The 57,671-nt window shown below is 58.8% G+C and carries 58 protein-coding genes (1 of these 58 running past the window's edge); 49 read left to right on the top strand and 9 right to left on the bottom strand.

Annotated elements, in window-relative coordinates:
* The 7 genes from VB144_01895 to grdC all read left to right on the top strand — a co-directional run.
* Positions 1-69 carry the final stretch of a GrdX family protein gene (locus tag VB144_01895; GenBank protein ID MEA4882409.1) on the top strand. It extends 435 nt beyond the left edge of the window, so the window shows 69 of its 504 coding nt (coding positions 436-504); its start codon lies beyond the left edge, outside the window; it ends in the stop codon at positions 67-69.
* Positions 70-1,311 carry a thioredoxin-disulfide reductase gene (trxB, locus tag VB144_01890; protein MEA4882408.1) on the top strand — a complete coding sequence of 414 codons (1,242 nt, stop codon included), beginning with the start codon at positions 70-72 and terminating at the stop codon, positions 1,309-1,311.
* A 107-nt stretch (positions 1,312-1,418) separates the two neighbouring features.
* Positions 1,419-1,736 (top strand): thioredoxin domain-containing protein, encoded by a 318-nt coding sequence (locus tag VB144_01885; protein MEA4882407.1) that lies wholly within the window; start codon positions 1,419-1,421, stop codon positions 1,734-1,736.
* Between the two features lie 24 nt (positions 1,737-1,760).
* Positions 1,761-3,047, top strand: coding sequence for a glycine/sarcosine/betaine reductase component B subunit (locus VB144_01880; GenBank protein MEA4882406.1), 1,287 nt, complete (start codon positions 1,761-1,763; stop codon positions 3,045-3,047).
* A gap of 32 nt (positions 3,048-3,079) precedes the next feature.
* Entirely contained in the window at positions 3,080-3,556 is a 477-nt protein-coding gene (gene grdA, locus VB144_01875) for a glycine/sarcosine/betaine reductase complex selenoprotein A (protein MEA4882405.1), read from the top strand.
* A gap of 42 nt (positions 3,557-3,598) precedes the next feature.
* Entirely contained in the window at positions 3,599-4,909 is a 1,311-nt protein-coding gene (gene grdB, locus VB144_01870; GenBank protein ID MEA4882404.1) for a glycine reductase complex selenoprotein B, read from the top strand.
* Between the two features lie 128 nt (positions 4,910-5,037).
* Complete coding sequence (grdC, locus tag VB144_01865) at positions 5,038-7,725, top strand: glycine/sarcosine/betaine reductase complex component C subunit beta (GenBank protein MEA4882403.1); 2,688 nt, start codon at positions 5,038-5,040, stop codon at positions 7,723-7,725.
* A 732-nt stretch (positions 7,726-8,457) separates the two neighbouring features.
* Here grdC and VB144_01860 read toward each other — a convergent pair.
* On the bottom strand, positions 8,458-10,860 hold the full coding sequence (locus VB144_01860) for a PAS domain-containing protein (protein ID MEA4882402.1): 2,403 nt from the start codon (positions 10,858-10,860) through the stop codon (positions 8,458-8,460).
* A gap of 420 nt (positions 10,861-11,280) precedes the next feature.
* Between VB144_01860 and VB144_01855 the strand changes: the two genes are divergently transcribed.
* Together VB144_01855 and VB144_01850 are read left to right on the top strand one after the other, a co-directional pair.
* A complete protein-coding gene (locus VB144_01855; protein MEA4882401.1) occupies positions 11,281-12,714 on the top strand; it encodes a MurT ligase domain-containing protein in 1,434 nt (477 codons plus the stop codon).
* Positions 12,715-12,760: 46 nt separating this feature from the next.
* On the top strand, positions 12,761-13,513 hold the full coding sequence (locus VB144_01850; GenBank protein ID MEA4882400.1) for a glutamine amidotransferase: 753 nt from the start codon (positions 12,761-12,763) through the stop codon (positions 13,511-13,513).
* Between the two features lie 67 nt (positions 13,514-13,580).
* Here VB144_01850 and nadE read toward each other — a convergent pair whose 3' ends face one another.
* Positions 13,581-14,396, bottom strand: a complete 816-nt coding sequence (nadE, locus tag VB144_01845; protein MEA4882399.1) for an NAD(+) synthase — start codon at positions 14,394-14,396, stop codon at positions 13,581-13,583.
* A gap of 1,050 nt (positions 14,397-15,446) precedes the next feature.
* On the opposite strand from nadE, the gene VB144_01840 reads away from it, so the two are divergent.
* From VB144_01840 to VB144_01800, 9 genes are all read left to right on the top strand, one after another.
* Positions 15,447-15,680 carry a hypothetical protein gene (locus tag VB144_01840; GenBank protein MEA4882398.1) on the top strand — a complete coding sequence of 78 codons (234 nt, stop codon included), beginning with the start codon at positions 15,447-15,449 and terminating at the stop codon, positions 15,678-15,680.
* Between the two features lie 217 nt (positions 15,681-15,897).
* The gene (locus VB144_01835) at positions 15,898-17,550 is read left to right on the top strand and encodes an amidohydrolase (protein MEA4882397.1); all 1,653 of its coding nucleotides are present in this window, start codon (positions 15,898-15,900) and stop codon (positions 17,548-17,550) included.
* 344 nt (positions 17,551-17,894) lie between these two features.
* Positions 17,895-18,560 (top strand): GntR family transcriptional regulator, encoded by a 666-nt coding sequence (locus tag VB144_01830; GenBank protein ID MEA4882396.1) that lies wholly within the window; start codon positions 17,895-17,897, stop codon positions 18,558-18,560.
* Between the two features lie 58 nt (positions 18,561-18,618).
* Complete coding sequence (locus VB144_01825; protein MEA4882395.1) at positions 18,619-18,939, top strand: UxaA family hydrolase; 321 nt, start codon at positions 18,619-18,621, stop codon at positions 18,937-18,939.
* Positions 18,936-20,096, top strand: coding sequence for a UxaA family hydrolase (locus VB144_01820; GenBank protein MEA4882394.1), 1,161 nt, complete (start codon positions 18,936-18,938; stop codon positions 20,094-20,096). The genes VB144_01825 and VB144_01820 overlap by 4 nt, the downstream gene beginning before the upstream one ends.
* Before the next feature lie 92 nt (positions 20,097-20,188).
* Positions 20,189-21,151: a carbon-nitrogen hydrolase family protein gene (locus tag VB144_01815; protein ID MEA4882393.1), complete on the top strand. Its 963-nt coding sequence runs from the start codon at positions 20,189-20,191 to the stop codon at positions 21,149-21,151.
* 54 nt (positions 21,152-21,205) lie between these two features.
* Positions 21,206-22,315, top strand: coding sequence for a TRAP transporter substrate-binding protein DctP (gene dctP / locus VB144_01810; protein MEA4882392.1), 1,110 nt, complete (start codon positions 21,206-21,208; stop codon positions 22,313-22,315).
* 132 nt (positions 22,316-22,447) lie between these two features.
* A complete protein-coding gene (locus VB144_01805; GenBank protein MEA4882391.1) occupies positions 22,448-22,960 on the top strand; it encodes a TRAP transporter small permease subunit in 513 nt (170 codons plus the stop codon).
* Between the two features lies 1 nt (position 22,961).
* The gene (locus tag VB144_01800; protein ID MEA4882390.1) at positions 22,962-24,290 is read left to right on the top strand and encodes a TRAP transporter large permease subunit; all 1,329 of its coding nucleotides are present in this window, start codon (positions 22,962-22,964) and stop codon (positions 24,288-24,290) included.
* A 176-nt stretch (positions 24,291-24,466) separates the two neighbouring features.
* Here VB144_01800 and VB144_01795 read toward each other — a convergent pair whose 3' ends face one another.
* The 5 genes from VB144_01795 to VB144_01775 all read right to left on the bottom strand — a co-directional run bounded on the left by VB144_01795 (position 24,467) and on the right by VB144_01775 (position 29,284).
* Positions 24,467-25,180, bottom strand: coding sequence for an ABC transporter ATP-binding protein (locus VB144_01795; GenBank protein ID MEA4882389.1), 714 nt, complete (start codon positions 25,178-25,180; stop codon positions 24,467-24,469).
* Positions 25,177-26,046, bottom strand: coding sequence for an ABC transporter ATP-binding protein (locus tag VB144_01790; protein MEA4882388.1), 870 nt, complete (start codon positions 26,044-26,046; stop codon positions 25,177-25,179). The genes VB144_01795 and VB144_01790 overlap by 4 nt, the downstream gene beginning before the upstream one ends.
* Positions 26,043-27,023: a branched-chain amino acid ABC transporter permease gene (locus VB144_01785; GenBank protein MEA4882387.1), complete on the bottom strand. Its 981-nt coding sequence runs from the start codon at positions 27,021-27,023 to the stop codon at positions 26,043-26,045. The genes VB144_01790 and VB144_01785 overlap by 4 nt, the downstream gene beginning before the upstream one ends.
* 12 nt (positions 27,024-27,035) lie before the next feature.
* A complete protein-coding gene (locus VB144_01780) occupies positions 27,036-27,941 on the bottom strand; it encodes a branched-chain amino acid ABC transporter permease (GenBank protein ID MEA4882386.1) in 906 nt (301 codons plus the stop codon).
* Positions 27,942-28,138: 197 nt separating this feature from the next.
* Positions 28,139-29,284: a branched-chain amino acid ABC transporter substrate-binding protein gene (locus tag VB144_01775; GenBank protein MEA4882385.1), complete on the bottom strand. Its 1,146-nt coding sequence runs from the start codon at positions 29,282-29,284 to the stop codon at positions 28,139-28,141.
* Positions 29,285-29,505: 221 nt separating this feature from the next.
* Between VB144_01775 and VB144_01770 the strand changes: the two genes are divergently transcribed.
* Entirely contained in the window at positions 29,506-30,006 is a 501-nt protein-coding gene (locus VB144_01770) for a glucosaminidase domain-containing protein (GenBank protein MEA4882384.1), read from the top strand.
* Positions 30,007-30,153: 147 nt separating this feature from the next.
* Here VB144_01770 and VB144_01765 read toward each other — a convergent pair whose 3' ends face one another.
* Together VB144_01765 and VB144_01760 are read right to left on the bottom strand one after the other, a co-directional pair.
* Positions 30,154-30,552 (bottom strand): response regulator, encoded by a 399-nt coding sequence (locus tag VB144_01765; GenBank protein MEA4882383.1) that lies wholly within the window; start codon positions 30,550-30,552, stop codon positions 30,154-30,156.
* Positions 30,527-32,470 (bottom strand): HAMP domain-containing sensor histidine kinase, encoded by a 1,944-nt coding sequence (locus VB144_01760; protein ID MEA4882382.1) that lies wholly within the window; start codon positions 32,468-32,470, stop codon positions 30,527-30,529. The genes VB144_01765 and VB144_01760 overlap by 26 nt, the downstream gene beginning before the upstream one ends.
* Positions 32,471-32,781: 311 nt before the next feature.
* On the opposite strand from VB144_01760, the gene VB144_01755 reads away from it, so the two are divergent.
* From VB144_01755 to VB144_01610, 30 genes are all read left to right on the top strand, one after another.
* A complete protein-coding gene (locus VB144_01755) occupies positions 32,782-33,759 on the top strand; it encodes an acyl-CoA dehydratase activase (GenBank protein MEA4882381.1) in 978 nt (325 codons plus the stop codon).
* Between the two features lie 188 nt (positions 33,760-33,947).
* Positions 33,948-34,793 (top strand): DegV family protein, encoded by an 846-nt coding sequence (locus tag VB144_01750; GenBank protein MEA4882380.1) that lies wholly within the window; start codon positions 33,948-33,950, stop codon positions 34,791-34,793.
* 37 nt (positions 34,794-34,830) lie between these two features.
* Positions 34,831-34,959 (top strand): hypothetical protein, encoded by a 129-nt coding sequence (locus VB144_01745; protein ID MEA4882379.1) that lies wholly within the window; start codon positions 34,831-34,833, stop codon positions 34,957-34,959.
* Between the two features lie 121 nt (positions 34,960-35,080).
* Positions 35,081-35,278 carry a hypothetical protein gene (locus VB144_01740; GenBank protein MEA4882378.1) on the top strand — a complete coding sequence of 66 codons (198 nt, stop codon included), beginning with the start codon at positions 35,081-35,083 and terminating at the stop codon, positions 35,276-35,278.
* Position 35,279: 1 nt separating this feature from the next.
* Complete coding sequence (locus VB144_01735; GenBank protein ID MEA4882377.1) at positions 35,280-35,828, top strand: hypothetical protein; 549 nt, start codon at positions 35,280-35,282, stop codon at positions 35,826-35,828.
* A gap of 57 nt (positions 35,829-35,885) precedes the next feature.
* Positions 35,886-36,608 (top strand): molybdopterin-guanine dinucleotide biosynthesis protein B, encoded by a 723-nt coding sequence (gene mobB, locus VB144_01730; protein MEA4882376.1) that lies wholly within the window; start codon positions 35,886-35,888, stop codon positions 36,606-36,608.
* A 2-nt stretch (positions 36,609-36,610) separates the two neighbouring features.
* Positions 36,611-37,417, top strand: coding sequence for a hypothetical protein (locus VB144_01725; protein ID MEA4882375.1), 807 nt, complete (start codon positions 36,611-36,613; stop codon positions 37,415-37,417).
* Positions 37,418-37,475: 58 nt separating this feature from the next.
* On the top strand, positions 37,476-37,934 hold the full coding sequence (locus VB144_01720) for a chemotaxis protein CheX (protein ID MEA4882374.1): 459 nt from the start codon (positions 37,476-37,478) through the stop codon (positions 37,932-37,934).
* A 290-nt stretch (positions 37,935-38,224) separates the two neighbouring features.
* Complete coding sequence (locus VB144_01715; GenBank protein MEA4882373.1) at positions 38,225-38,974, top strand: flagellar hook-basal body protein; 750 nt, start codon at positions 38,225-38,227, stop codon at positions 38,972-38,974.
* A gap of 101 nt (positions 38,975-39,075) precedes the next feature.
* A complete protein-coding gene (gene flgG / locus VB144_01710) occupies positions 39,076-39,864 on the top strand; it encodes a flagellar basal-body rod protein FlgG (protein MEA4882372.1) in 789 nt (262 codons plus the stop codon).
* Positions 39,865-39,869: 5 nt separating this feature from the next.
* Entirely contained in the window at positions 39,870-40,778 is a 909-nt protein-coding gene (locus VB144_01705; protein MEA4882371.1) for a flagella basal body P-ring formation protein FlgA, read from the top strand.
* Positions 40,775-41,431: a flagellar basal body L-ring protein FlgH gene (locus VB144_01700; GenBank protein ID MEA4882370.1), complete on the top strand. Its 657-nt coding sequence runs from the start codon at positions 40,775-40,777 to the stop codon at positions 41,429-41,431. The genes VB144_01705 and VB144_01700 overlap by 4 nt, the downstream gene beginning before the upstream one ends.
* A gap of 14 nt (positions 41,432-41,445) precedes the next feature.
* A complete protein-coding gene (locus VB144_01695) occupies positions 41,446-42,582 on the top strand; it encodes a flagellar basal body P-ring protein FlgI (GenBank protein MEA4882369.1) in 1,137 nt (378 codons plus the stop codon).
* Positions 42,583-42,598: 16 nt separating this feature from the next.
* Positions 42,599-42,976, top strand: coding sequence for a rod-binding protein (locus VB144_01690; protein MEA4882368.1), 378 nt, complete (start codon positions 42,599-42,601; stop codon positions 42,974-42,976).
* Complete coding sequence (locus tag VB144_01685; protein ID MEA4882367.1) at positions 42,963-43,436, top strand: hypothetical protein; 474 nt, start codon at positions 42,963-42,965, stop codon at positions 43,434-43,436. The genes VB144_01690 and VB144_01685 overlap by 14 nt, the downstream gene beginning before the upstream one ends.
* A gap of 80 nt (positions 43,437-43,516) precedes the next feature.
* Positions 43,517-43,840: a flagellar biosynthesis anti-sigma factor FlgM gene (flgM, locus tag VB144_01680; protein MEA4882366.1), complete on the top strand. Its 324-nt coding sequence runs from the start codon at positions 43,517-43,519 to the stop codon at positions 43,838-43,840.
* Positions 43,806-44,306 carry a flagellar protein FlgN gene (locus tag VB144_01675; protein MEA4882365.1) on the top strand — a complete coding sequence of 167 codons (501 nt, stop codon included), beginning with the start codon at positions 43,806-43,808 and terminating at the stop codon, positions 44,304-44,306. Before flgM ends, VB144_01675 begins: the two co-directional genes overlap by 35 nt.
* A gap of 59 nt (positions 44,307-44,365) precedes the next feature.
* Positions 44,366-45,697 carry a flagellar hook-associated protein FlgK gene (flgK, locus tag VB144_01670; protein ID MEA4882364.1) on the top strand — a complete coding sequence of 444 codons (1,332 nt, stop codon included), beginning with the start codon at positions 44,366-44,368 and terminating at the stop codon, positions 45,695-45,697.
* Between the two features lie 11 nt (positions 45,698-45,708).
* A complete protein-coding gene (flgL, locus tag VB144_01665; protein MEA4882363.1) occupies positions 45,709-46,605 on the top strand; it encodes a flagellar hook-associated protein FlgL in 897 nt (298 codons plus the stop codon).
* 13 nt (positions 46,606-46,618) lie between these two features.
* Entirely contained in the window at positions 46,619-47,101 is a 483-nt protein-coding gene (locus VB144_01660; protein ID MEA4882362.1) for a chemotaxis protein CheW, read from the top strand.
* Between the two features lie 14 nt (positions 47,102-47,115).
* Positions 47,116-49,212 (top strand): chemotaxis protein CheA, encoded by a 2,097-nt coding sequence (locus VB144_01655; GenBank protein MEA4882361.1) that lies wholly within the window; start codon positions 47,116-47,118, stop codon positions 49,210-49,212.
* Positions 49,202-49,843, top strand: a complete 642-nt coding sequence (locus VB144_01650; protein MEA4882360.1) for a chemotaxis protein CheD — start codon at positions 49,202-49,204, stop codon at positions 49,841-49,843. The genes VB144_01655 and VB144_01650 overlap by 11 nt, the downstream gene beginning before the upstream one ends.
* Before the next feature lie 19 nt (positions 49,844-49,862).
* On the top strand, positions 49,863-50,222 hold the full coding sequence (locus VB144_01645; GenBank protein MEA4882359.1) for a response regulator: 360 nt from the start codon (positions 49,863-49,865) through the stop codon (positions 50,220-50,222).
* The gene (locus VB144_01640; protein MEA4882358.1) at positions 50,222-51,391 is read left to right on the top strand and encodes a chemotaxis response regulator protein-glutamate methylesterase; all 1,170 of its coding nucleotides are present in this window, start codon (positions 50,222-50,224) and stop codon (positions 51,389-51,391) included. The genes VB144_01645 and VB144_01640 overlap by 1 nt, the downstream gene beginning before the upstream one ends.
* A gap of 17 nt (positions 51,392-51,408) precedes the next feature.
* Positions 51,409-52,236, top strand: a complete 828-nt coding sequence (locus VB144_01635) for a protein-glutamate O-methyltransferase CheR (GenBank protein ID MEA4882357.1) — start codon at positions 51,409-51,411, stop codon at positions 52,234-52,236.
* Positions 52,233-53,270 (top strand): HD domain-containing phosphohydrolase, encoded by a 1,038-nt coding sequence (locus VB144_01630; protein ID MEA4882356.1) that lies wholly within the window; start codon positions 52,233-52,235, stop codon positions 53,268-53,270. The genes VB144_01635 and VB144_01630 overlap by 4 nt, the downstream gene beginning before the upstream one ends.
* Positions 53,271-53,290: 20 nt before the next feature.
* Positions 53,291-53,761 (top strand): flagellar assembly protein FliW, encoded by a 471-nt coding sequence (locus VB144_01625; GenBank protein MEA4882355.1) that lies wholly within the window; start codon positions 53,291-53,293, stop codon positions 53,759-53,761.
* Between the two features lie 157 nt (positions 53,762-53,918).
* A complete protein-coding gene (locus VB144_01620) occupies positions 53,919-55,016 on the top strand; it encodes a flagellin (GenBank protein MEA4882354.1) in 1,098 nt (365 codons plus the stop codon).
* A 290-nt stretch (positions 55,017-55,306) separates the two neighbouring features.
* Positions 55,307-56,437 carry a flagellin gene (locus VB144_01615; protein ID MEA4882353.1) on the top strand — a complete coding sequence of 377 codons (1,131 nt, stop codon included), beginning with the start codon at positions 55,307-55,309 and terminating at the stop codon, positions 56,435-56,437.
* Positions 56,438-56,609: 172 nt separating this feature from the next.
* Positions 56,610-57,671, top strand: a 1,062-nt coding sequence (locus VB144_01610) for a flagellin (protein ID MEA4882352.1), incomplete at its 3' end; no start/stop codon positions are given.

The following is a 57,671-nucleotide window of genomic DNA, read 5'->3' as shown; positions in this document are numbered from 1 at the left end:
CACATCCCGAACCGCGTTTTTACACAGCTGAACGATGCTGATGAGGGCAAGATGAGGGGGCAGCGATAAATGGCCACTAGAGAAGTTGACGTCGCCATCGTCGGAGGCGGACCCGCAGGCCTTTCGGCCGCAATCTACGCTTCACGCGCCAGGCTCACAACTGTTGTGCTGGAGAAGGGACGGCCGGGCGGGCAGGCCAGCACAACAGAGTCGATGGAGAACTACCCTGGGTTCGCCAAGGGTATGAGCGGACCGAAGCTCATGGAGCTCTTCGCCGAGCACGCACAGGAGTTCGGGGCCGAGATCCTGAAAGAGGATGTCGCCTCCGTGGAGTTCACGCCAGAGCGTAAGCTGATCCGGACCCGCAAGGGCAACGATTACATCGCGAAGGCAGTCATCGTCGCGCCTGGCGCCGAGCCGCGTATGCTGGGTGTTCCAGGCGAGCGGGAGCTGCGTGGGAAGGGCGTTTCCTACTGTGCGACGTGTGATGCGGATTTCTTCACCGACCTCGACGTGGTCATCGTGGGCAACGGCGACTCTGCTCTGCAAGAGGCGATGTACCTCACCAAATTCGTGAATTCGGCTACAATCATCGTGGTCCACGACGAAGGAGTTCTCGACGCTACCGCCATCATTCGGGAGCGAGCGTTCAAGAATCCCAAGCTGAAGTGGGTATGGAACTCAGTCCTGGCCGAGATCCGCGGCGACGGGATCGTGGAAACAGTCGTCGTCAAGAACATCAAGACCAACGAGATGATGGAGATCGAGACCAACGGGGTGTTCATGTTCGTCGGAACCGTGCCCAAGACCGAGTTTCTCCGCGGTGTGGTCGAAATGGACCAGCGCGGCTATGTAATCGCTGATGACATGCTCGAAACCTCAGTTGACGGCGTATACTGCGCCGGCGATGCCAGGGTGAAGTTCATCAGGCAGGTAGTGACGGCCGCCGGCGACGGCGCCGCTGCTGCAATAGCCGCCGAGAAGTACATCCACGAGGAAGAGGGCTTCCGCGAGATGGTTCTGGAGCCCGAGCTTCCGGTGCTGGTCACCTTCTGGAGTCCTACATCTCCGGCTTCCCTCGAGCTGATGCCTGCCATTGAGAAGATCGCGGAGGCAAATGCGGATAAGCTCGTGCTGGTTAAGATCGACATCTACAAGAATCAGCGTGTCGCTAAGCGTTACGGCATCACCGCAGCACCAGCCCTGGCCTTCTTCCATAGGGGGCGCCTGATTGAGAAGGTCGCGGAAGCGGCGGCAGGGCCGGAGCTCGAGTCGAAGGTAGCGAGCATAATGCGCAGTTGTGGCGAATAGCGGTGGCGAATAGCGGTGGCGAATGGCTGCAGCGAGTGATTGTGGCGCGCAGCTATGGCGACTAGCTGTGGGATTCTTCTAGCGTCACTGCAAAGGAGGTGAATGAGATGCTTGAGGTCAATAAGGAGACTTTCGAAGCTGAGGTGCTGCAGATTCCCGGCCCTGTGCTTGTGGACTTCTGGAGCACTAAGTGCGAGCCATGCATGGCTCTGGTTCCTGAGGTTGAGGCGCTGTCCGAGAAGTATGGCAAACAGATCAAGTTCTGCAAGCTCAATGTCTTGGAAAATCGCAGGCTGGCCATTGGCCAGAGGGTGCTGGGTCTTCCCACGATCTGCATGTACAGGAATGGTGAGAAGATCGCGGAGTTGACGAAGGACGATGCGACTGTCGCCAACATCGAGGCGATGATCAAGGAGCAGATCTGAGTGACTGCTCTGGAGGTGAGACAAATGCGGTTAGAACTTGGCAAGATACGCATCAAAGACGTTCAGTTCGGACCTGTCACCAAGGTGGAGAACGGTGTCCTCTACGTGGACAAGGCCGCAATCGAGGCGATCGCCCGCGAGGATGAGAGGATCGTCGATGTCAAGGTCGAGCTTGCCCGCCCCGGGGAGGAAATCCGCATCATCCCTGTGAAGGACGTAATCGAACCTCGAGTCAAGGTCTCCGGGACTGGCGGCGTGTTCCCAGGAATGGTGAGCAAGGTCGAGATGGTCGGCAATGGCCGCACTCATGTGCTTTCCGGCGCAGCCGTGATCACCACCGGCCGGATCGTCGGGTTCCAGGAGGGCATCATCGACATGAGCGGCCCTGGCGCCGCGTACACTCCGTTTTCAAAGCTCAACAACGTGGTGGTCGTGTGCGAACCTGCGCCGGGCCTGCCCCAGCACGAGCATGAGGCCGTCGTCCGCATGGCAGGGCTGAAGATCGCAACGTTCATCGGCGAGGCCGGTCGGGTTGTAGAGCCGGATGAGATCGAGTCGTTCGAGGTTATGCCTCTTCTCGATCAAGTCAAGGCCTTCCCGGGTCTGCCGAAGGTAGTGTATGTATACATGCTCCAGAGCCAGGGGCTGTTGCACGACACCTACGTGTATGGCATCGATGCCAAGCGCACTCTGCCCACGTTGATCTACCCAACTGAGGTGATGGACGGCGCCATAGTCTCCGGGAATTGCGTCTCTGCGTGCGACAAGAACACTACCTACCATCACCAGAACTCGCCAGTCATCCATGATCTCCTTGCCAGGCATGGGAAGGACATCAACTTCATCGGCGTGGTGGTCACCAACGAGAACGTGACTCTGGCCGACAAGGAGCGCTCCTCGAACTTCGCGTCGAAGCTCGTTGAGATGCTCGGGGCCGACGCAGCCATCGTGTCGGAGGAGGGCTTCGGAAACCCCGATGCCGACCTCATCATGAACTGCGTGAAGCTGGAGAAGAAGGGCATCAAGACCGTTCTCGTTACCGACGAGTATGCTGGCCGGGATGGCGCATCGCAGTCATTGGCTGATGCGAACCCCCTGGCAGACGCTGTCGTGACGGCGGGGAATGCCAACGAAGTGATCGTCCTGCCTCCTATGAAGAAAGTCATCGGCCATCCAGACGCGGCCGACACCATAGCGGGCGGCTGGAACGGATCCCTCGCAGCCCATGGGTCCATTACCGCTGAGATCCAGGTTATCACCGGCGCTACTTGCGAGCTTGGCTTCTCGGAGCTTTCCGCTCGCGAGGCGTAGCAGCAGCAACTTCACATTACACGGGAAAGGAGATGCCGCAATTGATCCTCAAGGGTAAGAAGATCGTAGCCCTGGGCGACCGCGATGGTATACCTGGCGGCGCCATAGATGAGTGCGTCAAGTCGGCTGGTGGCGAGATTATCTTCTCCGTCAGCGAGTGCTTTGTCTGAACGGCCGCCGGCGCAATGGACCTAGAGAACCAGAGGCGGGTTAAAGAACTGGCCGAGAAGTACGGGCCAGAGAACATAGTCATCGTGCTTGGAGGGGCCGAGGCGGAAGCGTCAGGCCTCACAGCGGAGACTGTGAGCAACGGAGACCCGACCTATGCAGGTCCGTTAGCGGGAGTCCAGTTGGGACTGAGCGTATGGCACATTCTGGAGGACGAGATCAAGGCAGAGATTGACCCCGCAGTGTGGGAAGCCCAAGTGAGCATGATGGAGATGGTTCTCGACGTAGATGCCATCAAGAAGGAGGTTAGCACAATCCGCCAGCAGTACAGCAAGTACTAGGACGGCGAGTTGGGCTAGCTTCTCCCAGGGGGGGAGAGCGTAATGACCAAGAAAGTGCGGATAGTCCACTACCTCAACCAGTTTTTCGGGCAGATTGGGGGAGAAGACAAGGCTGGAATCCGTCCTTTTGACAAGGCAGGCCTCGTAGGCCCCGGAATGGCGTTTGCCGCGGCCCTGTGGGATCAGGCGGAAATCGTCGGGACAGTCATCTGCGGCGACACGTATTTCGGCGAGAACATGGAGACGGCCACAGCTGAGGTGGTTGCTCTCATCCAGAAGTACGAACCCGACCTGCTCATTGCCGGCCCTGCCTTCAACGCGGGACGTTACGGCGTAGCCTGCGGCGCAGTGTGCGCAGCAGTTGCGGAGAAACTCCAGATTCCGGTGGTCACCGGAATGTATCAGGAGAACCCCGGTGTTGACATGTTCCGCAAGCAGGCCTACATCGTTCAAACCGGCGACAGCGCGGCCGGAATGCGCACTGCCGTCCCTAAGATGGCCGCGCTCGCGCGCAAGCTGGTTCATGGGGAGCCCACGAATCCTGCGACCGATGGTTACCTCAGCCGTGGCATAAGGCAGAACTACTTCGCCACTGAGCGGGGATCGAAGCGCGCCGTGGATATGCTAGTCAAGAAGCTCATGGGCGATTCCTTCGAAACCGAGTATGCGATGCCCCATTTCGACCGGGTGCATCCCAACGCGGCGATCAAGGACATGGCCCATGCCACTATCGCTCTGGTTACCTCGGGCGGGATCGTGCCGAAGGGCAACCCCGATCACATTGAGTCCTCCTCGGCTTCGAAGTACGGGAAGTACGACCTTGAGGGGATCAGCACCCTTACCGATCAGAGCCATCAGACCGCCCACGGAGGCTACGACCCGGTGTATGCCAATGCCGCGCCAAACCGGGTTCTGCCAGTGGATGTCATGAGAGACCTGGAGCGCGAAGGCGTTATCGGTAAGCTTCATCGTTACTACTACGCAACGGTTGGCAACGGCACTTCTGTGGCAAACGCGAAGAAGTACGCTGCGGCCATCGCAAAGGAACTGGTTGAGGCCGGAGTCCAGGGCGTCATCCTAACCAGCACCTGAGGCACTTGCACACGTTGCGGTGCAACGATGGTCAAAGAAATAGAGCGCGCGGGGCTCCCAGTCGTGCACATGTGCACCGTGGTCCCCATCTCCATTACGGTTGGGGCGAACCGGATAGTGCCTACAGTTGCGATTCCGCACCCGCTGGGCAATCCATCGCTTACACCTGAAGATGAGAAGCGACTCCGCCGTGGTCTGGTTGAGAGGGCGCTTAGGGCTCTCCAGACCGAAGTGGAGGACCAGACCGTCTTCGAGAAGTAGACTTAAGAGCGAGTCGGGGGTCCCGGCGCAAGCGCCAGGCTCTGTTCTGCATGCTGCATAATGCATGCGGCATGGGGTGGCGCTATGTGCCGGGACCCATCGTCAAAGATGCGTCAGGAGGTGTCTGGATGGACTACCCCGTCATTCGTGGCGTTAGCTACGCCCTTGTTCATGCCCCATCTCTGCTCCTCGAGATGGGAACAACCCAAACGATGGAGCGAGAGGCCAACCCGGATTCTGAATACCTTAAGGAACTGCCTAAACATCTTCGCACATATGAACAGTGCATGAGTTATCCCCCGAACCAGGCCTATATTGGAAACATCACCCCGGCTGAACTCGCAGGCATTGCGCGGCCCTGGCACGGCAAACCCCTGGAAGGCGCGAAGCGAGTCGGCAGGTACGGCGAGGTGCTGCCGGAGGACGAGTTCTACGGCCTGATGAGGATTGTGGACAGTTTTGACCTGGTGGCACTGGAGGAGAGCTTCGCGAAGGGCATTGCCGCCGCGATGGCGGCGAGCCCTGTGTGGCGAGAGAGCGATTCAGCCAGGCTCGGGAGCGGCGCGCCGACTGAGGAGATCGAGCACCTGGTTCGCGATGCCCATGCTGAGCCTCTGTACAGCGCGGGGCGGCTCGTGGGGTGTGTGAGGGCAGCCCATGAGCGGGATCGGAACCTGTCGTCCCATGTGATGATGGAGAATCTTGCGGCCAAGGCCTCCGGTGTACTGGCTCTCAGGCGCCTCATTCACAACATGGGTATCGATGCCGGGGAGATCGACTACATCATCGAGTGCTCTGAGGAAGCGTGTGGAGACATGAACCAGCGCGGCGGCGGCAACTTCGCCAAAGCAGTGGGCGAGATGGCCGGATGTGTGAATGCCACTGGATGCGATGTGCGCGGGTTCTGCGCAGCGCCTTCCCATGCACTGGTCAACGCTGCATCGCTTGTGAAGGCGGGCGTGTTCCGCAATGTGGCGGTGGTCGCCGGCGGCGCCACGGCCAAACTGGGGATGAACGGGCGAGACCACGTGAATAAGGGGTTGCCGATTCTCGAGGATGTGCTGGGAGCGTTCGCGGTTCTGGTTTCGGCAAACGATGGCGTCAGCCCTATCATCCGGACTGACGCTGTGGGTAGACACACCATAGGCTCAGGCTCATCTCCGCAGGCCGTTATGACCGCAATTGTGGTTGAGCCTTTGGAGAGGGTAGGGCTCAAGCTTTCGGACGTGGACAAGTACTCTCCTGAGATGCAGAACCCTGAGATCACCGAGCCTGCAGGGGCTGGCGATGTGCCCAAGGCCAACGTCAAGATGATAGCTGCCCTTGCTGTGAAGAAGGGCGAAATCGCACGTACCGACATAAACGCGTTCGTGGAGGCCAAAAGTCTGCCCGGGTTCGCACCCACACAGGGGCACATTCCGTCAGGCGTACCACTAATCGGATACTTCAGAGAGGAACTCATGGCCGGAAGGATGCGGCGCGCACAGATCATCGGCAAGGGTTCGCTGTTCCTTGGGCGCATGACCAACCTGTTCGATGGAGTATCATTCTTACTGGAGCCGAACCCTGGGGATTCGGGAGCGGCCGAGGCAGGACATACGACGGGCTGCTGCGGAGGCGGCGCCGCCGGACCCGGAGTCGGAACCGGGCTCGAACTCGGACCCGGGCGCGGACTCGGACCCAGACTCGGACTCGAAGCCGGGTTCGGACCAGGACATGCGGCCCGTAAGCCGCGCATAGGGCTTACAGTGCTAGGCTCTGAACATGGACCCGAGGAGATCATCCGCGGCGCCGAGCTTGCGGCGAAGTCATGCTCGGATCTTGAGGTCGTGCTCATCGGGCCCCGGGGTGCGCACTGCGCGGCCGACGAGCACGAGCAGCACCGCCGTATGGAGGAGTTGCTGGATTCCGGGGAGATCGACGCGTGTGTCACCATGCACTACAGTTTCCCGATAGGCGTATCCACGGTAGGGCGCGTTGTGACTCCAGGCAGGGGCCGGGAGATGTTCATCGCCACCACAACCGGCACATCGGGCACTGACAGGGTGGAGAACATGATCAAGAACGCGGTGTATGGTGTTGCCGCTGCTAAGGCCTGCGGAGTGGCTGAGCCGACTGTGGGCATTCTCAATGTGGACGGAGCGAGGCAGGTAGAGCGGGGATTGCGGAGGCTCGCGGAGGCGGGGTATGCCGTCTCGTTCGCGGGATCCGCAAGATCTGACGGCGGAGCAGTGATGCGCGGAAACGATCTCCTCATGGGGTCTCCAGATGTGATGGTCTGCGACACTCTCACGGGAAACCTGCTCATGAAGATCTTCTCAGCATTCACCACAGGCGGTGACTACGAGGCATCGGGGTACGGTTATGGTCCTGGAGTTGGCGAGGGGTACAACAGGATCATCATGATCCTCTCTCGCGCATCAGGCGCTCCGGTGGTGGCCGCGGCGATCCGATACGCTGCTGATCTGGTAAACGGGCGCTTGCGCGAGGTGGCCGCGGCGGAGTTCGCTGCGGCACGTGGGGCTGGGTGGCCTGCTGTTACTGGAACAGATAAAGCAAAGGCAGAGGCCGGCTGCGCTGCATCTGCTGGGGCCGATGGCAGCGCGCATGCTGAGGCAGCGGCGCCGCCGACGAAGGTAACCACTCACGAGATCACCGGCGTCGACATTCTGCAGCTCGATGAGGCTGTGCAGGCGCTTTGGGCCGCGGGAATCTACGCGTCCACCGGAATGGGATGCACAGGGCCGGTAGTGATGGTGGCTCATGAAGACACAGAGTCCGCAAAGGAAACACTCGTACGAAGTGGGTATCTATAGCTCGGCGGTCGCAGCGCTAGAATAGTTGGCGCCCTGGCGCGCCAGGGCCATCAAAACCAGTATTCAGCACCATTATCCACGCCGCTCTCTGAGTCTGGGGCATCTGAGCTTACTCACTGTGGTTCGAGGCGATAGTTCTATGCGTACCGTGAGTACTGTACGGAATCCGTACTGGTTCGCCGGGCAACCAGTACGGATTCCGTACAGCGCTTGGTCTAGTCGGCCGCCAGTGGGACCCCAAAGGGCTCGTTTCATCCTAAATTATGTAATCAAGCCATTCCGTGGTTGGCATCTGGTGCTCTTATTGGCATAATCGTCCGCGCTTCGAAGGCCATTCGCCGGTTTCGCCGTCGGTGTTGTACGAAATCCGTACAGGCACTCAGCGTTCCCAGTACGAAATCCGTACTGTCGCCCCATACGACCCGCATTTCGATGTGAACTAGGCCTACATCGCCATCGCATAGCACAGGTTGTACTGAAGGAAAGAGAGAGAGTCTTCTCCATTCGGTTTTCTCTACAGCACTACTCTGCCTCAAGCAACAGGCTGGTCGCATTCGCCACGAATGCCAATTCGCCACGAATGCCAAGAACGACCTGACCTGTGCGTTCTGCAGCATATCCCCGCAAAGCAAGTCACATCCGACGTGAATCCAGACACCCAGGACAACAGCTCCTGGCCTCGCCGCCTGCCGCTTCGCCCCCTTCGCCCGATAGTGTCGTCTCCTGCGCCGACTAGCGCGGGTCCTCCTCAAGAGGTAGGGCAAACGTGAAGGTGCTTCCGGCGCCGAGCGCGCTTGTTAGCCAAATTCGCCCTCCGTGCGCCTCTACGAGAGCCTTGGTTATATATAGACCGAGCCCTAGCCCTTCGCATCTGTCCCGGGCCTCGCGGGAACGGTAGTATTTCTCGAATATCCGGACAGCATCCTCAGGAGACACTCCATCGCCCTTGTCCACCACAGACACGACCGCCTCGTTGCCGTTTCGTGCTACAGACACTAATACCTCGGAGTCTGACGGGGAGTACTTGAGAGCATTCGACACCAAGTTCATCACCATTCGCTCCACCCGCGCCGAATCCATATCCACCATGAGCCGCTCTGCTGGGAGGTGCAGGGCTACCCTGTGGAATCCAGGACTATCCGCACTCCGTTCCATGAGATCGCGGAGGAACATGACAAGATCAGACAGCCCTTTTCTGAGGTGCAACTGCCTCGAGTAGATTCTCGAGGACTCTGTAAGGTCAGATATCATCGAGTTTGCGTTCCGCGCGGCCTTCACGATAGCATCTGCATGAGCGTGGACGGCATCAGGCCTATCGGTCATTTTGAGAGCCATTTGGGCCCTGGCCATGATCAGTGTGAGGGGAGTCCTGAGATCGTGGGACACAATCCTCACGTATTCCTCTTTCGTCTGCTCCAATTCGTGAATATCCGTGGTGTCGCGGAATGTGATGATGGCCGATGTGACCCTGCCATCTGGGTCCCTCAGCACCCCTCCACTGAAGGAAAGGATTCTGCGCTGTCCATCGCCGCAGCTTACAAGGTATTCATCATTCGCGACGCTGCGTCCATCCACCAACTTGCGATATGGCATTTCAGTTTCGAGCACTTCTGAGCCATCGAGAGAGACCATCTCCGCGCTGCTGGAGACAAGCATCCTGCCGAATTCCTGGGGCGACAGGCCGGTCAGCCTCTGAGCATTGGGGTTTGCCAGCACGAGGTTGCCGGACCCGTCGAATATGATGACGCCGTCCTCGAAACTCTGCAGGAGTGCCGCCATCGTCTCCGCGGAATGCTGGGCGATCGCTCTGGCTTCCTGTTCGGCAGCGAGAAACCTCGCCTGCTCGGCGAAGGCTCCTTCACGCGCGATTGCCATTGAGCACTGCTCGGCTACTAGACCTACGTATGACATGTCTTCCGGGGTGAGTTCAGGGCCTTCGCTGCGGAACAGGAATGTAAGCATGCCCAGGAACTTGCCGAGGGAGATCAGAGGCGCACAGAGGGCCCTCTGCGCTCCGGCGACCTGTAGAAGAGCGTGGTCTCCCGCGGCGGCCTCGCGCGCAGCATAATAGATCGGTCTGGATGACTCCATGACCTGTTTCAGACATGCCTGGGCAATGTCGGGTGTGAGATCTGGCTTCCAGCCAGAGGCGGAAGACTCCACGAAGGCATATGGCGAGTCGCTGGACGGTGTGTCTAGGAACAACGAGAAGTAGTCCGCAGATAGCATGGCCGCGCACTTCGACCCGGTTGCCGCGAGCGCCTTGGAGAGATCGTTGCCGCGGTTCAGATCGTGTGCGATTGCCGCAAGGGATTCCTGCTTTCTCATGGATGAGACCTGTTCGGTAATGTCGGAGACCGTCACCATGACACTCGCTGTTCCTGAAGAAGGCCCCGAGATCGGAATGTAGTCGACAGTCCAACACGTGTAACCCAGCACACGTTCGGGGGCTGAGGAGTATGTGCACACGCTGATGCGTCTGCCTGTCTCGATTGTTTCCTTTATAAGGGAGTGCGTGACTCCCGAGTTGTGCTTATGCAGCGTCTCACGCACTGCCACGCCGCGCAGCTTCGACGCGGGAGTGGATATCCCGGCCATGGCGGTGAATCTCGAGTTCACGGCCTGATATCGAAGGGATGACGCGTTGATGATCGCGGTGCCCACGGGGGCTGCATTCACCATACTGCCGATGAAGTCCGCCATCGCATCCTGGCCTTCTGGGATCTGCTGCGCAACACAATCCGCATCTGGTCTCTGCATGGGATCGCGCTTGAACACGATCCATCCAGTGAATCTGCCATCTTCGTGAATTGGAATAATGCTGCATTCATAATCACGCTCGCCAGAATCGGTGATCATGCGCAGCGAACGCTCTGGAATAGGGTTGCCAGATCGCTGTGCTTCGAACAGTGCGTCTTTCACGGCAACGTAGAAATGGGGGAAAGCGTCGGTAAGCCGCCTGCCTATGAAACTTGCAGCGGAGCCGCCTGCCCTCTCGGCGCACTTCGCGTTCAATGCACGCAGAACCAGACTTGAGTCCAAATACATGATGTCACACTTGGATGCCTGGAGGATCGAATTAAGGAGACTGGCTTGCTCTGAGGCAGAGAGGACGCAGTTCACCGGCGCTTCCATCGCCACTCAGATCTCCTCCATTCTTGCGTTGCCGAACCCTGTCTCTCGGGCGAGCGCAATCAGCAAGGATGGGCCCCCCGAAGGCTGAAGGGTTGATGAGCGTCGACATTACAGAGACAGGGTGATTTGTCTCGGGTTCATTCGCCGAATACCGGTGCGAACCCTTCTGATGGGGCATGCCAAGAATCAGCGCGGCGGTTGGGGAGTTTGGTTCGTTCAGCATACGTTCCGTCCATCAATGCTTCGAGAATACACTAGTCGTAGGGCAGAATGGGGTATTCACTTCTCCGACCATACTGCGGGACTACACAGAGCTATCGGTGGCGGCGGTCTCGCCAACCGCGCCAACGCCCATGGAAACTTGGTGATGCTGTGAACCGCGGGTTGTGTCAGTCAGTGCGCACTGCGGCAGTCGTATTGGTGGGAAGGGCGGCACGGGCGGGCTCACGGCTTGCCCGCGTTGGCGGAGGATCATCCCTTCCCGGCCTGTTGGCCGAGGGGATTGCCCCTGGCGTCGTGGCGGAGATAGTCGGACGCTCACACTGCAGGGCAGTGGTCGTCACCGGCTCCAATGGCAAGACCACCGCCTGCCGCCTGATCACACAGGCCCTTCTCAAGGAGGGGCTCCGTGTTGCCGGCAACGCATCTGGGGCAAACATGCCGGCCGGAGTCGCCTCCGCTGTGATCGGCGCATCGTCTCTATCGGGACGGCTTTCCGCTGATCTGCTCGTCCTGGAGGTGGACGAAGCCAGCATGCGGTGCGTAGTGCCTGAGGTGGCCCCGGCTGCGGTCGTAGTGACCAACTGCTTCAAGGATCAGCTGGATAGATATGGGGAGGTGGACACAACCCTCAGCCTGATAAGGCAGGCCACGGATAAGCTTTCGGCTCGGAGCGTCCTAATTCTCAACGCGGACGACCCTCTAGTCGCAGATCTGGCCAGAACTGCACGGTGCAAGTCGCTATTCTTCAGCGTGGAACCTCAGAAGCAGAAGATCGCAAGCACGCCCTCTGGGCCGTGCACTGGGGGCGACCCTGCCGCAGCAGGCGCAAGGGACGCCGTGAACTGCCTTGTGTGTGGGGCGCATTACGATTACGAGTACACCATACTCGGCCATCTGGGGCGCTATACCTGCCCCAAATGCGGAGCATCCCACCCGCGAGCACACTTCGTGGCGCGCGATCTTGCCGAGAGGCCCGGGTCTCTGTGGTCGTTCACGCTGGAGGCCCCGGATTCCTTTGGGGGGCAGCCTGGCGGCGCCCGGATTGCTCTAGACGTATCGCTCGCCATACCTGGTCTGTATAACGTGTATAATGCACTCGCAGCCGGAGCGTGCGCGCTTGCGCTCGGGGCCTCGGAAAGAGCCGTCGCGGAAGGCATCAAGGGAACACATTCGGCGTTTGGCCGGATGGAACAGATGATGATTGGCCAGGTCAGGGTCAGGTTAATCCTCGTGAAGAACCCGGTCGGGCTCTCTGAGGTTGCGAAGTCGGTGGCCTTGGACGAGTCCATCGGGGCGATCCTTATGTGCCTGAACGATCGGTACGCTGATGGGCGAGATGTGTCGTGGATATGGGACGCGGACCTCCGCGCCCTGGTGTCGAGGTTTCCTCGGATCCGGACCCTGGTATGCTCAGGGACTCGCGCGTGGGATATGGCTCTGAGGCTGAAGTATGCCGGCGTTGCGCAGGAACGCATCGCTTGCGAGCCGTCCATCGGGCGAGCACTGGAGAGAACCCTCGCTTCCGTGAAGCCAGGTGAGACCCTCGCGATCCTTCCCACATACACGGCAATGCTAGATGTGCGTGAGCGAATGAGACGTCGGGCTCATCTTCCGGAATTCTGGCGCTCCTGACCTGGGCCAGTATCGCCTAGGATCCGAAAAGGAGACTGCACATGACATGATGGAGCTGCGCGTATGCCACCTGTACCCCGACTTGATGAACACATACGGCGACGCAGGCGACATGCTAACCATTCGGCGAAGGTGTGAGTGGAGAGGCATCAGGGTGAGGATTGTAGAGGTATCGCTTGGCGGACCGGGCGACCTATCCAGATGCGATATCCTGTTCATCGGCGGAGGGCAGGACCGTCAGCAGCGACTTGTCGCCCACGATCTGATGTCTTACAAGGCACAGGATCTCTCCGGCGCCGTTGAATCCGATGCGGTTGTCCTGGCGGTATGCGGCGGCTATCAATTACTGGGGAGGTACTACCGGCTGCCTACCGGCGAGCAGCTGCCAGGCATAGGAGTGCTTGATGCCTGGACTGAGTCAGGCGCCGTGCGCCTCACAGGCAATATCGTGGTAGATGCCGAGTTCAGAGGAAAGAGAATGACCCTGGTGGGATTCGAGAACCACTCAGGCCGGACTTACCTGGGGCCACGGGTGCGAATACTGGGCAGAGTGCTCAGGGGGTCGGGGAACAATGGCAGAGACATGGGAGAAGGGGTGGTCTTCAGAAACGTGGTAGGCACCTACCTGCACGGCCCCCTTCTTCCGAGAAACCCGGCCCTATGCGACGAGCTGATCAAGGCGGCTGTCGCAAGGAAATATGGCAAAGCCAGCGGCCTCTGTGCACTGCCGCCCCTTGATGACCGGCTGGAGGAACAGGCCCGTGATGAAGCACTCGCCCATGCTCGCGTGAGGCTATGAGGCCCCCGGTCCCGCGCTGTGGCGGACCCGGGGGCAGTCAACGTGCAGTTCTGGGTGACGGAGGAGATCAGTCAAGCGTCAGGTTCGGAATCGGAGGCCTGCTGAGTTTGTGTTGAGCAGCACGGTTCAAACAACTTACCCGATCACGTACGCTGTCTGGTGCGATGCCGGTGAGTATGTAGCGATCCAGCTCTGCGTAGGTCATGCCCATCTCGCCTTCGTCAGTCTGCCCGCTCCACAGCCCGGCCGTTGGCGGCTTGTCAATGATCGGCTGCGGAACTCCGAGGTAGGCAGCCAGCTCCCGGACGTGCATCTTCACCATCCCGCCTATGGGCAGCAAATCGGATCCGCCGTCTCCGTGCTTCGTGAAGTAGCCCACTGTGAGCTCGCTTTTGTTGCTCGTGCCTACCACCAAGTAGTTCAGCATGTTGGCGAAGTAGTACAGAGCAGTCATGCGAAGGCGGGGCTTGAGATTGGCCTTCGCCATCCGGGCGCGCGAGGGATCAAAGGTCGGCCCAAGAGGGACGGCGCTCGTGTCCTTGCTGGCCACATCCACAGGTTTGCCTTCCTCATGGGCGTAGCCTGAGAGTAGCTTGGAGAGGTTAGCGAAGTGGAGATCATAGGCTGGTCCGAGCTCGTACGTAATCACGGGAAGGCCGAACGCGCTGGCCACGAGCTGTGCATCTTGCACGTCGCCAGGGTCGGAATGACACGGCATGATAACGCCAAGGCATTCATCGGGTATCGCCCTCATTCCCAGGCCAGCTACTACCGCGGAATCAAGACCCCCGGAGAGCCCAAACACCATTCCGCGGCAGCGAGCCGCCGACACCTGCTCACGCAGCCAGCCTACGAGCGTATCTGCGACCTTTTCACAGTCCATGAAGATCACCTCTTATGGGATGATCATAGCATAATCGAGCCCATGAAGGACACAGACGGCGCCTGACCGCGCATCCCCGCACGACATGCTCCCGCGCCCAAGTCAGTAAGGGAGCCAGGTGGGCTTGTGGGTTGTACGGTGGGCATTATAGGAATGGCATAACTCGTGTTCAGCACCCTTGGGCGTTCAATCGCTCGGTTTTCGCTGCAACCCTGAGTTCGTTGGGTGCTTTGCACCTGGGGCATTGCCTTGGCATCGCGGAAGGCAACGTCTCGCATGCCGTTTACAGCCGCTGATGCGGCGCCGTTGTTCTCAAGATTCCGGTCCCGCAGGCTGTCAATGTCGGCCAAACCGGCATTATCGCGCGCTCAATGCCACTCAATTGGACATTGACCACGGGGTCAGTGTCCAATTGGTCGACATTGACGATCCGACTCCTGCGGTCGAGGTTCGCGCAGATTCCATGACGCGCGCGGGCAATATCCCAAAACACGTCTAGCTGCAAGTCAGCCGCGCCACATTATGCCATGATCCCGCCCTCTCGCGCGCAGTATCGCCAATCTCGCCGGAACGCGCGTTTGGAGGATCTCAATGCTGGTTTCATCGACATCGCGGGCGTCTCAATGCTGGTTTCATCGACATTATCACTCCAGTGCTCGGTCACACCTCGTCAGGCGGCGCGGGGACGCAGCCGGGGACCATATGCGTGGCGCGCAGCTGCAGCAGCGCGCCACGCTGACCACCCGACCTGGCCAAACGTGTGTCTCCATGCCCGCTGGGGCGCCAACAATGCTGGTGGTCTGGGGGCCGAGGCGCCAGTATTCTGGGCGCCCTCGGAACCCCAGCCCACATTCGGAACCCTGACGGCACAGGATTGAAGGTTTTTTCAGCCGATAGTCGAGGTTATCAGAAACAACTGCCGCCTATCGCTGAAAACCGCGCGCCTTTAGCAGAACTACTACCTGGCCGATGGCACTGGGGCATCCCTACAGCTCGGCCACAGGCAGTCGCTAGATCTGGACTTCTTCAGCCCGCGTGAGAGCAACGTTCATGCATTATAGGCATGGACTGCTGTTTCCGACTGTGCCATTTCGAGGTGTGCAGATCGCAGATGCCAGGGACATTGGCCTGATGAAGATCACCGCCGCCTCCATCCGAGGAAGCAAGGAGGATTCTGTGGACCTCCATGTCATTGCCCATCAAGTGTTTTCGCTTGAGGGCCTTTTCGAGCTGTTCCCTGTGAAGCACCACGGAGTTGACTACTGTGGTGCGGATCCGGCATGATCGGCATGAGGACATGAGGACATGAGGACAGAGGGGCATGGTCGGAATAGCAATGAGGCAGGGGAGGCATGAGATGCGTCGGAGCGCTCAGGGAACGCCAGTAAGTGCGGAAATGCACATGGAGACGCTCTGCAAAACGTTAAAATGCGCTTGCATTGCATAAACATACGGAGTATAATCCGTGCATGCGGACAACATAAGGAGGTCGCCACCTGCTATGAAACACATCTGGAGGATTGCATCAATTTCACTGATTACTGCATGTATATCAATCGCATTCCTTGCCCTGCCCGGGGCGACTGCGGCTGATCCGAAGGCGACTGCGGCTCAGTACGCTGCTGCCCACGCCGGCTTGACCACCGATATCGCCAAGTCGCTCTGGGATTACGCTGAGATTGGCCTCGCTGAGTACAAATCATACATAAAGGTGCATCAAGTGCTGGCTGACGCTGGTTTCAGCATCGTGCAGTCGGTGGCCGGAGTGCCCACCGCCCTTGTGGCTGCCTGGGGATCGGGCGCTCCCGTGTTAGGGATATATGAAGACATCGACGCCCTGCCTGGGATTGGCCATGGATGCGGGCACAACCTGAACACTGCTGCTGGGGTGGTGGCTGCGATCTCGATCAAGGAGGCCCTGCAGGCTCACGGTCTGCCAGGCACTGTTAAGATCTTCATTAACCCAGCGGAAGAAGTGTGGGATGTCGCGCCTCTGGTTGCTGCGGCAGGCTACTACGATGATGTGGATGCTCTCATTAGCTTCCATGCCAGTGATGAGAACGGGTCCGAGTACGGCAGCACCATGGCCATGGACCATGTCGAGTATAAGTTCAAGGGCAAAGCTGCTCACGCCTCGGCTGCGCCTGAGAAGGGCCTGAGTGCGCTCGACGCCGTTGAGATAATGAACGTATCCGTGAACTACCTGCGAGAGCATCTCATACAGGAGATGAGGATCCACTACGTGATCACTGATGGCGGAGCAGCGCCCAATATCGTGCCTGCCACAGCCGCGAGCCGATACTTCATCCGCGGCCCCAAGTACCCCGATGTCTCCCTAGCCAGGGCCCGCATCGACGACTGCGCCAAGGGGGCGGCTCTCGCCACAGGGACCGAGCTTGAGATAGGATTCAGTTCCGGCATATATAACAAGGTGCCCAACAAGACCCTTGCATACATGATGGCCGACACTCTGAAAACGATAGAGCCTGCGCAGTTCAGTGCCACCGACATGGCCGCCATGGAAGCTCTCGGCGTGAAGGGCGTGCCCGATGCCGAGGTGAAGGAGCCCACAGGTGGGCAGAGTTTCGGATCGGACCCCATCGGCGATGTAACATGGAAGACACCGAGTGCGACCATGAGTGTTGCCACCTGGACGCCTGGCGCCCCAGGCCATTCCGCGAGTTCAGCTGTGCAGTCGGGTTCCGTGTATGGCATTCAGGGAGCAATCGTGGCATCGCAGGGCCTCGCATCCATCGGAATGGAACTGCTCACGAATGCTGATTCCCTTGGCAAGGTCAAGGCGGAGTTTGCCGAGAGGATGAAGGGACTGCCGCCATACGAGGGCAAGGCCATAATCCCGGATGTGGCGTATCCTGAGGCCCCCGGAGTTGGAGTAACTGCGTCGAGCGGGACAGCCAGATTCGTTGCACTACAAACTGAGTTCAAGGAGGCCTCGGGAGATCAGATCATTGTCACGGACATGGCAGGGGCCGAGCTTGGGAAGTATACCATAGCTTCAGGGGCGTCGGCTGATCAGAACGAGATCTCCTTCCCGCTCAGCGCACCAGTAGCGGTGGGTCAGCGCCTGAAGGTTGTGTATGTGTCGGCAATCGGAGGCGACCAGTGGCTATACGGGTACATTCATGCCAAGTAGGTTGACGCATACTCCGAGGAGATCCACCAGACATCCTGGTATGGGAGCTAGGTAAGCCCGAAGGCAGCTGACGGCAAAACAAGGAAGCGCGAGGCTCTGGCCTCGCGCTTCCTTGTGCCCTCAGTATCGAACTCGCCAGCGAAATGTGAAAAGAACGATATATTACGGCAGGAACTCGTGAGTTCGCGTAGAAGTGTAACGTCGATATATCATATACCATATGCCGTATGTCGAATACCGTATCCGGCGTGTTCGCGTGACCGCTTCAGAAAGCGGAGTGTGGACTTGTGCAGAGCGAGATTCGCAGCGTCTGACATAAGGTCAAGGAGGCAGGCTTACACAGCATGATAACTCGTCCGGAGAACATAACAGACCAAGTGTACAAAGCCATCAAGCATCGAATCGTATGCGGGGAGACAAGTGTAGGAGAACGCCTGGTTGAAAGCGCTCTCGCAGAGGAGCTCAATGTGAGCAAAACTCCGGTGCGAGAGGCACTGGCGCGTCTTGCTAGCGAACGATTGGTGGAGCGGGTTCCCGGAAAGGGAGTCGCAGTGCGGACAATGTCCTACGAGGAAGTTGCTGATTACCTGGAAGTCAGAGAGGTTCTGGAGGAACTGGCCGCAGAGAAAGCCGCGGTCCGGGTCACGCAGGGCGACATTGCGAAACTCGAGAGCATCATCGACGAGAGCGAGGCGGCCGGGGCCAATGGGGATCTGAGCAGTTACAGCGTGCTAGATTCCGCCTTCCACAGCGCCATCATCAATATGGGCGACAACATCGCGCTTAAAGAGATCATGCCGCTGCTCCACGACAAGATCCGTGTGGTGATGAAGGCATCAGTGGCACTGCCTGGCCGGTTTCCTGACTCTGTGGAAGAACACCGGAGTGTGCTCAGGGCGCTTGCCGCGGGCGATCCACGAGAGGCAGGCAAGCAGATGCGTGAGCACATTACGAGCACTCGTGCGGCCGTTGTGGAACGCCTGCAATTGCAGAAAGACACGCAGGAGTGAACGAGATAGGTGCGTCAAGGGCAACAATCAATGGCAGCCAGGAGGAGGCGATGTACTCGTGCATGATGACAGACTCACCGGTCTCAAAGTCAATGATCGCGATAATGTAGCTACTCTCTTCTGCAGCGCCTGCGCGTCGCATGAAGTGGAGGTAGTGGACAGGCAGGGGCGACGGACCAGTGTGGTGGTGACTGGCGACATCCCATATGGACACAAGATCGCTCTCAGAGATACACGAAAGGGCGAGGGCATCATCAAGTATGGAGAGCAGATCGGCGTCGCGACAAGCGATATCCGCACTGGGCAGCATGTTCATGTTCACAACGTCGAAAGCACTCGCGGGCGGGGCGACTGGGAAAGAGAGGCGGAGTCCAGGTGAAATTCCGTGGATACGTACGTTCAGACGGAACAGTGGGTTCCAGGAACTACGTTGCCGTCATACCTTCTGTCGTCTGCGTGAACGAGGTAGTCGAGGCCATTACAGACCGCACCACAATGACCAGGGGAATCTACCATCACCAGGGATGCTGCCAACTCCCGCCCGACCTGACAAGAGTCACGGATTCCCTGATTAAGCTGGGGCAGAATCCGAATGCTGGCGCGGTTCTGGTGGTCAGCCTGGGTTGCGAAGGCGTCGACACCGACCGGCTTGTGGAGGAGATCGCGGCAACGGGCAAACCTGTGGAACGGGTGAATGTGCAGGAGATCGGCGGTACGGCCAGGGCTATTCAGGCCGGCATGGACCTTGCTCAGAAGCTGGCTATAGGGATCTCCGGTCAACAGCGGCAGGACGTGGACCTGGCGTCTGTGATCACAGGCATCAAGTGCGGCGCATCAGACGCAACCTCGGGCCTGGCATCCAATGTAGTCATAGGATACCTGGCAGACAGGATTGTCGAAGCCGGCGGCACGGTGATCTTTGGCGAAACGACTGAGTTCATCGGAGCTGAGCACATACTGGCCCGAAGGGCCAAAACGCCGGAGGTTGCCGCCAGGATATACGAGATTGTGGCCCGCATGGAAGATAGGGCCAAGTCCATGGGTGTCGACATGCGCAACGGGCAGCCAACTCCCGGGAACATCAAGGGCGGCCTGAGTACCATCGAGGAGAAATCGCTGGGCGCGATCGTCAAGTCAGGCACTAAACCCATCGAAGGAGTTCTGGAGTACACGGAAGCCCCTTCCAGCCCGGGCCTGTGGATCAAAGACACTCCGGGCAGGGAGATCGAGGTGCTGACGGCCATGTCCATCGCCGGCGCGCAGGCGATTCTGTTCTCTACTGGGCGCGGGGCTCCCCAGGGCTTTCCTATCGCGCCTGTTCTGAAGATTTGCGGAAACCCTTTGACCTATGAGAACATGGCTGGCGACATGGACGTGAACGCCGGGTTGATCATCACCGGCGAGAAGAGCATCGAGGAGTTGGGCGAGGAGACCCTGGCCCATCTCATCAGGGTCATGTCGGGAGAGGTCACCAAGAGCGAGGAAATCAGATACACCACGTCCATGGACATCTACACGCTCGGCCCCGTCATCTGAGGTGGCGGTATCGGGAACGAAAGGAGGTTGACTTCTGCGCTCACTATCGCTTGCATCTGGCGTCGAATGAGAGGAGGTTCTAGTTGTCGGTCATGGCTGAAGAAGTAGGATCGGTTCGTGTAGCTGTAGTTCAAGCTGCTTCGGTAATCATGGACAGAGAGGCCACAGTCGAGAAAGCGGTGGCTTTGACTGCCCAGGCTACGGAAAAGGGCGCCAACATAATCGTGTTCCCCGAGGCGTTCATCCCGTGCTATCCACGAGGTCTCGCTTTCAAGACAGTCGTGGGGAGCCGCTCGGCAGAAGGCAGGGCAGACTGGGAGCGTTATCTGGAGAACTCGGTGCCAGTGCCAAGCAAGACAACTGACACACTGGGCAAGGCAGCTCAGACGGCTAATGCATATCTATCCATCGGAGTGATCGAGCGCGACACGGAGTTCAGCCGCAGCACTGTGTACTGCACAGTGCTTTTCTTCGGTCCCGACGGCAAGCTGCTTGGCAAGCATCGAAAGCTCAAACCCACAGCTTCCGAACGGCTTATCTGGGGAGAGGGCGACGGCAGCACTCTTACCGCCGTCGACACGCCCTACGGCAAAATGGGCGCAATGATCTGCTGGGAGAACTACATGCCCCTTGCGCGGGCGGCGATGTACGCAAAAGGCGTTGACCTGTATCTGGCGCCAACGGCCGATTCGCGCGACGAGTGGCAGTGTACGCTGCGCCACATTGCTGTCGAGGGGAGATGCTTCGTGATCGGCTGCAACCAGTTCACGACGAAAGACATGTACCCCACAGATCTGGCCTGCTATGACGAACTGGCCTCTGCGCCGGAGGTGATGTGCACCGGAGGAAGCGCGATCGTGGATCCAATGGGCAAGTACGTGGCTGGTCCGGTGTTTGGCAAAGAGGACATAATCGTCGGAGACTTGGATCTCAGTCTCATTGCCAAAAGCAGGTTTGACCTGGATGTTGTCGGACAGTACTCGCGTTCTGATGTCTTCAGACTGCTTGTGAACGAGGAAAAAAAAATCCCTGTTGAATGGACTAGCGGATTCTGATCTCAGGTTCCACCGTACCCACACATTGCGTATCCACTAAAGGAGGCAATTGTAATGGCAAAGAACCGACTAACGGTAGTAGCATTTGCTCTGACATTGATCCTGGTGGCGGGCATTGCGTCTGCTGCGGCCGACAATCCGACAGTCAAGTGGCATTATGTGTCCGCGTGGGATGTGAACAACCCTCTGTACAAGTATGACCAGTACATAGCCGAGAAAGTGGGCAAGGCAACGAACGGCAAGTTCTCGATCAAGGTCTACGCGGCGGGCGAGATGGTCCCGGCCTTCGAGACTTTCGACTCTGTAAGTTCCGGAGCATTCCAGGCTGGAAGCACTGCGCCCGCGTATCAGGCCGGTCTCAACTCGGCATTCACGCTGTTCTCTACCGTTCCTCTGTACATGTCACAGCAGGATTATCTCAACTGGCTGTATCAAATGGATGGGCTGAAACAGATGAACGATATACTCCAGAGGTACAAGATTGTGGCTTTCCCCAACTCCATCTTCGACCTCGAGGCCGGGTTCAGAAGCCACAAGGAGATAAAAAAGGTCACTGACTTCAAGGGCATGAAAATCAGAATCGCTCCCCCAGAAAGCCAGGAGATCTTGCGCAGGCTGGGCGCCGCTCCCACCAACGTCTCCGGCGGCGAGCTGTATGACGCCATGCAGAGAAGCATCATCGACGCGTTCGAGTTCATGACCCCCAACGTCGACTGGGATCTGGGATTCCAGGAGGTAGCCAAGTATTGGATTGCACCTGCATGGTATCAGACTGCTTGCGTCTACTACACACTAGTCAATGCGAATGCCTGGAAGGCACTGCCAGAGAACTACCGGGTCATCTTCGAGGAAGTCACCAAGGGGTGTGTGGTGGAGAGCACGTCCTTCATGAACTGGCAGAGTGCACTGGGCACCAAGAAGTTCCTCGACTACGGGGTGAAGGTTAGCAAGGCTGACGAGAAGTTCTGGTCTGATATGGAGGTCGTGGCCAAGAAGGTCATGGAGGACTTCGCCTCAAAGAACCCCGACTACGCAAAGACTCTGAAGTCGCAGGTCGACTACTTGAAGACTTACAACCTGTGGAGGGAGCTTGAGGAACCGTTCCACTCGGGAAGAATCACCAAGAGCCTCCCAGAAGTCAAGGATGCCTGGTTGAAGAAGTAGTTCTGCCTGCTGCCGCGAACGGCGGAGGAAGGGGACGATAGCCGCCTCTTCCCCTGCCCGAGGGCAGAGCTTGGATGCTCCAAGGCGCGCGAGCCAGGGGAGCATATCACAAGCCCAATGGAGGGGACCTTGATGAGCGCTCTAGAGAAAGCGATACGGATTCTCGATTCGATTCTTGAATGGGTAGGACGGGTCGTGCAATGGCTCGTAGTCCCCCTGACACTACTGCTGGTCTATGAAGTCGTCACAAGAAGGATATTCAACAATCCGCACATCTGGACGGTGACAGTCGCCACTCAGATATTCGCCTTGCACTTCCTGTTGTACAGCTCGACGGCTCTCATCAAGGGCGCACATGTGCGAGTGGACATCCTGTATCAAAGACTTCCACCCAAGAAGAGGGCCGTACTCGATTTGATCACGTACCCTGTCATGCTGCTCATTCCTTCCCTAATGCTCGTCAGGGAAGGATACAGGTACGCCGCGATGGCCTGGGCGCGAAAGCAAGTCACTCAGTCACTCGACAGAATCCCGCTGTACCCTATTAAGACTGTGATCCCGATTGCATTTGCCCTTCTGTTCATGGCCGGCCTCTCCGAATTCCTCAAGAGAATCGTCGAGTTGCAGAAGGGAGATGCGCACTAGGATGAGCGATGTACTGGCTATGATACTTCAGTTCACTCTCATGCTCATAGGGATGCTTATGGGGCATCACCTGGGATTCGTGCTCATGTCTTCGGGCCTAATCGTGGGCGTGCTGGCGATGGGCCCCTCGTATCTCCCCTTCTACATGAACCGCCTCTGGGGGATCATGAGCAACTGGGAGATGCTAGCAGTACCTCTCTTTCTACTGATGGGCAACATTCTGGCCACTTCGGGGGTGGCCGACAAGCTGTTCGACGCACTGTACAAGCTCATGGGCCGCCTGCGCGGAGGAATAGCCGTCGCGGTGATAATCGTGTCGACAGTCTTCGCCGCATGCACCGGAGTGATTGCCGCTTCCGTCACTACCATGGCGATCCTATCGATGCCGATAATGCTCAAGTACAACTACGACAAGAAGCTTGCCGCAGGCACCGTCATGGTTGGAGGGACACTCGGAATTCTGATTCCGCCCAGCATAATGCTGATCCTGTTCGGGTCGTACTCAAACGTCTCCGTGGGCAAGCTCTTCGTGGCCGCTGTCGTTCCTGGCATTTTCCTAGCTATCCTGTATGTAGTGTATGTCCTGATCCGGTGCTACAGGCATCCGGAGGACGGTCCGGCCATGGCGGCGGAGGAGTTGGCGGGCTTCTCCAGGTCCGATGTGATCAAAGAAGCGCTGACCAACCTGGTTCCTCCTGTGCTGCTCATCATCGGGGTGCTCGGATCGATCTTCGCTGGGATCGCCACTCCCACTGAGGCCGCGGCAATTGGTGCGTTTGTGGCGTTCGTCATGGTCATCGCTTATCGGCGATTCGAATGGAACACATTCAAGGCCGCGATTTTCGATACCGCCAAGGGAACGGCTATGGTGTTGATGCTCGTCATGGGCGCTAGCTTCTTCACAGGCACCTTTATCGGCATCGGCGGCGGCGACATGGTCAGGAACCTCCTCTTCTCGCTGGGCAGCGGGAACAGATGGGTGGTGTTCACCGTGATGATGCTGATCGTGTTCGTGTTGGGCATGTTCATCGACTGGATCGGCATAGCCATGATGTGTCTGCCCATCTTCGTTCCTATCGCAGTAGAACTGGGCTTCGACCCGCTGTGGTTCCTCATGACTGTCGCCATAAACCTGCAAACATCGTTCCTGACTCCACCGTTCGGATATGCAATATTCTTCCTCAAGTCGACCATGTCAGAGAAGGATATGACGCTTCAGGAAGCGTGCCAGAGCGTGCCCGTGTTCATAGGCATTCAGGCCATCGGTCTGCTGCTATGCATCGTGTTTCCGAAAATCATAACCTGGCTGCCCAGCCTGGTTGTGAAGTGATGAAGTGAGGCAGGGCGCTCAAAGGCTACGGTTGACGACCACAAACGCAATCAGGAGGGCGGCCTCGTACGGCGGCCCTCCTCCTGCTACGTGCGCTCGGCTCACATAGGCGTGATCAAGAGCATTGAAGACGCAAATGGCAGAACGGGGCTTGCAGGCGCCTACCAGCCTCGTTCTCACTCTCCTAGGTACGCCTGCCGCACCCTGGGATCGCGTCGCAGTTCCCGCGCAGGGCCCGATAGGGCCATTTTCCCTGTCTCAAGGACGTAGGCCCGGTGCGAGATCCTCAGGGCCATCCGTGCGTTCTGTTCCACCAGCAGAATCGTAACACCCAGGGAGTTGATCTCCTTGACCACCCGGAATATCTCCTGAACGAGCTTGGGTGCGAGTCCCAGAGACGGCTCGTCGAGCAGAAGCACTTCTGGGTCTGCCATTAGGCCGCGCCCCATGGCCAGCATCTGCTGTTCACCCCCTGAGAGGGTTCCAGCGAGCTGGACGCGACGCTCGCGAAGCCGGGGAAACAGATCATACACTTTGGTGATGTTGGAGGCTATCTTGGCTGGGTTCCGGCGAAGCTTGTACGCTCCAAGCTTGAGATTCTCTTCGGTAGTGAGAGTGGAGAATACCCGGCGCCCCTCAGGGACATGCGCAATTCCGAGCTCCACTATCCGATGAGCGGGAAGGTGGGTTATGTCCACGTCTCCAAGACTTATGCTCCCAGAGCGCGGCCTGATTAGCCCGGAGATGGCGCGCAGGGTAGTGGTCTTGCCAGCGCCGTTTGCGCCAAGAACAGTCGCGATTTCCCCGCGTTCAACCGATAGGCTGATTCCATGCACCGCCTCGATGTTGCCATATGAGATGTGCACATCCCTCAGTTCAAGCAGGCTCATGCTCGCGATTCACCCACTTTCCCCGCGACCCTGTCGTCGTCATCGTCGTCGTCGGCTTCATCTGCTGCGCCAAGATACGCCTCGATCACTGCAGGGTCCTGCTGCACCTCGTCAGGGGCGCCCTGGCTGATTTTCTTGCCGTATTCCACGACGGCCACGAGGTCGGATATGCCCATGACAACACGCATGTCATGTTCGATCAGGAAGATAGTGAGGCCTGAATCGCGGATTTCGCGGATGATCACCATGAGTTCCTGGGATTCCGCCTCATTGAGCCCTCCTGCAGGCTCATCTAGGATGAGAAGGTGCGGCCTGGTGGCCATCGCCCGGGCTATCTCGAGTCGGCGTCTGTCGCCATAGGATAGGTTTCTGGCGAGCTCGTCTCTGAAGTGCCAGATGCGCATCTGCTTAAGGCAGCGCTCCGCTTCCTCGTACGCCCGACGCTCCTCATCTCGCCTGCTCCTGGTGTTGAAAATGCATGCGGCCAGGCCGGCCTTGCAGCGGCAGTGCTGACCCGCGAGGACATTCTCGAAGCATGTGAGGTTCTCAAACAGGCGCAGTGTCTGGAAGGTTCGGGCGATCCCCGCCACAGCCACCTGGTGAGGACGCTTCCCGATCAGCTCCATGCCGCGGAAGCTGATGCTGCCTTCGTCTGGGCGGTAGATCCCCGTGATCAGATTGAAGATGGTGGTCTTGCCGGCGCCGTTCGGGCCGATGAGGCTGGTTATGCTGCCCGCGGGCACGTCGAGGTCGAATGAATCGACTGCGCGCAGCCCGCCGAAGTTCTTACTGACGTTCTTCATAGAGAGCAGAGCGTGCGCCTCGGATTGCACGGGGGCTCCCGACGTTGCCCCAACCGCACTCATTCGCCTTCACCCGCCTTCAGCTTGGTAGTCCATCTCTTGCTGGGCCAGAGGCCCTGCGGCCTGAAGATCATCATCAGGACCATGGCAAGCCCGAAGAAGAGCATTCGATACTGGGCGAAATTCCGCAGCAGTTCAGGAAGGACGATCATCGCTCCTGACGCCAGAATGACCCCGGGCATCGAGCCCATTCCGCCCAGAATCACGATAGCGAACAGGGTCACCGATTCCATGAACGTGAAGCTATCCGGGGATATCACCATCATCTTGGCTGCGAACACGGTCCCTGCGGCGCCCGCAATCCCGGCGCCGAGGGTGAACGCAAGGAGCTTTGCCCATCGCGTATCGATACCAGTTGCCTCGGCGGCAATGGGGTCTTCACGAACGTAGTTCCACGCACGCCCGATGCGGGAGTGCTGCAGGCGCGACAGGGCGAACAACACGATGGCTACAAGGCTCCATACAAGGAAATAGAAGTCGCGCGGCTTCTGGATTACATATCCGAAGAACCTGAACTGATCGAGCACGATAAGCCCGTTGGGACCTCCCGTGAGTTCGAACGGGTTGTTGATCAGGCTTATCCGTATCATCTCGTTGAGCCCTATCGTCACCATGAGCAGATAGTCGCCACGCAGGTGGATGATGGGCGCTGTGAGTATGTAGCCTGCGCCTGCAGCTGTCAGGCCGCTAGCGACCATCAGGATCCAGAGCGAAATGCCGTATCTCGCTGAGAGTATCGCGGTCGTGTAGGCGCCGATGGCGAAGAACGCCATGTGCCCCATGTTGAAAAGGCCAACCTCGCCCACGATGATGTTGAGGGAGAGCCCCAGAAGGACGTTGATTCCCCAGAACACGCACACGTCGACCCAATAGTCGGAGGCCCTGAATGGCAACACCGCTGCTGCCAGGATGATCGCCGGCGCTAGCCATTTCACAGCCGGTTGATCGGGGTTCATGCGCTTCAGCTTCAACACTCCCATACCCCCGCTGCCTCACACTTTCTCGGCCACGCGCTCGCCAAGCAAGCCCGTCGGCCGGAACATGAGAAGGAGAATCAGAATCAGGAAGACGAATACGTCTTTCCATGCGGCGGAAATGTAGCCGGCCCCGAGCATTTCGAGGATCCCGAGAAGCAGTCCGCCCACCATGGCGCCTGGTATGTTCCCGATGCCCCCAAGTATCGCGGCTGTGAATGCCTTGAGGCCGTATGCCCAACCAACCGTGAAGTGGATCTGCCGGTAGTAGAGGCCGAGCAGCACCCCTGCGATGGCGCCTAGCCCCGGGCCGATGAGAAATATGAGGCGGATGATGCTATCTACGTCTATGCCCATGAGCCTTGCGGTATCGTGGTCAATCGCAGTTGCTCGGATGGCGGCGCCCACCGTGGTCTTCTGAACGAACAGATAGAGAGCCACCATGAGCACGAGCGATACTCCCATAATCAGAGCCTGCATCAGGCTGAGGGTCACGCCGCCAATGATCCATTTGGCAGTGGGGGATGCCCAGGGGGGATATGCTTGGTAACGTGCGCCCCATATCAACATGGCGGCGTTCTGAAGGAAAATCGACACTCCCAGCGCCGACACCACTGCTGTGAGCCGGCTGGACTTCCGCAGCGGACGATAGGCCGCACGTTCCACGAACACTCCAAGCAAGGCCACCGATGCTAAGGCGATTACCGTAGTCAGGATGAGAGTGAGCCAAAGCGGGAGAGCTGCGTTTTCCATTACCTTCACAAGCACGGTGAAGCCCACGTAGGAGCCGAGCATGAAGAAATCGCCGTGGGCGAAGTTGATCAGGCGCATCACGCCGTAGACCATCGTGTATCCCAGAGCAACCAGGGCATACACTGCACCAACCGTAAGGCCGTTCACCAGTTGTTCAAGGAAGAATACCATGCTGCCGCAGCACGGAGACGCGCCAGCCGCCACGATGTCTCCCATCCCGCCATCTCAGGCTGCGCCCACTGCCAGCGCACGGGCCGACGGCTGTAAACCGCCGCCGGCCCTTCGGTTACACCAGCTTGGCGCCGCGGAGCGGCATAGAAGGCGTAGTGGAGGGACGCCCCGTGCGCACACCTCCCATCAGTTCAAGACTACTGGAGCGGCACGAACTTGCCGTCTGCCGTCACCTGGTAAGCTAGGTAGATTGCGCCCTCTCTGTCGCCGACTTCGTCGAATGAGATGGGACCGGTGATGCCAGGCATATCCTCTAGCTTATCATGGAGGTAGTCTGCGAGTTTCTTTGAGTCAGTGGACCCGGCCGCTTTGATCGCCGCTGCAATGCACTTGAGGCCATCGGCGGCATAGACAGGCCATGGACTGCTCGGAATCTCCTTGTTCCTGCGCTGGTACTCGGCAAGGAAGGACTTGGACTCAGGATAGGCGAGATCCTTGGGCAATGGTTCCTGTGTCATGAGAGCGCCCTTGGCCATGTCGAGCCCGGCGATCTTCACAAACTCATCGTTGATGGCGGCATTGCCTCCCACGAATGTGGCCTTGATCCCAAGGGTGCGCATCTGGCGGATGACAAGACCTGCCTCAGAGTAGTAGCCTGTGAAATAGAGCACATCTGGGTTGGTCTTGCCCATGCGGGAGAGAATCGCGGTGAAGTCACGCTCGCCGGGGGTTATTGCATCGTAAAACACCAGGTCAGCCTTTTTCGCGGCTTCGAGAGGCCTTCGCGCTGCCTCGGCAAGGCCCTTGCCGAAGGTGGTGTTATCGTGCACGATGGCAACACGCTTTGCCTTTAGGGTGTCGGTGGCGAACTTGGCGAAGAATGACCCTTGCCTGTCGTCCCTGAAACATGTTCTGAAAAAGAACTTACGTCCCTGCTCAGTGAGCTTCTCCGCTGTGGATCCGTAGGCGATATTCACCAATCCCGCCCGCTCATAGATGGCTGAAGCGGGGTCGTTGACTGAGGATCCATATGTGCCGACAACGGCGACTACCTTCTCGCTTAGCATTCTCTGCGCTACTAGCGCGCTCTGCTTCGGGGAGCCCTGATCATCGCCGAGGACGATCTCCAGAGGGCGTCCGAGGATTCCTCCGGCCCTGTTGATCTCATCTGCCACAATCTGCACGCTATTTCGTGCCATTTCGCCCTCGTATGCCCAGGGGCCCGTGATGGGCGCTTGTAGACCGATCTTGATAGGCTCAGGGCCGGCATGCACGGCGACGCCGAGTGATAGGGCGAACACCATGAGGACTAGGAGCAGCAATCCCGACCGATTTTTCTTCACTGAACAACACCTCCCATAGTCTTATTGGCCTCAACGGGTCTTCGGTTCTTCTGGACTGCCACCTGATAGTTAACAGCGCCATGCCTATCCATGGCAGGGTTCCATATTCTCCTGAGGCCATGCATTGTCCTGCGAGCTTGCGTGTATATGCGATCAAGTATCCCACGGCGAATGCAAGAATGGAGAAGTAACCTTCCTTGTGCACGTGGAATAGCATAAACTTGGACATAAGTATACTTCATCTCGGAGGTGTGTCAACTGCCATGACTCCTGACGAGTTCGTTCAGCTCCTGATGCCCCACGCAGAGCGCGTGCACGAAACCACGGGCATACCCGTAGAAGTCATGCTGGCCCAGGCTGCCCTGGAGACGGGGTGGCTTTCCGCGCCTGTAAGAGACAAGGCAACAGGCAAGGAGGCCCTTAACCTGTTCAATATCAAGGGACAAGGGCCAGCAGGATACGTAGTTCACAATGACCATGAGTATCCTAAGGGCAAGAAGATCGTGGTGGAGGCGCAGTTCAGGGCGTACAACAGCTATGAAGAATCCTTTTCCGATTATGCGCAGCTGATTGCCAATTCACCTCGGTACGCCTCTGCAATGGCGGTCCGCGACGACCCCATCGCCTTCGCCTGGGAACTCCAGCGATGTGGATACGCTACTGATCCGAAGTACGCTGAGAAGCTGACAGCCATCATGAGACGACACATGAGAGTCAGCTAGGCGCCATGGCGCGGCGTGATTTCGCGACAATCGGCGCCGTGTGAGCCAATGAGTCATCTGGCGACTGAAAACGCCGGGAATCCTGGCGCGGTCACGCGGGCAGCGGAAGGATTCCCGGCACGGGATGCCTCAACTGTGCGGTGCTGACTACTGCGATTCCTGTGCAGGCTGAAAGCTAGTCCTCACGCCAAGCACCCTGCTGACTTCTGCGAGTATCTCCGACAGCTCGAAGGGTTTCGCTACGAATCCCTGGTAAGCATCTTTTGGTGGGAAATCGTCTGCCTGGGGAACTGCCGCTGTCACTAGGATCACCGGTATCCGGGCTGTTCTTGGGCTGCCGCGCATTTCGCCGATGAGCTCCTTGCCATCCATTCGAGGCATCTTCAGATCAGCTATGACCAGGTCGGGGATGACTCCGGATTCAAGGCGTGAGAGTGCGTCGACTCCATTTGAAGCCACGGTCACTTCATATCCGTCCCATTCCAGAATCTCTCGGAGGATCATCGCAATGTCGGGCTCGTCATCGACTACTAGGACCCTGGCCATCAGGATTCCTCCCATCTGGCGTTGATGCAATCGGAAGCTCTACATGGAAAGATGAGCCTTGTCCCTCATTGCTCCTAACTGATATTCTTCCCTCGTGCTGACTCACTATGATACGTGCTACGTACAGCCCCAAACCCATGCCGCCAGGATCGCAATTCTCCAGATTGCTGCCGCGTTTGAACACGTCAAAGAGCGTGTCGAGATCGCGTTCGGGGATTCCAACGCCGTCATCAGATACCGTCAGATGGACAGCGCCCACCCCACCTCCGCCTTGCGTCCGGTGATGCCGCCTGTGATTTGCGCTCTTGCTGCTTTTGCCGCCATCGCGGCTCGGTTCGGCAGATTCCTCGGCAGGATGTACTGTGAGCATCACTCTGATCCGACCCCGTCCCATGGAGTACTTCTCCGCGTTGCCTACGAGATTTTCGATTACTATGGCGAGTTGCTCTCTGTTCCCAAGCACCGGAGCAGCGAGGCTGGCGGAATCCGCGCCAGAGACCACCAGGCGGCCGCTTGCGCAGGATGCTCCGCGCGACCGGAGTGAGCTGTTCACCACGTCGCGCATGTCTATCAGGCTACGCTTGGTCAGTCGCTGAGAATGGGAAACTGTGGAGGTTTGGATCACCTGAGTGAGCAGATCCGAGATCCTATCGGACGCTCGCTCGACCACCTGAATAAGGACCTCCAGCTCGTGACCTGAAGGATTCGAGGCAGTCTGCAGGCGCATCAGGGAGACCGCGCCTTTCATGGAGGCAAGAGGGTTTCGGAGTTCGTGTGCACACACTCTCACGAGCCTGTCGCAGATTATCTCATGATCGGAAAGAGTTTTGGCCATCCGGTCAAAGGCCCGCCCCGCCGATGCAAACTCATCCTCCCCGCGAAGGCCGACCCGGGCAGAGAAGTCGCCGGCGGTAAGTGCGTTGGCGGCCTGCTCCAGTGCGCCCACGCGCGACACTATGGAGTGCCCAATGTCCCATGCGGCAGTGGCCCCGAGTATCATGCAGGCGACGGTTCCCAATAGCCACCTTCGGGCGCTCAGGCGCGCCGTGACTGCTGCCACGTTGGGACGGTTCATTGCGATCGCTGTCCATCCCACCGAGCGGATGGCCACCATGGCCACCATGGCCACGTGTCCGATGCTGCCCGTGGCTCGCGGACTCGCGTGACTGGCAGCCACGTAGTCGCCGCCTCCAAGAAGATCCGCACTATCGCAGCCGTGGTCGAAGACTGCCAGAACAAACGTCTGCGGGTCGTCACGGGATAACCGCCAGTGCACCACGCGGCCTGTCGGGTCCACGAGGGCGAATCCACTCGCGCTGGACTGGCGCTGAGACAGGATCTTCCCGACGATTCGCACGTTGACTTGCGCCACGGTGATGGCATTCACTGATTTACCGCTACGAAGCGCCGTCGCTACGTAGATGAGGGGGTCTGCATCCGGATCTTCCTGATCTGTCACGATGCCCGAAACCACTGAATCCGCGCCCGAGGCGATGCTGCTCATCCACTCTTCTCCGCGGACGTCCGCAGGCTGCTTCCATGCAGAGGTAGATGCCAGGGGTGAACCATCAGGTGTGAGAATGGCGCACGCCGCCACCGCGGGATATGATTCGAACTTATCGAGGCAGTTCGGGTACGCGCGGGAACACTGAGACGACGCTTCCGGCCTGCAGACGGGTGCGCATATTCTCTCCTGCGCATCCCACAGGCGGCTGAGATAGCCAGTGAAACCGTCACTAAGGTCCTCTGCGCATCTCCGATTCGCCTGGACCTCGATCTTGGCGAAGATCCTGGCGCTGCTGACTGCTCCCCATATGCTCGTGATCAACAGCGGAACAGTCACGAGAAGAGCAAGGGCGAGAAGCTTCACATGGAGGCTGATGGCACGCAACGAGGGACGATTCTGGATGATCATCATGCAACCCGTACTGCAGCGATTCGTAGGAATCCTGCGCCCTCCTCCATATCAATGGAAGAATCTCGTTTCGCAGTCTAACTGCCACAGAATTCGACGGAGAGCTGTATCGCCCTTCTACGCGATATCGTGAAATACCAGCATGATTCGGTGTAATGTTGCACGGTTTGGGCGTACCGGATTGGATGTTTCGGCACTTGGCCTCGGGTGTACGCGTCTGCCGCTGATCGGAGGCGATTCTGGCGCCATCGACCGGACCGGCGCAGAATCGCATGCCTGCCTTGCGGGCAAGCTTTGAACGTGGGGGCGGTAATGTGACTCGGGGATACCTCGGGGTTGACGTAGGCTCAGTGAGCACTAATCTGGTTCTTCTTGGCGAGTCGGAGGAGTACATCGACTCTGTCTATCTGCGTACTCAGGGGAAGCCGATAGACGCTGTGAAGGACGGCATGCGCACGCTTGCCCATGCCCACCCCGACTTCTGCGTGCTCGGCGCTGGCACGACTGGCAGTGGCAGAAAGCTTGCCGGCGTTGTGATCGGAGCAGATGTCGTCAAGAATGAGATAACTGCGCATGCGGTGGCCGCCATGGCGGCAGCTCCCGATGTGCGTACCGTTATTGAGATAGGCGGGCAGGACTCGAAGATCATCGTATTGCGCTCTGGCATTGTGGTGGACTTCGGCATGAACACACTGTGCGCAGCAGGCACTGGGTCGTTCCTTGAGCACCAGGCACAGAGGCTTGGCGTTCCCATTGAGGAGTTTGGCGCTCTGGCATGCGCGGCCGACTCCGCAGTGAGAATCGCAGGAAGGTGCGCGGTCTTCGCGGAATCCGACGCAATTCACAAGCAGCAGGTGGGATGCTCCCTGCCTAGCATCGTGCGGGGTCTGTGCGAGGCTCTGGTGCGCAACTACCTGAGCAATGTGGCGAAAGGCAAGGATATCGCTGCTCCTGTCGTATTCCAGGGCGGAGTAGCAGCTAACATCGGAATGAGAAAGGCGTTCGAGGACGCTCTCGAAATGCAAATACTCGTGCCAGATCATTTCGATGTAATGGGCGCGGTTGGCGCGGCTATGCTGGCGCGGAGGCAGGCGGTGGATTCGCTTCGAGCAACTTCATTCGTGGGATGGGAGGCGACCGAGCGGAGGCACTCCACTGCGTCGTGGGAGTGCTGCGACTGCGCGAATAGGTGCGATGTGGTGGAGATCACTTGCGATTCAACGGTCATTGCCCGGTGGGGCGGTCGATGCGGGAAATGGGAATCAAGCTGCGTTGGGAAGGCGGCGCAGTGAACCAGGAGAGGCGCCCGGGGCGCCGAGTTGGGCGCTTGACAGGAGTCCGATCTGGTCATAAACTTTGATTATCAAACTATATGCTGCTGAAGGCTGCTGCGAATTGCGGGAAGAGTGTCGCGGCTCTGGATCAGGCGGCCTTCTGCATGGGCAGCGCAATGCTGCGAGAGGGAGAATGATCATTGAAGATGGCAGTCGTGACGGACAGCGTAGCGGACCTGCCGGCTTCGCTGTACCGCGAGAACGGGATCACTGTGGTCCCACTATCGGTGATATTCGGCGACGAGATCTTCCACGACCAGATCGATATCACATCTGAGCAGTTCTTCTCCAGGCTGCGCACGGCAAAGACGATGCCGAGCACATCCCAGCCGTCGCCCGCGGAGTTCATTGAGGTGTACGATAGGCTCATCCGAGAGTACGATTATGTCTTCTCGGTTCACGCATCCGCCAAGCTCAGCGGGACATTCCAGAGCGCAACTATAGCCCGCGATACTCTGGAGAGCGGCAAGATCGAAGTGATTGATACGGCAAACGCAAGCGCTGCCGAGGGTTTCGCGGCATTGGCTGGCGCTCGAGCTGTGAAGGCAGGGTTGGATCCTGCACGCGTGAGGGAAGCCATTCACTCGTCCATAGCCTCGACCCGGATTCTGTTCACTGTTGACACCCTCGAGTTCTTGCAGCGCAACGGTAGAATTGGCAAGGCCTCGTCTCTGCTCGGCACGCTGCTCGCCATCAAGCCCATAATCTCTGTGGCAGATGGCGTTGTTACGCCTGTTGAGAAGGTCCGGGGATCAGGGCGTGTTCTTCCCCGGGTGCTGGAGCTGATGGAAGAGTCCATGGGAGGCGCACCCCAGCCAATCAGAGTCGCCGTGCTCCACGCCGATGCGGAGGAGCGGGCGGCGCAGTGGAGCGAAGGGATCAGATTGCGATTCGAATGCGCCGAACTGTTTACTGCCCAGATAGGCCCGGTCGTAGGCACTCACGCTGGCCCAGGAACCCTAGGAGTGGTGTGGCGGCCGTACGAGGTGTAGAGATGTTGCGGCAATATCGCAGGAAAATGCGGCAGCAGTGGAAGAGGTATCGGCCTCTGCGGAAGAAGTGAACGCTTCGATAGAGGAGATGACCGCATCGGCGCAGAACCTGGCATCGATGGGCCATGATCTCCAGAAGCTATCCGGCCAGTTCAAGCTGGCCTAGCCCCGCGCCGACCGCTTCCGCTCAGTGCTGGACCGGGCGGCCTGCAGGGCCCAGAGACGATCAAGTTGGAGAGCGCAGCCTTTCTGGCTGCGCTTTTTCTGCGAAAGGGGCCAAGTCACCCATGGGGCACAGCATTGAGGTCAACCGGGCCGCAACGAGCAGATGGGCAGTGGCTGGTCTGAAGGCTGCTCTCGATATTCGAGGGTGCTACGGCGGTCCTCCGCGTCTGCCCATGCTCCTGCTAGGCGACGGGGATCGAGCGGAGCTTGAGCGAATCATCGGGCGGGTTTGCAGCCGAGTGTCAGGCGGAGCTGTATAGAATGGACCCACTGCGATACACGACCAGGGATCTGGTGCTGATCGCCCTGTTTGCTGCGGGAGGAGTGGCAGTGAAGCCGCTCATCATCCCAATCGTGCGCGTGGCTACGGCTCCATTTGGGCTTCCGACTGGCACGGTGGCTGGAGGGCTCTTCATGATGTGGCTCGTGATGGGTCGGGTGTTCACGGGCAAACCATGGGCTGCTACTCTCGTAGGCGTCGTGCAGGTGGGGCTTGCGTGGGTTTCTGGGACTCTTTGGCACCCGGGAGCCGCCATGATTGGGCTGTACGCAGCTCCGGGAGTAGCGGTGGATCTTGTGCTGTGGCGCTACACAGGCGGGCGCCTGCCGCTTTCGGCTGGCCTCCTGGCGGGCGCCGCAGCGAACGCCACTGGCGTGGGGCTGATGTCGTGGATCTACTATCGCCTTCCGCCGTTTGCGTGGATGGCGTCAACTGTTGGAGGCGCAGTTTCCGGAGCAGGGGGAGGTCTATTGGCGTGGGCGGTTGCACGCAGGATCTTCGGGATCATCAGGCAATCGCGGGATGAGTAGTTCACAGCCCATCGTGGACTGGCGCTCGGGCTGTGCTTGATGGTGTGGAGGGTGCACATGCGGGTTTTCGCAGTATCGGGGGTTCATCGTACCGGAAAGACGACCGCTGTTGAGCACATTGCCGCGGAGATGGTGCGCCGGGGCTATACGGTTGGCACTATCAAGAACATACACAAGGATGACTTCTCGATCGACAGGCCCGGAAGCAATACTGCACGGCATCGCACTTCCGGAGCCAGCGTGGTTGCGGCTATTGCTCCGCGCGAGACAGACATCATGATATACGAGAAGCTTCCCGTGCACGAAGTGCTCAGGTTCTACCACACCGACTGGGTGATCATCGAGGGCGGTCACGAGTGGCCCGTGCCTAGGATCATATGCGCCAGAACTGAACCCGACATAATCGAGCGTCTGGATGCGCAGACATTCATGGTGTGTGGTGAGGTTGCGGACTCGATGGAGTCGTACAACGGTATTCCAGTGATCGACGCTGCCAGGCGAGTTAAGGAGGTAGTCGATATGGCTGAATTGAGAGTCCCGGTTTACCAGGCAGAGTCGGCGGTCGGGCCGGGATCATGGGCTGGAGCAGTCGGCGATGAGGCCCTGGGCGCGCAGCCAGGCGTGGTGAGTTATGGTGCGCTGGTCTCCATTGATGGGCATGACCTCACTCTGGCGCCTTTTGTTCAGGATTTCGTGGCCAGGACCGTCCTGGGGATGCTCTCGTCGCTGAAGGGGTACGAACCTGGGCTCGAGGTGAAGATCGAGATAACGAGGGCATAGTCATGGCTGGTTTGACTGAGAGTGATACGTCTTTGGCCCTTCGATCTTTGCTTGGGGCTTCAGCACGAGGCGCAAGGGTAGTGACGGCCCTGCCATCCAAAAAGAGCAGGGCTTTTCTCATTGAGGCGGATGTTGGGGATCATGGGCCATGTCGCGAGGGGGACGCGTGGGCGCCTGCCAGCCTACGCCTAGAGCCGCTCGTCCTGAAGATATACCAGGCGCCGGGCCCTGCCGAACGGGAGGCGGCTGTTCTCGCCGAGCTTGCACGCGCGGGCGTGACGGCGCCACGTCTCGTGAAGGCTAGTGACATTGCTCTGCTCAGGAGCTACACTGTGGGCCCAGTTGCGCGCGATCTCCACTGCGGAACGGCCTTCACCCGCTCGCTCGCCAGATGGCTTCATCTGTTCCATCGAACGCTGGCACAGGGGGCGCCGCATCGCACTTGGCTTGTAGGGGACATGAACCTGGGAAACTTCGTAATCGATGTGGCCTGCGGGCAGGTGTGCGGCATCGATTTCGGCGACAGCCGAGAGGGCAATCCCATGGATGATGTGGGAGAGGGCTGCATGAGAATAGTGAGCCATAGACCTGGGTTTACAATGGATCGGTGGGCATCTGCCGTGGCTTTCGTTCGAGAGTACGGAGGCCTTGCGGGGGCAGAGGAGAAGGCATGCCGAGATGTCGTGCCCTTCGCAGTGCGGGCCTTCGAACGCATGTCGGTCTGGCGCGAAGATCGCGTGATGGCCGACATGGCGCTGGCATTTCCGCAGCTATGGGCCAGCGCCGTTGACTCCTGCGCGTCGGGCTAAACAAAACGGGCCTTCCGGCCGATAAAGGATTGGAGTGGAACGGAGGGCGTTTGTGCACATGAAAGTGGAGTTCATCAATCCTTTTGCGTCAGCGGTCGTCATGGTATTCCAGAAGGAGTTCGGCATGAACGTTATGCGCGAACAGCTCAACATGCACCTGTCGCCTGTTACAGGTGCGGATGTGAACACGATCCTGGGTGTGACTGGTCAGCTTGAGGGGCAGGTCATCTACACCTTCGACGAGGGAGTTGCTCTTCGCATTGCCGGTGCTCTGATGGGCGAGGAGTGCCAGGAGTTCGACGAGATCGCGAAGAGCGCGGTTGCGGAGCTCGGGAACATCATCACTGGAAATGCCGCCATCGGGCTGTCGGAGAATGGATACTCATGCGTCCTGACTCCTCCGACAATCCTCACGGGCAAGGAACTAATCATGACTACTTTCGCGCCCATACTCACTATTCCCTTTCATACCGACTTCGGCGCCGTCACAGTGCACGTGGCTCTCAGGGAGAAGTGAGAAATTCTTGCTCGGCTCGAGAAACAAAAGCATGATCTGATCGAGGGCGCCATGTCGAACTGGCGCCCCCGCCGCTTTTCAAGAGTGAGCCTACAATCCCGGATTCATCCACGCGTCGGTCATGGATGCAGCTCAGGGTTTGGTCCATCGGTGAGATCCGGGCTGCTGACGGGTGAACGACACAGGCGATCACGCATGGCATGAGTTTTGCTTGAATGTTGAACGGGGAGATAGGCCGGCGGTGGCGGCAGGCAGCGGTCGAACGCTCATCGCGGTCGATGTGAAGGGAGGTGAGTAGAACGCTTAGGGGGATCTACACTGCTGCGTCAGGGATGAAGTTCGCAGAGGCCATGCAGACGACTATTGCCAATAACCTGGCGAACTCTTCGACTCCTGGGTTCAAGCGCGATCTGGCAGTGGGAGAGTCATTCGCTGAGATGCTTGCCGGAGCGGGGAAGGCCCCCATAGGCAAGCTATCCACGGCGGCGTACGCGTCTGCCGTCTACTTCGATAGTTCAGCCGGGACGGCCTCGAACACAGATTGCCCGTTCGATTTCGCCATTGAGGGAGATGGCTGCTTCGCGGTGCAAACGCCTGCCGGGGAGCGGTACACAAGGGCGGGGAATTTCAGGCTCGATACTGAATCATATCTTTCCACCGCCGATGGCAATAGGGTGCTCACTACTGAAGGCCCTGTCGTTGTGGATGGCGCTCTGGAGGTTACAGCAGACGGGACGATCTACACAGGAGGGCGCGCCCGTGGCAGGTTTCTCATCAAGGTCCCGCTAGAGCCTGACGTCCTAACGAAGCAGGGCGCGAACCTATTCGCGGCAGAGGGTGGAACCGGAGGCATGCGCGAAGCGGCGCCGGGAGAGGCGAGGATCGTACAGGGAGCGGTGGAGCTTTCAAACGTGAACGTAGTTCGTGAGATGGTTCAGATGATAGCAGGGTATAGAGTGTTCGAATCACTGCAGCGCGCGGTCGTCTCGCAGGATGCGTGCCTCGACAAGGCAGTGAACGAAGTCGGAAGGGTAGGGTAAGCGGAACCAGCGCTACTCATTACTTGCGGCCGGACCGCGCATGCGGGGGCCGCTGGCTGCTGAACGACTGAGGCAGCCCATCATAAAGGAGGATAATCCCCATGATGAGGGCATTGTGGAGTGCGGCCACCGGAATGCTTGCTAAGCAGCTCGACATGGACGTTATCGCCAACAACCTGGCCAACCTGAATAGCGCGGGCTTCAAGAAGAGCCGCACCGATTTCCAGGACCTCATGTATCAGACCCTCAGGACCGCCGGAAGCACGGTCGCCGCTGGTTCTAAGGTCCCAACAGGCATTCAGGTGGGTCTGGGAACGAGGGCCGCGGCCATACAGAAGGTCTTCTCACAGGGAGACTTCGTCCAGACTGAGAACCCCCTTGACCTCGTGATCGAGGGAGATGGTTTCTTCCAGGTCCTCATGCCTGATGGTTCAACCGCCTATACCCGCACCGGGGCATTCAAAATGGATGCTGAAGGTCGCATCGTTACGTCTGATGGGTTCGTGATGCAGCCGGAGATCGTGATCCCAGAGGATGCCACCAACATCTCCATTGGCACCGATGGAACTGTGACAATCAAGAGAGCAGGAGCGGAAGATGCCGAGGAACTCGGCCAGATCCAGCTTGTCCGGTTTCTCAACCCAGGCGGGCTGACGTCGCTCGGTCGCAACCTGTACAAGTCCACAGCCGCATCTGGTCAGGCCGCGGTGGGGACTCCAGGTCTCACCGGAATGGGCACAATCGCACAACAGTTCCTTGAGATGTCGAACGTGAAGGTAGTCGAGGAAATGGTGAACATGATCATTGCCCAGAGAGCTTACGAGGTCAACTCCAAAGCGATTCAGACCTCCGATGAGATGCTGGCTACTGCCAACAACCTGAGGCGGTAATGTGAGTGAGGGCGGGAACTGGGGTTGATGGAATGCCGACTGCTCCACGCACTACTGCGCTCATTGGAGCGATGGTGCTATTGGGCATGCTCGTGGCGGGCGCTGCGCATGCATCGCCTGCTCCTCTCGGGGCAGCGGTCGCTTGCGCACTGGAGCCCGGAGAGACCAGCGCTTCGGTTGCGATGATCATTCAGCTGGTGAGCCCGGCCGTTGCAGGCGGGCCTCAGATAATGCTGGGCGACATCGCCCAGATCCATGTGGCAGACGAGTCGCTCAAGGCAGAGCTCGAGCGTGTGGAGGTTGCACCGGCGCCTCTCCCAGGCGCCGTCCGCAGGGTTAATATCGGGCAGATACAGGTGCGCATGAGGCAGAGGAGGCTCGACCCTGCGATGTTCACCTTCGTCGGTCCGCCGGAAGTGACTGTGGAAGCGGCCACGTTCCTCGTGGAGGCGTCTGCGGTTGAGCGGGCGGCAACTCAGGCGCTGATCGCGTCTGCGGATTATGTGCTGTCGGAGCAGGACGTGGCTGTGGTTCGCAACGACGCGCCCCAGGGCGCCAGGGTGAGCCTTGGCAGTGTGCGGCTTGATGCGCGTGTCGCTGCCCCGGGGGCGGATGGAGTCAACCCGCGGGCTGATGTGAAGGTGCTCGTGGACGGAACATTGATGCGAACCGTCTCGGTATGGCTCAGGATAACGGCTGCACCCGTTGTGGTCAGGCAGTCAGATGTTGCGCTTGTGGTCGACACAGGCGGGGTTCAGGTGGCCGTGCCAGCCGTAGCGCTGGAGGATGGGCGGCCAGGGCAGAGGATCAAAGTGCGCAACACCGCATCTGGAGTGGAGGTTGTCGCTCGCGTTGTGGATTGCCGCACTGTGCGAGCAATCATCGGTACGCAGGGGGGTCAAACACAACAATGAAAAAGAAAGCATCATTTTGCCAGGTGAATGGCTTCCGAAGGACCGCGATTCGGCGTGCGGCAACGACCGCGTTCGCTATCGCAATCGGCCTCCTCGCTCTGGTAGGCACTGTATCGGCTCAGTCGCTCTACAAGGCGGCTGATTCGCCGTTCACATCCATGTTCTCCGATTATAAGGCCCGTCAGGTCGGGGATCTGCTCACGATAATCGTCTCAGAGGCGTCGTATGCTCAGAATCGCACCCAGACTCAGACTGGCAAGGCAATCGGGGTGGATGCCAAGCCAGGCTTGGGGCTCTTCGACTTTTTGCCCCTCGCCAGGCTCGACTTGGGGGATTCCTCGAAGGACTCCACCCAAACCAGCCGCTCGGGCAGGCTAACCGGGATCATGACGGCGGAGATCATCGAGGTGCTGCCGAACGGGGATCTGAAGATACGTGGCGCCAGAGAGGTGTCGGTGAACAGGGAGAAGGAACAGATGACCGTGGTGGGGACAGTGAGGCAGCGGGACATCTTGCCCAACAACACGATATCCTCATCAATGGTAGCCAATGCGGAGATCGCGTTCTCTGGCGCCATCTACACTGGTGAAAAGGGCGGGGTATTCAAGACATTATGGGACGGCCTGGTCACGGTGTTCAACTGGATCTTCTAGCGGGGGGTGCGGACATGCGCACATGGCGAGTTTTCGCTGGGTTGATACTGGTATGCCTCGTGTTTGGGGCGAGCGTCGGCGCCGCAGGGCTGGAAGAGCCAGCGGTTTCGGCATCTACGGGGGCAGTTCCCACGGGGGCAGTTCCCGCCGAGACGGCGCCAACTGGGGTTATGCCTGCTGCATCCCCAGTCAGCGGTGTGACTGTGCGGGTGAAAGACATCACCCGAGTGTACGGCGTCCGCGGTAACCAGCTTATCGGGTACGGGCTGGTTGTGGGCCTTCGTGGGACTGGCGATTCAAAGAGCACTCCTTTCACTTCCCGGTCCCTCGCAAACATGCTTGAGAAGTTCAAGATCACAGTCGATCCGCTGGAGGTCAAATCGAAGAATGTGGCCGCAGTGATGGTCACGGCTACCCTACACCCGTTCGCCAAGCCGGGAGACCTGATTGATGTGTCAGCATCATCTGTCGGTGATGCGAAGAACCTGCTCGGCGGGGTCTTGCTCATGACCGAGCTCTCTGGCGCCGACGGGCAGGTGTACGCAGTGGCTCAGGGGCCAATCAATGCAGGAGCGGATTTGCTCCCCACTGTTGGCCGGATTTCCGGCGGGGCAACTGTCGAAGGGTATGTTGAGATGCAGATGATCACGAGCGATGGCCTACTCCTTCTCTCGTTGATTAACCCGGACTACGCCACAGCTTCCAGAATCGCCAAGGCCGTGTGCGACAGGTTCGGAGAGAACGTAGGCGCTGCGCTGGACGCGGGAACGGTGCGGGTTTCCGTTCCGGAGCCTCTCAGAGACATCCCCACGCCGTTCGTCGCTGAGGTGGGAGCGCTTGAAGTATCTCCTGACGCGCCTGCCAAGGTGGTGTTCAACTCGCGTACCGGGGTAGTAGTGATCGGTGGGAATGTGAGGGTCAGCCCTGCGGCAGTCTCGTACAACGGCTTCAGTGTGAAGGTGGGCGAGGAGAGTGATCTCGGCGCCGGTGGAGTTCTCGGCGGAAGCACCGTGATGCTCGAAGCGGGGTCCACAATACAGGCTCTCATCACTGCCCTAAACTCCGTTGGCGCGAGGCCGAAGGATATTATGAGCATCATGGAGACTCTACGGGCAAGCGGAGCGCTTCAGGCAGAGCTTCAGGTGATCTGAACCGGAGGTGTGGGGTTTGGCTTATCCGATTTCGGCAGTGACAGCCGTTTCCACGGCGAGGCCCGCTGACGCGATGTTTGGGCATAGCGCAGCATCACTTCATCCGACCGAGCCAGGTACGGCTGTGTCTGACTCGGTTGCGGAGGAACGTAAGCTCGATCAGGCATGTGAGGATTTCGAATCGGTCTTCATCGAAACGATGCTCAAGTCCGCCAGAGCCTCGCTGCCCAAAGATGGGCTCTTTTCGTCGGAGGCAGAGAACAACATGAACGAGATGCTCGATTCAGAATTGGCCCAACAGATGGCCAGGGGGAGTGGGATCGGCCTCGCCAAGTTCATCAAGGAGGACGTTCTCCGCAAGAACAGGCAGGTGAGACCCTGTGCCTCTAGATAATTGCAGCAGATGCGGCAAGCTGTTCAACAGAGTGGGGCGTTCGATATGCTCTGAGTGTATGCAAAAGGAGCAGGACGAATCCGAGAGGGTGCTCGGCTACCTCAGGAAGCACGGGGACGCGACTATCGACGAGATCGCAGATGCGACTGGAGTGGATGAAAAGATCATCCTTCATCTCATGCGGCAGGATCGTGTGAGGGTGTCGCCGCACAGCCTTGGACTGCACTGCAGGGCGTGTGGAACCCAGATAACCTCCGGTGCATATTGCGCATCGTGCGCCAGCAAATTCCGACGGGAGCTTGCTTCCACCGGTGCAGCAGGTGCGCTGGATACCAGGGGCGTGTCCGATGAGAGCGGCAGGGCGCGCAGTGCCTTGACGCGACGTGATTCAGAGGAATCTGGAGCACACGGTTCAAGTGCAGTGCGAATGGTAAGCCCAGAGCGGCGGCGGGACAAGTAATCTGAACCCCTGATTCCCGGCCTAAAGTAATCGAATGGCCATGCCGATAACCAAGTCAGAACGACGGTGAGGTGATGGCCATGAAGGTCTCCGGGAGCCGGGGCTTTGATCCTGTTAAGCTATACTCCCAGACCGCAAAGAGGCCGGAGGGCGCAGGCGCGCGCCAGGGCGCAAAGGCCGATGAGGTATCCATCTCCGAGCAAAGCAAGGAGATTCACCGTGCCATGCAGGCCCTATCGTCCGTGCCAGATGTGCGTGTGGAGAAGGTCGAGAGCGTCCGCGCAAAGGTTGACGCGGGCGCCTATAAGGTCAGCGGCGAGGAGATTGTTCGCGCCCTCTTCGGCCGGGCCATGCGGCGGGGTGACCTCGATGAGATACGCAGAGGATCTGACGAGACTTCTTGAGCAGGAGCTCAGCCTGTATTCAGAACTCCTGGCGGCGACGCGGGCACAGCAGTCCGTGATAACCGGGGGCGACGTAGCTCGACTGGCGGAACTGGTGGCACGGGCAGAGGGGACGATCCGGAAGCTCAGGGATGTAGAAGTCTCCCTCGTTGAACTGGCACGAGAGTTCGCGACCGAGGCTTTGGCAGTTACTGAAGACCCGGAGTCAGCCATGGCTGCCCTCCTTTCATCTTTAGATTCGGGAGAGGCGGCGAATGTGGCCACACTGAGGGATGGCATCGGCAGCACTCTCTCTGACATCGCGTCAGACAATGCAGTCAACGCGGAGCTGCTGCGTGACTCCCTGGCCTACATCGAGAACACCATGAAGATGATCGCTCAGGCAGATGGCACGAACTCCATCTACAGTCGCCTCGGTGTGATGAACCGGCAGGCAGCCACGGTAGCAGTGGATGACAGGGCGTAGCCCGGGTCTACCAGATAGGGTGATCGGGCTGGCGCGCCAGGAAGGGGGAGGAGCGTTCGATGTATTCGTCGTTCTTTGGACTTGAGACTGCCCGAAGGGCGCTTTTTGCGCAGCGAGCCGCGATAGACATAACAGGCCACAACCTTGCGAACGCCAGCACCCCAGGCTACCGTCGGCAGCGTGCGCTTCTCGTGGCCACACCCCCGGCAGCCGGAGGGCTAGCCCCTGGAACAGGGGTAACAGTGGCGAGCATTGAGCGCATGCGTGACCAGTTCGTAGATACTCAGATCCGAAACACACTGGCGTCTCTCGGACGGTGGGAAGCCCGTAACGGAGTGCTCGAGGAGATGCAGGAGGTATTCAAGGAACCCAGCGACATCGGGCTCTCTGCGATGATGGACCGGTTTTGGATCTCCTGGCACGAGCTTTCCGGGGCGGCCAGGGACCCGGGCAGGCGCACCAGCATACAGCAGGAAGGCGCCTCTCTCGCCTCTGCCTTCAACCTCGCCTCTACCCAGCTGAAGGAGATGTCCGACGATATCCAGCGGAACATCGGCGCCATGGTCGGGAGGGTGAACGCGACAGCTGCGAACATTGCGTCGATCAACCGGGAGATCATCCGCGGGCAGGTTGTGGGTGAAAACGTGAGCGACCTTCTCGACAGACGTGACCTCCTCGTTGAGGAGCTAGCGTCGGATGTGGACGTGACGGCGGTCGAGGAGAGCAACGGGGCCGTGAATGTCACGGTCGGTGGTCGGATGCTGGTGGCAGGCCCGGAGAGCCGGGAGATCTCTCTCGAGACTCCGATCACTGGCGGGCGTGTCAAGGGGCTTCTTGAGGCGGCGAACCAGGTCATCCCGAGCTACCTTCGGCAGATCGACGATCTGGCGGATGGCGTCATAGCAGCGGTGAACCAGATCCATCGCAGCGGATTCGACATTGAGGGCAATCCAGGCGGGGATTTCTTCGAGGGCCATGGCGCCGGAGGGATCAGAGTGGCGCAGGCGATCGTGAACGATTCCGGGAAGATCGCCGCCGCCGATGCTGCTGGGAGCCCAGGAAATGGGAAGAATGCCCTGAAGATTGCGCAGCTCAAAGACGTCCTCACCATGAATGGTGGAATAGCCTCGTTCCGTGATTTCTACGGGGGAATGATCACAGGGCTGGGTTTGGATACCCAGGAATCCATAAGGTCGAGTGATGTGTATGCTGGGGTCCTCGATCAGCAACACATGCGGCGCGAGGCCGTGTCTGGAGTGTCGCCAGACGAGGAGTTGCTGGAGCTCATCAAACACCAGGCGGCCTATGATGCTGCATCACGCCTGGTTAACGTCATGGACGAGATGCTGGATAGGCTCATCAATGGTACCGGACTAGTCGGCCGGCGTTAGGGGTGTAGGCCATGCGGATCACTAACAACGTGATGATCGAGAGGTCGATACGGAATATCAACTCCGCGTTTCAGCGTTACCAGATGATGCAGGAGCAGGTAGGCTCCGGTCGTCGCATCAATCGGCTCTCTGATGATCCGCACGGCGCAGCCAAGGCCGTGAGGCTGCGATCCGCGCTCAGAGGGGCTGATCAGCATAAGAAGAACGCCGAGAACGCCTCAACAGAGATCACAGCTTATGATGATACTCTCGATAAGATCGGGAACATCCTGAACCGAACACGGGAGCTGGTTGTGCGAGCTGGCACTGATTCCGTGACTCCAACGGAGCGGCAGGCAATCGCAGTGGAAGTGGGGCAGCTCTTCGAAGAGGTCGTGCAATCCGCGAACTCAATGCACAACGGGCAGTACATGTTCGCGGGCCATCAGGGAATGGAACCTCCGTTCGAGGTTCTTGGCAACCCACCCACAGGTGTGATCTACCGGGGCGATGCTGGCAAGAACACTGTCGAGGTGGGTCCCGGAGTAGTGCTCTCCCCGAATCTCACCGGGGACGAGGTATTTGTGAACGGGGTCAACCTGTTCGATACTTTTCTTACCGTCGAGAACCACCTGAAGAACGATAATGTGCAGGGCCTTTCCGGTTCCGACCTGTCGGCTGTCGATGCGGCCATGGACAAGGTGCTGAGATTCCGGGCCGAATTGGGAGGAAAGGGAAACCGGCTCGAGCTCGTAATCAACAGGCTGGATAGCGACAAGGTCTCCCTTACGGAACTCCTCAGCAAGACAGAGGGGGTCGACTTCACCGAAGCGGTGATGCGCCTATCCGAGCAGGAGATCGTGTATCACGCAGCACTCGCAGCAGCAAGCAAATCAGTTCAGAGTGGACTGCTCCAGTATCTCAGGTAGGGGGGATGGCGCAATGGATCAGGCGATATCCGGCGATGAGATGCAGCTGGTAGTGTTCGAGCTTGGCGGGGAATCGTATGGAGTGGACATTTCGAGGGTGCAGGACATCAACAGAATGCAGGAGATCACCCAGATTCCGCACGCTCCTGAGTCGGTGGTGGGGGTGATCAACCTGCGCGGGTGGGTCATACCAGTCATCGACCTTCGGATGAGGTTCGGCCTTCCCGGGGTGGAGCACACCAAGTCGACGCGCATTGTAGTAGTGCGGATGGGTGAAACATCCATCGGCATGATAGTGGATGCAGTGTCGCAGGTGCTCAGGATCTCCGCAGATGTGGTTGAACCTCCGTCGCGGGTCCTTGCGAGTGTGGACTCGAAGTACTTGCGAGGGATTGCGAAGCTCGGGGAGAAGCTGGTGGTCCTCTTGGATCTGGACTTCGTGCTCTCAAGGCGTGAGCAGGAGTCGATAGGTGAGGCCGTGGCTGAGGCTCTATAGGGGGCATCGGACAAATGATTCAGTTTCCGGGCATGACGGCTGATGACATTAAGGTGTTCCTAATTGAAGCAGATGAACAACTTCAGATGCTTGAAGATGGCCTCCTAGCGTTAGAGCAGGGTCGGCATGATGAGACGGTAATCGGTGATCTATTCAGAGCTGCCCACACACTGAAAGGCTCATCGGCGACGCTGGGGCATGAGAAGATGGCGGAGCTGACCCATGCCATGGAAAGCGTACTGGACGGAGTCCGTAAGGCGCAGATGGCCGTGACCCCGATGATGATGGATACGATGTTCGAATGCCTCGATATCCTAAGAGTACTGAACCGCGAGATCTCCTCAGGGCAGGATAGTGGGGCTGATGTATCTGGCCTGATCGGCCGCTTGCTGGATCTTGTGGCGTGCGCTGAGGGCGGTCGCTCAGCCAATTCTGAGGGCATGACACCTGGAGCCGATGGCGCCAAGTGCGCATCGACTGCTGCAGAATGCGAGAAGGCGGCGGAAGGTGTGGCCGATGCCATGGCTGGTGCTGCGCGGCTTGATGTTTCCTTCACTGCGAACTGCCCGATGCCTTCGGTCAGGGCATACCAGGTGGTCGACAGGCTGTCCTCATTGGCGCGGGTGCTCTGGACTGATCCAGCTATGGACCGCGTTGAGGCCGGCGTGGACATGGGCGCCATCGTAGTGATGGTGGAGTGGCATGAGGAATCCACCGCAGAGCTGGTTGAGGCTGCAAAGAGCATCAGCGATGTGGAGACGGTGACCGTCTCGAATGGGTCGCAGCTTGAGATGGGCGCAACGATAGCGGAGGCTGCAGCTGCTGCTTTCCCGGCAACGCCGGTGGAAAAACAAGCCACGACTGCCCATCAGAGCACGGGAAAGGCATTGGGAGCAGGCGCCGCTTCGAAATCCACGACGGTGAGGGTGGATGTGGCGCGGCTCGACACGCTCTCCAACCTCGTGGCTGAGATGGTGATAGATCGCACCCACCTTGCGCAGCTCGAAAGCAAGCTTGCAGAAAAGCACGGAGGAGACGAACTCGTATCAGAGTTGAACCGCACCTCCACTCACATAGGGCGGCTCACAACGGAGCTTCAGGAGGCAATCAATAAGGCGAGGATGCTGCCAATCGACAACGTTTTCAAACGATTTCCGCGAATGGTTCGGGATCTCGCCCAGAAGCATGGCAAGGAAGTCGACTTCATCGTGGAAGGCGAAGATACTGAGCTAGATCGTTCTGTCTCGGAGGAGATAGGCGATCCCATAATCCACTTGCTAAGGAATGCCATCGGCCACGGCATTGAGACTCCGGCAGAGCGTATTGCAGCCGGAAAACCGCAGCGCGGCACTGTGAAGCTCTCAGCGTTCCACCAGGAGAACTACATAGTGATCCAGGTGTCAGACGATGGCCAAGGAATCGATACAGAGGCGGTTAAGGCGTCCGCAGTTAGGAAGGGCCAGATCAGCGAGGAAGCCGCGGCCCGGCTATCAACAAAGGACGCAATGAACCTGATATTCGCACCGGGCCTGTCAACTGCTGAGGTTGTGGACGAGGTTTCGGGCCGGGGCGTGGGAATGGACATCGTCAGGAAGAACATCGAGAGGTTGAACGGCAGCGTAAGCATAGATAGCGTGCCGGGTAAGGGCGCCACGTTCACAGTGAAGCTTCCACTGACCTTGGCCATCATCCGTGCGCTTCTGGTGGCCCTGGTCAACAGGATGTATGCGGTGCCGCTTGCGTCTGTGGTTGAGATCAGGAGAGTTGAGCTAGGAGATATCCAGAGTGTTCGCGGGCGTGAGGCGATCCTGCTCAGGGGCGAGATCATACCGCTGGTGTGGCTTTCCGATGTGTTCTCAGTGCGCGAGGCATCGGAAGACCGGACAAGGCGCATCTTCGTTGTCATAACCTCATCACATGAAGGACAGGTGGGTCTGGTAGTTGACTCCTTGGCCGGGGAAATGGAGATTGTCATCAAGAGCCTCGGCTCGTATATCGGCAGCATCTCCGGGGTATCGGGCGTCACAATTCTCGGAGACGGTCGTGTGGCGCTTATTGTGGACGTTCCGAGCCTCGTGAGGAGAGTCGTGGAGGAGCGAAATGCAGAATAGCGACAATGTAATAGCCCTTCTCAAGCTCGCATCCGCAGAGTTAGCCCGGGCCGGACAGGCCATGGCAGCGGCGCCGACCAAGAGGCTCGCGCAGGTTCAGGCACAGGAGCCGATTGTCGGAGATTCTCAGGAAAATGCGGGCGTAGACGGAGTCGTGTCGATTGGCATGGGCGGACTGCACGTTACCGCGGACTTCGATTCGGTGCTTGTCGCCTACGGCCTCGGGTCCTGCGTCGGGGTCGTCATTCAGGATCCGGAGACCAGGATCGGCGGCATGGCCCATGTGGTGCTGCCAACGAGCTCACTGGGATCCGGTGAGAACGAGGTAGCGAGGTACGCAGACTTGGGCGTAGGAAGGCTCGTGGGGGAGACGGTTCGTAGAGGCGGTTCCCGTGGCAGGCTTCAAGCGAAGATCGCCGGAGGCGCCAGGATGTTCGATGTGCCCGGGCAAGGCGCCGGGCTCGACATCGGCGCCCGAAACGCGGAGGCTGTGAGGGCGGCGCTGCTGGAGGCGGGAGTGCCAATTGTAGCAGCCGATGTCGGAGGAAGCAACGGACGGACGATGCGGTTCCATGTGGGCGCAAGGAAGGTGTATGTGCGTCTGCCCGGGATGACCGAACGCGAGCTCTAGGATCACTTGGGGGTGTGAGCTGGTGTCCACTGTGATGGTTGTTGATGACGCTGCCTTCATGCGCATGAGGTGTGCAAAACTGCTCAGCCAGAATGGGTACGATGTGCTGGAGGCGGAGAACGGACTCGATGCATTGGAGAAATACAGGGAGCATAAGCCAGACGTGGTGTTAATGGATATCACCATGCCGGTCATGGACGGGCTCACTGCACTCAAGGAGATCCGTGAAGCCGATCCTGGCGCCAAGATAGTGATGGTGTCGGCCATGGGGCAGCAGGCCATGGTGATTCAATCGATTAAATCGGGGGCGAAGGACTTCGTGCTCAAGCCGTTCGAGCCTGATAAGGTCCTGTCCTCCGTGAAGAAGCTGGTTGGCTGATGGGTCAGATATCTGTGCTCGTTGCGGATGACTCCGCCTTTATGCGCAAGATCATATCGGAGATGCTTTCCTCCGACCCAGAGATCTCGGTGGCTGGAACAGCGCGAGATGGGGCTGATGCCATCGCAAAGGCGAGGACCGTGCGCCCGGATGTGATCACTCTAGACGTGGAGATGCCTGTCATGGACGGGCTGTCGGCTCTCCCAGTGCTCGCGGGGGAACTGGGAATTCCAGTCGTGATGCTCTCATCGCTGACGCAGGCAGGCGCGGAGGTCACCATACGGTCCCTGTCTCTCGGTGCAGTGGACTTCGTGCCCAAGCCATCGGGCGCAATATCTCTCGATATTGAAAAGGTCCGGGATGAGCTGCTTGCGAAGGTCAGGGCAGCGGCGGGCGTGTCTCGCAGCAGGGTGCGGGCGCTAGTGCGAGAGATGCGAACGCCGGTGGGGGCCCAGGGAGGATCGGGAGGCCCTGGACGGGCTGGGCTGGTTGGGCCGGCTGGGTCTGCCAACGGGCCGAAGTCGACAGCGACGAGCGAGGCGACTGCCCTGCGTCCGGGGGCGACGGTTGCGGCCAAAGAGGCAAGGCCACGAGGGGCTAAGGCCAGAGCCGTGGTGGTGATAGGCACATCCACTGGTGGGCCTAGGGCGCTCACTCAGGTAGTGCCCTTCCTCCCGCCGAATTTGCCTGCGGGAGTTCTTGTAATCCAGCACATGCCGGCCGGGTTCACGAAGTCCCTGGCGGATCGGCTTAACGACACATCTCGAATCAAGGTTGCCGAGGCGCAGGGCGGGGAGCTCATAACTGAAGGCGAGGCCTTAGTCGCTCCGGGCGGATATCACATGCTAGTGAAGCCCGATGGAACAGTGGCCCTCGATTCCAGCCCTCCTATGCATGGAGTGCGCCCGGCAGTGGACATGACTATGAACTCAGCTGTTGACCTGTTCCGAAACAAGACGGTCGGGGTGATCATGACCGGTATGGGCTCCGACGGCGCCGATGCCGCGGCAAGGGTCAAGAGGCTCGGCGGCAAGACCGTAATCGAACACGAATCAACCTGTGTTGTATATGGAATGCCCAGATCGGTAGTTGAAAGAGGAGACGCGGATCGGATAGTCCCACTTCCAAAGATCGCCGATGAGATAGTAGACGCTGTTCTATCATTGTAGCTGCGAGGTATTTGCCGATGAGTATTGCAGCAGAGATTGCAGTGGATCCTGCGGACTATGAGGTGTTCCGCAGGAAGGTTGTGGCCCTCACAGGCATCGACCTGGGCCTATACAAGGCCCAGCAGATGCAGCGGAGAATCGCCGGGCTGATGGACCGGGCAGGCGCGTCGTCATTCACGGCCTACGGACAGTTGATCGAGAGAGACAAGCGCGAGCTCGACAAGTTCACTGATTATATAACCATCAATGTATCGGAGTTCTTCCGGAACCCCGAGAAATTCGCGGAGCTTGAGCAGAAGATCATCCCCATGCTTTTGCAGCAATCGCCGAATCTATCTGTTTGGAGTGCGGGTTGCTCAAATGGAGCAGAAATCTACTCCGTAGCGATGATACTGGACTCTGTGGCGCCGAAAGGCTATCACAGGTTGCTTGCGACAGACCTGGACACCGGGATAATGTCGAAGGCTGTGGCTGGAGTGTATGGGTCGGCTGATGTTCGGAATGTTTCGTCTGTCCGGCAGGCCAAGTACTTCACAGTGTCCGGAGACAACTACGTGCTTTCATCGCAGATCAAGTCGAAGGTGCAGTTCAAGATGCACAACCTCTTGGCCGACAGGTTCGACCGAGGGTTCGACTTGATACTATGCAGGAACGTCGTGATCTACTTCACTGAGCCTGCGAAGCAGGAGCTGTACCGCAAATTCCAGGCAAGCCTCAAGGATAACGGTGTGCTGTTCGTGGGCGGGACCGAGACGATCCTGAACGCCCGAGATATCGGGCTTTCCGCTGTTTCATCGTTCTTCTACAAACGTGTTCCTAATTGGAAGGAAGCTGCAGTGCAATGAGAAAGGTCGGAGTGGAGCATGCGAAGCCGGGGATGAGGCTCGCCGAGCATATCTACAACGAAGCAGGGGTGATTCGGGTACAGGCGGGAACGGCGCTCACCGATGTGCTCGTAACCCGTCTCGCCGAATTCGGAGTGGCCGAGGTGGCCATAGAGGATCCGCGCGTCGACGACTTGAGCGTGGTGGAATCGGTGCCGCGGGCGGTGATAACTCAGGGCAGGGAGATACTGAGGGCACTCCACGAGAACCTGCGTGCTGCCGGCGCCGTGGAGAAGACCTCGCTTCCTTTCGACGACCTCCTGGGCCTGGTGCACAGCATAGAGGAAGGGCTGGCTTCGGCGGGGCAGGGCACTGTGGAGATCACTCCGGTTGCCAGGGTGGAGGATTGCCCGTATCTGAACCCGATCAACGCTGCGGCCCTCGCGATGTTCGTGACCGAGAAGGCGGGGCTTCCCAAGCGTGTCGTGGATGTGGGGCTCGGGGCTCTGCTGTGCGATGTTGGCATGGTATTCGCGGAGGAGCAGGAGAAACATCCGGACTACTCACTGAGGGTTCTCAGGCAGGACGCGAGGTTCTCCGCTTACAGCAGGGCGATTGTGTTTCAGCACCACGAGAGGCACGATGGGAGCGGGTTTCCGAGAGGAATTGCTGGGAATGACATCGACCCACTAGCGAGAATCGTGTCGGTTGCCGATACATACTGCAGCATCATATCAGAGGGAAACCCAATGGGTGAGCGGCTGAGCCGACAGGAGGCCTTCGACTACGTAACGAGCACCGCGGGGTTCGAGTTCGACCGCACAACTGTAATGGGCGTCATGCAGTACGTGGCCCCATATCCGGTTGGCACTATGGTGAAGCTTAACGGCGGCGAGAAGGGCGTAGTGACGCGAGTCTACAAAGGGCTCACTACACGGCCCACGGTGCGAGTATTCTACGAGGCGGACGGATCAGAGGCGCTCCAGATGCGGGAGATCGTGCTGGCAGCGGCGGAGAATCAGACGGTGTTGGTAACAGAGGTTCTGAGAGACTGAGTGCGCCTGGAGGGATGAGCATGGAGGTCAACAGCAGCAGGTTTGGGATGCTATCTATTGATGAGGATAGCATCATCACTTTTCCCCGTGGACTGCCTGCGTTCGAGGAGACGCGGAGCTTCTTCGTGTTGAACCATTCAGGCGGCGCCAACCTCATGTGGCTGCACTCCGCCGACAATCCCGAACTTGCCCTCTTGGTGATCGATCCATTTCTCGTCTTCGCAGGCTACGAGCCGGACATCCCAGATGAGAGCCTGGCGGAGATCGGAGTGAAATGCCCCGAGGATGCGCTCGTGCTTGCAGTGGTGAGCGTCAGGGGGCATGAGGGCAAGGCAGACGGTTCGGTGAGCGTAACCGCGAACCTCGCGGCGCCGATCGTCATATCTCGGAGCAGGCGCCAAGGAGAGCAGGTGGTGCTCAGGGGCACGGAGTACTCGACGAGGCATGGGGTTGTTGGCTGTGGGAAGCACGATCAAGTTGCGGGGGAATGAGCCTTCGATGCGGTTGCATCGATGACACACATGGGAGTGGAAGGATGGAGGCGTAAGCCTCCTCCTCGTCTTGATAGGGGGTGAAACAGAATATAACAGCGGACTTCCACATGGACGTGGATGATCTACAGAATTTGACAAGGAGGTAGGACCCGTAATGAGAATCAACCATAACCTTTCTGCTTTGAATGCATGGAAGAACCTTGTGACGAATGATGATGGGCAGAACAAGACTTTAGAGAAGCTGTCGAGCGGCGTTAGGATAGGGCGGGCAGCCGACGACGCAGCGGGGCTGTCCATCTCAGAAAAGATGCGCGGCCAGATCAAGGGCTTGAATCAGGCGTCGAGGAACGCACAGGACGGAATCTCGCTCCTGCAGACCGCTGAGGGCGCGCTGGGAGAGACCCATTCGATCCTGCAGAGGATGAGAGAACTTGCGGTGCAGTCGGCTTCAGACACTGTGACTGACTCCGATCGTGCAGAGATCCAGAAGGAGGTCAATGCACTTAGGAATGAGGCCGACAGGATCTCCACCGACACTGAGTTCAACACTCAGAAACTGCTTGAGGGCAACTTCACGAACAAGACCGTCCACATTGGCGCAAACGCTGACCAGAGCCTGAAGGTGAACATCGGAAACATGGACGCGAAGGCGCTTTCGGTGGACTGGGTGTTCGGCGCAGATGCATCGCACAAGAATGTGTTCGAAGGCAAGCTGGCCGTGTACGGGACTCCAGATTACACGGGATTCGAGGGAGCAGCAACGGCGAAGGTCGTTGTCGCTGCAGGAAACTTCACGGTTCAGCTGCTCAAGGCGGATGGCACGGACGTTGGCGCTGCATCAGCTTCGACAGCTGTAACTGCTACTGTCGCACATGCAGGCCTCACCTTCGGGGCGGCAGATACAGGCACGCTGAAGGATGGCGACACGATCATGGTCGACCTAAAAGGCGGCGTCGACGTGTCTACCCAATCCTCCGCGAACGCTGCGATTACCAAGATCAACGATGCCATCAATACAGTCTCAGGCGAGCGCTCCAAGCTTGGCGCTATCCAGAACAGGCTTGACCATACTATCGCCAACCTGGCCACATCGAGTGAGAACCTGACGGCTGCCGAGTCGCGAATCCGCGATGTGGACATTGCAGTCGAGATGATGAGCTTCACCAAGTATCAGATCCTGAGCCAGGCTTCCACGGCTATGCTCGCGCAGGCGAACCAGAAGCCACAGGCGGTGCTTCAGCTGCTCAGGTAATCTGACCGGCAATGGCGTGAACCAGAACTGGGGCGGCGCGGTCGCCCCTTCTTGATCTGGTTCACGTGTTTTCGTGCGTTGCGGCTGCCTTCGGGCACATGCCCTAGGGCAAGTTCTTGCCCCTAAATGTGGACGAACATATGCCGATAATGTGATCAGAAGATAGTCCTGCAGGGGAGGTGTTGGACCGAGACGGGATGCGGCAACGACGACCTCAAGGGACGCTCTGACGAGATCAAAATGCTGATCTGCAAGGATGCGGGTCGCGAAACGACAAGGAGGTAAACAGAATGAGGATCAACCACAACCTATCCGCGCTGAACGCGTGGAAGAACCTGGTCACCAATGACGATGGGCAGAACAAGACCTTGGAGAAGCTGTCGAGCGGTCTTCGGATCGGCAGGGCGGCTGATGACGCAGCCGGACTATCGATCTCGGAGAAGATGAGGGGACAGATCAAGGGGCTGAACCAGGCATCCCGAAACGCCCAGGACGGGATCTCGCTCCTGCAGACGGCTGAGGGCGCGCTCTCAGAGACTCACTCGATCCTGCAGAGGATGAGAGAACTCGCAGTGCAATCCGCGTCCGATACGGTGACCGGCGAGGACCGCTATCAGATCCAGAAGGAGATGGATGCGCTCTCCTCAGAGATTACGAGGATCGGCAACACCACCGAGTTCAACACCCAATCTCTTCTCACCGGCGGGTTCGCCGACAAGACCATCCACATCGGCGCGAACGCAACGCAGAACCTCAAGGTGACTATTTCCGACATGCGTTCCACTGCAGTAGAGATCAACGTGGCTGCTGGAACCACCTTCGACAACCAGTCAGCAGTCAGGACCGGAGGTGCGGGCACTCTTTCGATGAAAGGCAAGGCCACGGGGTGGAACGCGGCAACTGTGGCTCTCAATGTGTCCGTGGTCGACGTGGGAGCCGGAGACCTGCAGATAAGATTCAGTGAGCGCGACGCTTCCGGCGCTGAGGCAGCCACCGGCGATGTGGATATCGCCAACACCGGCACTGGTACGGTGACCCGCTTTGGAGTCGACTTCACATTCGCCGGAGGCACGGCTGGGGCTGCGTTCAACGGCATCGCGATCTCCAACACTGGCGGCGGGATTGATGTAAGAACCCAGGGCAATGCGAACACCGCCATCACTCAGATCAACACTGCGATTACGTATGTGTCGAGCGAACGTTCCAAGCTCGGCGCGATCCAGAACAGGCTCGACCATACCATTGCGAACTTGGCGACGTCGAGTGAGAACCTGACGGCCGCAGAGTCGCGCATCCGCGATGTGGACATTGCAGTGGAGATGATGAGCTTCACGAAGTACCAGATCCTAAGCCAGGCTTCCACCGCGATGCTCGCGCAGGCGAACCAGAAGCCCCAGGCGGTGCTGCAGCTGCTCAGGTAGGCTAAACCTCCTCGGTGACATGCCGATAATGGGATCAGAAGTGAGTATCGCAGGGAGGCGTTGAGCCGAGACAGGATGCGGCGACGACCGCCCTGTGGGGCGCTGCGGAAGAAGACCAACATGCTGGCCTGCATGGATGCGGGTCGCGAAATGACAAGGAGGTATGACTTAGATGAGAATTAACCACAACCTCTCCGCGCTGAACGCGTGGAAGAACCTGGTCACCAATGATGACGGCCAGAACAAGACCTTGGAGAAGCTGTCGAGCGGGTTGAGAATTGGACGCGCAGCCGACGATGCGGCTGGGCTGTCCATCTCGGAGAAGATGAGGGGCCAGATCAAGGGGCTGAACCAGGCATCGCGAAACGCCCAGGACGGGATATCCCTTCTTCAGACGGCTGAGGGAGCTCTAGGTGAGACCCATTCAATCCTTCAGAGGATGAGAGAGCTGGCTGTGCAGTCCGCATCCGACACTGTGACGAACGCTGACAGGGGCGAGATCCAGAAGGAAGTCGACGCCCTTGCGGTGGAACTGAACCGAATAGCTGGCACCACCGAGTTCAACACTCAGAATCTGCTGGCTGGCAATTTCGAGGGCAAGACCGTCCACATCGGCGCGAACGCGGGGCAGAGCCTGACAGTTGACGTGAGCGACATGAGCGCGAAGGCCCTGGGAGTGCACCAGAACAGGAATCTCGGGGCCAACTATGCAGGTGGTCTGCAGGTTGGCGGCGACAAGCTCAGGCTCTTCGGCACGGTGAACACAGCGGGAACCGAAGTGAACGCAGTGCAGGTGAGAGTCACCATAACCGATGCCACTGCAGGCGCCGAAATCGCGAGGCTTGACTGGCTTGACACCGCCGGGAATGTTCTGTCAACCGATTTGGGCCAAACCGTCGGGGTCTCAGGCGGCGACACAGAGAATGGCGTTACGTTTGAGCAGGGCACTGTGGCAGTGGCTCTCAACGATGCCTGGACCGTTGATCTCATGAATCAGGGCATCGACGTATCGTCGCAGACCAATGCCAACTCCGCAATTACGACGATCAACAGTGCGATCAACACGGTGTCGGGCGAGCGCTCGAAGCTTGGTGCGATCCAGAACAGGCTTGATCACACCATTGCCAACCTGGCCACATCGAGTGAGAACCTGACGGCGGCCGAGAGCCGCATCCGTGACGTCGACATCGCAGTGGAGATGATGAGCTTCACGAAGTACCAGATCCTGAGCCAG

This window comes from Clostridia bacterium (assembly GCA_034926675.1).
Classification (GTDB): domain Bacteria; phylum Bacillota; class DTU025; order DTU025; family DTU025; genus JAYFQW01.
This window is presented reverse-complemented; position numbering and strand designations above follow the sequence as displayed.

What these genes read in the sequence shown, in the direction of transcription:
- VB144_01785 (MEA4882387.1), bottom strand. Translation starts at nt 27,023, where the DNA reads ATGGGAGTGTTGAAGCTGAAGCGCATGAACCCCGATCAACCGGCTGTG.
- VB144_01765 (MEA4882383.1), bottom strand. Translation starts at nt 30,552, where the DNA reads ATGGCCAGGGTCCTAGTAGTCGATGACGAGCCCGACATTGCGATGATC.
- VB144_01815 (MEA4882393.1), top strand. Translation starts at nt 20,189, where the DNA reads ATGGCTGAAGAAGTAGGATCGGTTCGTGTAGCTGTAGTTCAAGCTGCT.
- VB144_01675 (MEA4882365.1), top strand. Translation starts at nt 43,806, where the DNA reads ATGAGATACGCAGAGGATCTGACGAGACTTCTTGAGCAGGAGCTCAGC.
- VB144_01760 (MEA4882382.1), bottom strand. Translation starts at nt 32,470, where the DNA reads ATGATGATCATCCAGAATCGTCCCTCGTTGCGTGCCATCAGCCTCCAT.
- VB144_01635 (MEA4882357.1), top strand. Translation starts at nt 51,409, where the DNA reads ATGAGTATTGCAGCAGAGATTGCAGTGGATCCTGCGGACTATGAGGTG.
- VB144_01860 (MEA4882402.1), bottom strand. Translation starts at nt 10,860, where the DNA reads ATGGAAGCGCCGGTGAACTGCGTCCTCTCTGCCTCAGAGCAAGCCAGT.
- VB144_01620 (MEA4882354.1), top strand. Translation starts at nt 53,919, where the DNA reads ATGAGAATCAACCATAACCTTTCTGCTTTGAATGCATGGAAGAACCTT.
- VB144_01830 (MEA4882396.1), top strand. Translation starts at nt 17,895, where the DNA reads ATGATAACTCGTCCGGAGAACATAACAGACCAAGTGTACAAAGCCATC.
- flgK (MEA4882364.1), top strand. Translation starts at nt 44,366, where the DNA reads ATGTATTCGTCGTTCTTTGGACTTGAGACTGCCCGAAGGGCGCTTTTT.
- VB144_01655 (MEA4882361.1), top strand. Translation starts at nt 47,116, where the DNA reads ATGATTCAGTTTCCGGGCATGACGGCTGATGACATTAAGGTGTTCCTA.
- VB144_01695 (MEA4882369.1), top strand. Translation starts at nt 41,446, where the DNA reads ATGCGCACATGGCGAGTTTTCGCTGGGTTGATACTGGTATGCCTCGTG.
- VB144_01735 (MEA4882377.1), top strand. Translation starts at nt 35,280, where the DNA reads ATGGACCCACTGCGATACACGACCAGGGATCTGGTGCTGATCGCCCTG.
- VB144_01725 (MEA4882375.1), top strand. Translation starts at nt 36,611, where the DNA reads ATGGCTGGTTTGACTGAGAGTGATACGTCTTTGGCCCTTCGATCTTTG.
- VB144_01640 (MEA4882358.1), top strand. Translation starts at nt 50,222, where the DNA reads ATGGGTCAGATATCTGTGCTCGTTGCGGATGACTCCGCCTTTATGCGC.
- VB144_01805 (MEA4882391.1), top strand. Translation starts at nt 22,448, where the DNA reads ATGAGCGCTCTAGAGAAAGCGATACGGATTCTCGATTCGATTCTTGAA.
- VB144_01660 (MEA4882362.1), top strand. Translation starts at nt 46,619, where the DNA reads ATGGATCAGGCGATATCCGGCGATGAGATGCAGCTGGTAGTGTTCGAG.
- VB144_01650 (MEA4882360.1), top strand. Translation starts at nt 49,202, where the DNA reads ATGCAGAATAGCGACAATGTAATAGCCCTTCTCAAGCTCGCATCCGCA.
- dctP (MEA4882392.1), top strand. Translation starts at nt 21,206, where the DNA reads ATGGCAAAGAACCGACTAACGGTAGTAGCATTTGCTCTGACATTGATC.
- VB144_01750 (MEA4882380.1), top strand. Translation starts at nt 33,948, where the DNA reads ATGGCAGTCGTGACGGACAGCGTAGCGGACCTGCCGGCTTCGCTGTAC.
- VB144_01800 (MEA4882390.1), top strand. Translation starts at nt 22,962, where the DNA reads ATGAGCGATGTACTGGCTATGATACTTCAGTTCACTCTCATGCTCATA.
- VB144_01630 (MEA4882356.1), top strand. Translation starts at nt 52,233, where the DNA reads ATGAGAAAGGTCGGAGTGGAGCATGCGAAGCCGGGGATGAGGCTCGCC.
- grdC (MEA4882403.1), top strand. Translation starts at nt 5,038, where the DNA reads ATGGACTACCCCGTCATTCGTGGCGTTAGCTACGCCCTTGTTCATGCC.
- VB144_01790 (MEA4882388.1), bottom strand. Translation starts at nt 26,046, where the DNA reads ATGAGTGCGGTTGGGGCAACGTCGGGAGCCCCCGTGCAATCCGAGGCG.
- VB144_01850 (MEA4882400.1), top strand. Translation starts at nt 12,761, where the DNA reads ATGATGGAGCTGCGCGTATGCCACCTGTACCCCGACTTGATGAACACA.
- flgM (MEA4882366.1), top strand. Translation starts at nt 43,517, where the DNA reads ATGAAGGTCTCCGGGAGCCGGGGCTTTGATCCTGTTAAGCTATACTCC.
- VB144_01835 (MEA4882397.1), top strand. Translation starts at nt 15,898, where the DNA reads ATGAAACACATCTGGAGGATTGCATCAATTTCACTGATTACTGCATGT.
- VB144_01625 (MEA4882355.1), top strand. Translation starts at nt 53,291, where the DNA reads ATGGAGGTCAACAGCAGCAGGTTTGGGATGCTATCTATTGATGAGGAT.
- flgL (MEA4882363.1), top strand. Translation starts at nt 45,709, where the DNA reads ATGCGGATCACTAACAACGTGATGATCGAGAGGTCGATACGGAATATC.
- VB144_01720 (MEA4882374.1), top strand. Translation starts at nt 37,476, where the DNA reads ATGAAAGTGGAGTTCATCAATCCTTTTGCGTCAGCGGTCGTCATGGTA.
- VB144_01880 (MEA4882406.1), top strand. Translation starts at nt 1,761, where the DNA reads ATGCGGTTAGAACTTGGCAAGATACGCATCAAAGACGTTCAGTTCGGA.
- VB144_01795 (MEA4882389.1), bottom strand. Translation starts at nt 25,180, where the DNA reads ATGAGCCTGCTTGAACTGAGGGATGTGCACATCTCATATGGCAACATC.
- trxB (MEA4882408.1), top strand. Translation starts at nt 70, where the DNA reads ATGGCCACTAGAGAAGTTGACGTCGCCATCGTCGGAGGCGGACCCGCA.
- VB144_01700 (MEA4882370.1), top strand. Translation starts at nt 40,775, where the DNA reads ATGAAAAAGAAAGCATCATTTTGCCAGGTGAATGGCTTCCGAAGGACC.
- VB144_01885 (MEA4882407.1), top strand. Translation starts at nt 1,419, where the DNA reads ATGCTTGAGGTCAATAAGGAGACTTTCGAAGCTGAGGTGCTGCAGATT.
- mobB (MEA4882376.1), top strand. Translation starts at nt 35,886, where the DNA reads ATGCGGGTTTTCGCAGTATCGGGGGTTCATCGTACCGGAAAGACGACC.
- VB144_01615 (MEA4882353.1), top strand. Translation starts at nt 55,307, where the DNA reads ATGAGGATCAACCACAACCTATCCGCGCTGAACGCGTGGAAGAACCTG.
- VB144_01840 (MEA4882398.1), top strand. Translation starts at nt 15,447, where the DNA reads ATGCATTATAGGCATGGACTGCTGTTTCCGACTGTGCCATTTCGAGGT.
- nadE (MEA4882399.1), bottom strand. Translation starts at nt 14,396, where the DNA reads ATGGACTGTGAAAAGGTCGCAGATACGCTCGTAGGCTGGCTGCGTGAG.
- VB144_01780 (MEA4882386.1), bottom strand. Translation starts at nt 27,941, where the DNA reads ATGGTATTCTTCCTTGAACAACTGGTGAACGGCCTTACGGTTGGTGCA.
- VB144_01740 (MEA4882378.1), top strand. Translation starts at nt 35,081, where the DNA reads ATGGGGCACAGCATTGAGGTCAACCGGGCCGCAACGAGCAGATGGGCA.
- flgG (MEA4882372.1), top strand. Translation starts at nt 39,076, where the DNA reads ATGATGAGGGCATTGTGGAGTGCGGCCACCGGAATGCTTGCTAAGCAG.